The sequence below is a fragment of the Streptomyces sp. NPDC051677 genome (genome assembly GCF_044453465.1).
Taxonomy (GTDB): domain Bacteria; phylum Actinomycetota; class Actinomycetes; order Streptomycetales; family Streptomycetaceae; genus Streptomyces.
Window position 1 is genome coordinate 177,567 of sequence record NZ_JBITCT010000015.1, and the last position, 43,937, is coordinate 221,503.

The following is a 43,937-nucleotide window of genomic DNA, read 5'->3' on the forward strand; positions in this document are numbered from 1 at the left end:
CGACCGCACCGGCTGCCTCCTCCAGAACCACGGCACCCTCACCTACGGCGTCACCCTCGACCAGGCCTACGACCGCACCGCCCAGCTGGAGTGGATGTGCCGGCTGTGGCTGACGGCCTCGTCGCTGCCCGGCCGGAATCCCACCCTCCTGACGGAGGAACAGGTCGCGGAGGCGGGGGAGCGGCTGCGGGCGTACGGGCAGCGGCCTCCGTCCCGTCGCGGGTGAGCTCCACTGGCTCGTCGCCAGGATGGCCGGGACACTGGACGGGTGCGCACTGTCAAAGCGACGGCCGCCGCCGTCACCGCAGCCCTGGCCGCCGGCGCCGCCAGTGTCGCCGCCGGCCGGTTCGCCAGCGACGCCGCGCTGAAGGCGCCGCCCGGCCGGCCCCTGCCCACCGAACCCCGGCTCACGGTGCACGGCACGGCAGCCGGCCAGATCACCCTCACCCGCGATCTGGCCGCCCTGCGCCCCGGCGCCCACGGCCTCTCCGGCAACGGCTCCCACGCGGTCGTCGGCGCCGTCCTGCCCGCCGCCCCGCACTCCGCCGACACCGTCGTACGCCGCCTGGAACGCATCACCCACGGCACGCTGAACCCCGGCGACGCGGTCTGGCTCACCCCGAATCTGTACGTCGGCGATCCCGGCAGCGCTCTCGGCCTCGACCACGCCGACATCGACGTGCCCGGCGAACTGGGCAACCTGCCCGCGTGGTTCGTCCCCGGCGCCCGGCGCACCTGGGTGATCGCCGTGCACGGCCTGGGCGCCACCCGGGAACTCGCCCTGAACGTCATGGGCTTCCTGCACCGCCGCCGCTTCCCCGTGCTCGCCCTCGCCTACCGCGGCGACGTCGGCGCGCCCCGTTCCCCGGACGGGCTGAACCACCTCGGCGCGACCGAGTGGCGCGACGTGGACGCGGCGATGCGGTACGCCGTGCGCTACGGCGCCGAACGCGTCGTCCTGCTCGGCTGGTCCACCGGCGCCACCATGGCCCTGCGCGCCGCCGCCGACTCGGGGCTGCGCGACCTCGTCTCGGGGCTCGTGCTGGACTCCCCGGTCCTGGACTGGCGGACGACCCTGCGCGCCCTCGCCGCCGCCCGGCACACCCCCGGCCCGCTGCTGCCGCTCGCCGTCCGCGCCGCCGAGGGCCGCACCGGTCTGCACGGCGGTCGCGGCGACGACGGCGACACGGCCGCCGACCCGGCCCGGCTGACCGTCCCGACCCTGATCCTGCACGGTCCCGACGACACCGTCGCCCCCTGGGGCGCCTCCCGCCGCCTCGCGGCCCGCCGCCCCGACCTGGTGGCCCTGCACACCGTCCCGCTCGCCCCGCACAGCGCCATGTGGAACGCCGACCCCGCGGCCTACGAGGAGGCCCTGCGCCGCTTCCTCACCCCCCTCATGTGAGCCCGTGACAGGGCCGCCCGGACCGGTCGCGACCGTTCCGTTTAAGCCCGTACCACTGGCCTGAACACGTCTCCTCGCCCTTCGCGGAACCCCGTGCGTTGGCCAGTCCCGTAGCCCGCCGTGACATTCCGTTTGGGTTTTCGGACCGTCAACCGGAAGACTGCACCCGTGACGTCCCGTATCCCGCGCGACTCCAGGCTTCGACTCGTCCGCCCGCGACCCCTGGCCGCCGCCCCCTCAGCTGTGAACGAGCGGCGCCCGCGCCGCCCCGCACCCCGCCCGCCGGAGGGCACCCCGGCCCCCGCGGAGCTGGCCAGAATGGCGCGCTCCGGACTGGCCGCCGCGGCCCGCGTCGCCCGCTGGGCCGACAACGCCCTCGGACCCGGCCGAGACGCCGCGACCACCGACGGCAAGGCCACCCTCTCCGACGCGACCGCCGAACGGGCGGCCAGTGATCTGGGCCTGACCACGGACCGGATCCGCGCCGACTGGGACACCGCCCGCCTGGCCGGCCTCGTCGAGGTGCACGGCGACAGCGCCCGCCCCGGCTGGCGGCTGCGCGCCTGGGACCGCGACGACAGCGCCGTCCTGCGCGGCTGGGTCGCCCTGTTCGACGCCTGGTCGCTCGCCTCCCCGGAACCCGGGGAGCAGGAGGCCGCCGCCGTCGCCGAGGTCGTCTCGGCCATGCCGCAGGTGCTCTCCTTCCTCCAGCTGTCCGCCGGGCCCGTCCCCGTCGAGCAGCTCCTGGACCTGCTGCGCCAGCGCGTCACCGAACTGCGCACCGAGCGCTGCGAGGTCCCCTACGGGGCCGGCTCCGAACCCGCGACGCCCCTCGCGCCGGTCCCTGCCGTCGAGGCCGACCCGGCGGAGCCCGCCCAGGACGCCGAACTCGCCCCCCTCCTCGACTGGGCCCTGCACGCCCTCGCCTCGGTGGGCGCCCTCACCTACGGCGCCGGACAGGCCACGCTGACCCCGCTGGGCAGCTGGGCGGTCTGGGTCAAGCTGGAGCAGATCTGCGTCGCCGCGCAGAGCCCCGCCGGGAACATCGAGCAGTCGGCCGAGGGCATGCTCCGCGGCTGCGCCCAGCTCCGCCCGAACGCGGCCCGCGCCGAGTACCGCGCCTGGCTCGCCGCCCGGACCGTCGGCAGCGCCGTCACCGAGCTGCTGCTCGCCGCCCGCGGGGACGACGCCCTGCTGCGCGGCCTCGCCTTCGAGGCGCTGCGCGTCGTCGGCGCCCCCGCCGAGCCCGACGTCCGCGCGGTCGTCGAGGAGCCGGCGCTGCGGCCGTACGCGCTGCTGTGGCTCGCCGAGCACGACGGCATCGACCCGGAGGACGCCCACGAGGTGCTCACCCGGGAGGAGGCCACCTGGCTGTGGGTCGACACCGCCGCGGCCGTCGCCGACCACGGCGAGGCGCCGATGCTCGTACGCCACCTGGAGTCCGCGCTGCAGCCGACCGTGCCCGCCCTGCTGACCGAGGTGCGGGCCGTGGGACACCCGCGCACCGTGCAGGTGCTGGTGGCGCTCGCCGCCGCGCACCCCGACCCGGCGCTGGCCAAGGCCGTCCGCCGGGCCGCCTTCCAGGTGCACACCGGGGGCAGCTGAGCCCCCGGTGCCCCGGCCTCGGCGGGCGTCAGCCCTGTATCTCGGGCGCGTACGTGCCGAAGCTCCAGAGGTTGCCCTCGATGTCCCGGGCCATGTAGTCCCGGGAGCCGTAGTCCTGGTCCGTCGGGGGCATCAGGATCTCCGCACCGTGTTCCACGGCCCGCCGGTGGTGTGCGTCCACGTCGTCCACCACGACGTACACCCCGGCCGGGCCCGCGCCCTTCATCGCCGTGTCGAAGACCCCGCCGCGGCCCTTCGAGCCGAGCATCACCGCGCCGTTGCCCTGCACCAGCTCGGCGTGCATCACCGCGCCGTCCTCCCCCTCGTACACGGACAGTTCGGTGAAGCCCAGGGCCTCCGTGAGCTGACGGATCGCCGCCTTCGCGTCGGCGTACAACACCGTCGGATAGATGCTCGGTCGTCCGCTGTTCGTGCCTGCCATACCGATCACTCCCTTGTGATCACTGCCGGAGATGCCGTACGCGGTCAAGTCTTGCAGCGACCACTGACAACGGCCCTCGGCCGGGACGCCCGGGGTGCGCGGAGGCGACGAATCGCACACCCGCGCGCGGAGATCGAACACCCGAACACAGAAAAAGTGCTTGCACGGTCCCGTTAGACTGGCCTCATGGCCATTCTCCTCGCGCATTAGACGGCGGGAACGTCCTCAGCCGCCCATCCCGCCAACGACCCCGCACAGGAGTCTGTCCGTGATCTCCGCCTCCGGCATCGAGCTGCGCGCCGGTGCCCGCATCCTCATCGAGAACGCCTCCTTCCGCGTAGCCAAGGGCGACCGCATCGGTCTGGTCGGGCGCAACGGCGCCGGCAAGACCACGCTGACCAAGGTCCTGGCCGGTGAGGGCATCCCGGCCGGCGGCCAGGTCACCCGCTCCGGCGAGGTCGGCTACCTCCCGCAGGACCCCCGCACCGGCGACCTCGACGTCCTCGCCCGCGACCGCATCCTCTCCGCGCGCGGCCTGGACGTCCTGATCCGCAAGATGCGCGAGAACGAACAGCGGATCGCCAACGGCTCGGGCGCCACCCGCGACAAGGCGATGCGTCAGTACGAGCGCCAGGAGACGGAGTTCCTCACCAAGGGCGGGTACGCCGCCGAGGCCGAGGCCGCGACCATCGCCGCCGCGCTCAACCTGCCCGACCGGGTGCTCGGCCAGCCCCTGCACACGCTCTCCGGCGGTCAGCGTCGCCGTGTGGAACTGGCCCGCATCCTGTTCTCCGACGCGGACACCCTGCTCCTCGACGAGCCGACGAACCACCTCGACGCCGACTCGATCGTCTGGCTGCGCGACTACCTCAAGACCTACCGCGGCGGCTTCATCGTCATCAGCCACGACGTCGACCTGGTCGAGACGGTCGTCAACAAGGTGTTCTACCTGGACGCCAACCGCTCCCAGATCGACGTCTACAACATGGGCTGGAAGCTGTACCAGCAGCAGCGCGAGGCCGACGAGAAGCGCCGCAAGCGCGAGCGGCAGAACGCCGAGAAGAAGGCCCAGGCGCTGCACTCGCAGGCCGACAAGATGCGCGCCAAGGCCACCAAGACGGTCGCGGCGCAGAACATGGCCAAGCGCGCCGACCGGCTGCTCGCCGGCCTGGAGGCGGTCCGCGTCTCCGACAAGGTCGCCAAGCTCCGCTTCCCGGAGCCCGCGCCCTGCGGCAAGACGCCGCTGATGGCCGAGGGCCTGTCGAAGTCGTACGGCTCGCTGGAGATCTTCACCGATGTCGACCTGGCCATCGACAAGGGCTCCCGGGTCGTCATCCTCGGCCTCAACGGCGCCGGCAAGACGACCCTGCTGCGGCTGCTGGGCGGGGTGGAGACGCCCGACACCGGCGAGGTCGTCCCCGGGCACGGCCTCAAGCTCGGCTACTACGCCCAGGAGCACGAGACCCTCGACCCCGAGCGCTCGGTCCTGGAGAACATGCGCTCCGCCAATCCCGACCTGGACCTGGTCGAGGTCCGCAAGACGCTCGGCTCGTTCCTGTTCTCCGGCGACGACGTCGACAAGCCGGCCGGTGTCCTGTCCGGCGGCGAGAAGACCCGGCTGGCCCTCGCCACCCTCGTGGTCTCCTCGGCCAACGTGCTGCTGCTCGACGAGCCCACCAACAACCTCGACCCGGCCAGCCGTGAGGAGATCCTCGGCGCGCTGCGTACCTACAAGGGCGCGGTCGTCCTCGTCACCCACGACGAGGGCGCCGTGGAGGCGCTGCAGCCCGAGCGGATCATCCTGCTGCCCGACGGCGTCGAGGATCTGTGGGGCTCCGACTACGCGGATCTGGTCGCTCTGGCCTGATCGAGAGCGTGATCCATGGTTCCGGATCATTCCTCTGGATCATTCGGCCCACCGGTGATCCATCATCTGTGTGAGATCTCCTCGTATCGAGGTGTGTCCTACACGGATTTCGCGGCCGATCCCTTTGTCGACAAGGGGTCGGCCGTCGTGCGTCCCTGACCTGCTGCTTCGCACAACAACCCGTTCGGCCCCACGAACACCACCAGGTGGAATCGCGGATTCCACTTGTGGGGACGCACTCCTGTCGTCAAAACCCTCATCCACGGACCTTGCCGAATGGGTGGCCATCGCGCCCCGGAGGGGTGATCATGAGGAGACCAGAGCGCACTTCCCATGAGGAGGCACGGGTGGCCGAGACTCTGAAGAAGGGCAGCCGGGTGACCGGCGCCGCGCGCGACAAGCTCGCGGCAGACCTGAAGAAGAAGTACGACTCCGGTGCGAGCATCCGGGCACTGGCCGAGGAGACCGGCCGCTCGTATGGCTTCGTGCACCGGATGCTCAGCGAGTCGGGCGTCACGCTCCGTGGGCGTGGCGGGGCGACACGAGGCAAGAAGGCCGCCTCGTCCTGACCCCGGGCGGCCCACCGGCTTCGATGGTGGCCACCCGGTCGGTCCTTCGATCGGCCGGGTGGTTACTGTGCAGTCATTTAGCTGACCGCTAGCTGACCGCACTCATCGGAGGCACCCCATGGCCACGCCCGACCAGGAACTCGTTCCCCTGCTCGACAAGGACGGCGTACGGCTCACCGTCGACGACGCGCTCGCCACGGTGACGCTGGTCAATCCGGCCAAGCGCAATGCGCAGAGCCCCGCGATGTGGCGGGCACTCGCCGAGGCCGGGCGACTGGTGCCGGGCTCCGTCCGCGTGGTCGTGCTGCGCGGCGAGGGCAAGTCCTTCTCCGCGGGGCTCGACCGGCAGATGTTCACGCCCGAGGGGATCGAGGGCGAGCCGTCCTTCATCGATCTCGCGCGCAGTGGCGACGCCGAACTCGACGCCGCCATCGCCGGGTTCCAGGAGGGCTTCACCTGGTGGCGACGCAACGACCTCGTGTCCATCGCCGCCGTCCAGGGCCACGCCATCGGCGCGGGCTTCCAGCTGGCCCTCGCCTGTGACCTGCGCGTCGTCGCCGACGACGTGCAGTTCGCCATGCGGGAGACCAGCCTGGGCCTCGTACCGGACCTGACGGGCACGCATCCCCTCGTCTCGCTGGTCGGCTACGGCCGCGCGGCCGAGATCTGCCTGACGGGCCGGTTCGTGCACGCCGACGAAGCGGTGAGCTCCGGGCTCGCCAACATCGCCGTGCCCGCCGAGGAACTCGACACGACGACCCGAGAGCTGGCCGCGGCGATCCTGGCCGCGCCCCGCGAGGCCGTCATCGAGACCAAGGCCCTGCTGCGCGGCGTCGGCGAGCGCACCTACGACGAACAGCGCGCCGCCGAGCGCGCCGCCCAGGGCCGCCGTCTGCGGGACATGGCCGGCGTGGGCGAATGAGCCGCGTCCCGGCGGCAGTCCGTCACTCCACCGCCGTGACCACGACGGTCACCGTCGGGTGATCCCGTAGGGCCTCCGACACCGCCCTGCGCACCTCCCTGGCCACGTCCAGGGCCTGGTGGCCGGCGCTCACCGCGATCTCCACGCGCGCGTGGCGGTGCGGCAGGGCGGTCGGGTGCGGCCGTTCCTCGACGCGCACCGCCCGGCCGAGGACGTCGGTCATACGGGTCACCCCTGCCACGGACAGGGCGGCGACGGTCGCCCGTGCCTCGTCGCCGTGCTGGGTCCGCCCGACGGGCGACGGCTCGGGAGGGGGCTGTGCCGCCTCCGGAACCGGGTCCTCGTCCAGCAGGGCCGTCACCCGCAGGTCCACCTCCGACACCGCCAGGCCGAGACGGCCCGTCGCGGCCGCCGCCAGGGCCGTGCGCAGGCGGGCCGCCGTCGTCGGCAGCGGCTCGGTCGAGGAGGCGGCGAACTCCGCCGTCACCCGCAGCGGTCCGGGCGGCAGCGCGCTCGGCGGCGGCGGTACGGCGGGCTCGTACCTCCCCGCAGGGTCCACCGCCGCGATCCGCAGCGCGCCCAGCCGCACACCGGCCACATCGTCCACCGCCCGGCGCAGCACCGTCCCGGCCGCGCCCTCCGCGATCCACGCGCCGTCGCGCGGCCCACCCAGGGGGAGCAGTCTTCCGAGGCCCAGCTGACGCCGCACCGCACTCGTCCACCCGTCCGTCATTCCTCCAGCCTGCCGCATTCCTGGCGCGCTGGCGGGCAACCGCGCTTACGGTGGTCGAGGGGACGACAAAACCGGACGTAAGGACGTACGGCGATGACCGAGACAACGGAGCAGAACCGGACGCAGACCCCTGACAGCGGCGCCGACCCGCTGCAGACCCGCAAGGTCTCCGCCAAGCGCGGCGGCGGGGACCCGGCGACCCGCGGGCGGACCACCATCGCCGACGGAGTCGTGGAGAAGATCGCAGGCCTGGCGACCCGGGACGTCGTCGGCGTGCACGCGATGGGCAGCGGCCTGAGCCGCACCTTCGGCGCCGTACGGGACCGGGTGCCCGGCGGGACGAAGTCCGTGACGCGCGGCGTCAAGGCCGAGGTCGGCGAGGTGCAGACCGCGCTCGACCTGGAGATCGTCGTCGACTACGGCGTGTCGATCACCGAGGTCTCGCGGGACGTCCGCGAGAACGTGATCGCGGCCGTGGAGCGGATGACCGGACTGGAGGTCGTCGAGGTCAACATCGCGGTGAGCGACGTCAAACTGCCCGAAGAAGAGGAAGAGGAGCCGGAGCCCCGGATCCAGTGAGGTGGCAGTGAGGACTGCCGAGGGGAGCGCACCTTGAACATGGCTGTGGTCGGCATGATCGCCGGCATGGCGCTGGGCTTCGCCGGATACTTCGGCGGGTTCGGGGCCTTCGTGCTGGTGGCGGCACTGGGCGCCATCGGCTTCGTCGTCGGCCGGTTCCTGGAGGGGGACCTGGAACTCGGCGACTTCTTCCGCACCCGTGACGACCGGCGCCGGTGACGACGGCGATGACGACGGCGATGGCGAACGAGGGGAGCGACGCCCCGGACAGACGCTCGGCAGCCGTTCCCCCGGGCGGGCGCGGCGCGACCCGGATCGCCGACCGGGTCGTGGCGAAGATCGCCGCCCAGGCCGCCCGCGAGGCGGTGGGCCCCCTGCCCGCGGACGCCGGACGCCCGCATGCCACCGTCCTGGTCCACCATGACGCCGCGCACGTCAGAGTCCACCTGGAGCTCGACTACCCGACCGACATCGGGGCCCGCTGTCATGAGGTGCGTCGTCATGTCACGGAGCGGGTAGGCGCGTTGGTGGGAATGGAGGTTCCGGAGGTCGCCGTCCAGGTGGAACGGCTGCACCTGACATCGGCCCCCGGCGTGGCACACGGGAGGACGCGATGAGCGAGCCCGGAGGCTTGCAGGGCACACTGCCCGTTCTGGAGAAGCCCCCGCAGGACACCGACCAGGGGCAGGGCGGTGACACGAGCCCCGCCAACCACCGGTTCTGGTCGGCGCGCCGCGTCCCGGCCGCCGTCGTCGCGGTGCTGCTGCTGGTCGTCGCGGCCGCCTTCCTCTACGACGTCGCCGCCGTCCGCGCCCACCGGCCCGTCATGGCCTGGCGGCGCGAACTCGCCCGGCAGCTCGCCGAACGTCCCCTCGACGACGGCTGGGTACTGCTCGGCGCCGGGGTCGCGGCCGCCCTCGGCCTGTGGCTGGTCGTCCTGGCCGTCACCCCGGGCCTGAGGGACGTCCTGCCGATGACCCGCCCCCGCCCCGACGTCCGCGCCGGCCTGCACCGGGGCGCGGCCGCCCTGGTGCTGCGCGACCGGGCCATGGAGATCGCCGGCGTGCAGTCGGCACGGGTGCGCGTCGGCCGCCGCAGGGCCGACGTCCGGGTGGTCTCCCACTTCCGCGACCTCGACGACGTGCACGCCGACCTGGAAGCCGTCCTCACCGACGCCGTCCGCGGCCTGGGCCTGACCCGGCCGCCCGCGCTCTCGGTCCATGTGCGGCGACCCGGGAAGAAGGGGTGAGGACGATGCTCGGCACCGTCAACCGTGTGCTCCTCGGCGTCGTCGGGCTGGTCCTGCTCGCCGTCGGCGGCGCGGTCCTGGCCGTCGGCCTGGGCGCCTCCCCGCCGTCCTGGTGGCTGCACGACGGCCCCCACGACAGCCTCCTCACCACCGCCGAACGCACCCGCTGGCGCGACGAGACCTGGTGGTGGCCGACGGTCATCGCGGTCCTCGCCCTCCTGGTGCTGCTCGCCCTGTGGTGGCTGACCGCGGTCCTGCGCCGCCGCCGGCTCGGCGAGCTCCTCGTCGACACGGGCGACGGCGCGGGCGCCCTGCTGCGGGGCCGCGCCCTGGAGGGCGTACTCGCGGGCGAGGCGGGCCGGATGGACGGCGTCGCCCACGCCCACGTCCGCCTGACCGGCCGGAGGGAGGCTCCCGAGGCACACGTGGACCTGCTCCTGGAGCCGCATGTGGACCCGGCGACGACTCTGGACCACCTGACGACCCAGGCCCTGACCCACGCCAAGGATTCGGCGGCCCTGAAGGCGCTGCCGGCCGGGGTGCGGATGAAGGCGGCCAAACACAAGGCGGAAAGGGTGAGCTGAGAGCCTTCGGGGGCGCGCTCAGAACCCGTGCCGCATCCCGCCGTCGACCGGCAGCATGATCCCCGTCAGATAGGAGGCCGCCGGCGAGAGCAGGAACGCGGCCGCCCGGCCGAACTCGTCCGGGGTCCCGTACCGCCGCAACGGGATGCGGGACTCGTTGGCGGCCCGTGTGGCCTCGGGGTCGGCCGACAGTCCGTCCAGCTCGCGCACGCGATCCGTGTCGATCCGGGCCGGCAGCAGCCCGACCACGCGGATCCCCCGCGGCCCCAGCTCGTCGGCGAGCGACTTCGCGAACCCGGCCAGCCCCGGCCGCAGCCCGTTGGAGATCGTCAGCCCGGGAATCGGCTCGTGCACCGACCCCGACAGCACGAACCCGATGACGCCGCCCGCCTCCAGTTCGGCGGCAGCCGTCCGCGCGAGCCGGACCGCCCCCAGGAACACCGACTCGAACGCCGCCCCCCACTGCTCGTCGGTGTTGTCCGCGACGAACCCGGGCGGCGGACCGCCCACGCTCACCAGCACCCCGTCGAACCCGCCGAAGGCCTCCCGCGCCGCCGCGATCAGCCGGGCCGCCGCCCCGGCGTCGGCGTTGTCCACGGCGACGCCGACGGCGTTCGCCCCCAACTCGGCCGCGGCGTCGGCGACACGCTTCTCGTCCCGCCCGGTGAGCACGACCTTCGCGCCGTCCGCGACGAGCTCGCGCGCGGCGGCGTTGCCCAGGCCCCGCGTGGCCCCGGTGACGACGTACACCCGGTCCTTCAGTCCAAGATCCATGGCCCCTATCCTGCCCCCTCGCCGTCGTACAGGGCGAGGGCGGTGTTCACCAGGCCGATGTGACTGAACGCCTGCGGGAAGTTGCCCAGGTGCCGGCCGGCCACCGGGTCGTACTCCTCCGCCAGCAGCCCCACGTCGTTGGCCAGGCCGACGAGCCGTTCGAACAGCTCCCGCGCCTCCCGCGTACGGCCCGTCATGTGCAGGGCGTCCGCGAGCCAGAACGAGCAGGCCAGGAAGGTGCCCTCGTCGCCCGGCAGACCGTCGACGGGCGCGCCGTCGGTGCTGTAGCGACGCACCAGGCCGCCGTGCCCGAGTTCGTCGCGGATCGCGTCGACGGTGCCGACCACCCGCGGGTCGTCCGGCGGCAGGAAGCCGACGCGCGGGATGAGCAGCAGCGAGGCGTCCAGGTCGGCCGAGCCGTAGAACTGGGTGAAGGTGTTGCGCCGCGGGTCGTAGCCCTTCTCGCACACCTCGCGGTGCACCTCGTCGCGCAGGGCCCGCCAGCCCTCCAGGTCGCCGCGCAGCTTCGGGTACTCCTCCAGCGTGCGGACGGCCCGGTCGGCGGCCACCCACACCATCACCTTGGAGTGCACGAACTGACGCCGGCCGCCGCGCACCTCCCACAGGCCCTCGTCCGGCTGCCGCCAGTTCTCGGCCAGCCACTTCATCAGCGCGCTCTGCAACGACCACATGTGCGGCCTGGGCGACATGCCCGAGGTACGGGCCAGCGACAGCGAGTCCATCACCTCGCCGTAGACGTCCAGTTGCAGCTGGTCGACGGCTCCGTTGCCGATGCGCACGGGCGTGGAGCCGCCGTAGCCGGACAGCCACGGCAGTTCGCACTCGGGCAGCCGGCGCTCGCCCGCCAGCCCGTACATGATCTGCAGGTCCGCCGGATCGCCCGCGACGGCGCGCAGCAGCCAGTTGCGCCAGTTCTCGGCCTCCTCCTGGTAGCCGGCCGCCAGCAGGGCGCCGAGGGTGAGGGTGGAGTCGCGCAGCCAGCAGTAGCGGTAGTCCCAGTTGCGCACCCCGCCCAGCTCCTCCGGCAGGGAGGTGGTGAGCGCGGCGACGATGCCGCCGGTGGGAGCGTAGGTGAGGGCCTTGAGGGTGATCAGGGAGCGGACGACGGCGTCCCGGTGGGGCCCGTCGTAGCGGCAGCGGGCGGCCCACTCCTGCCAGTCCTCGACGCTGGTGCGCAGCGCCTCCCACGGGTCGACGAGCGGCGGCCGGGACTCGTTCGAGGGGTGCCAGGTCAGCACGAACGCGACCGACTCGCCCTCGGCGACGGTGAATTCCGAGTAGGTGCGGAAGTCCTCGCCCCAGGTGCGCACGGCCGGCTCGCTGCGGAACCAGACCGCGTCGGGACCGGCGATCGCCACCCGGTGTCCGTCGACCCGGCGCATCCAGGGCACGACCCAGCCGTAGTCGAAACGCAGCCGCAGCGTGCTGCGGACGGTGACCCGGCCGCGCACTCCCTCGACGATGCGGACGACGTCGGGGGCCTGGTCGCGTTGGGGCATCAGGTCAGTGACCCGGACAGCGCCCTCGGCGGTCTCCCACTCGGTGTCCAGGACGAGGGTGTCGGGCCGGTAGGCGCGCCGGGTGCAGGCGCCCTTCACGCCCTTGGGGGCGATGCGCCAGTGACCGTTCTCGTCGCCTCCGAGGAGGCGGGCGAAGCAGGCGCCGGAGTCGAACCGGGGCAGGCAGAGCCAGTCGACGGAACCGTCGACGCCGACCAGGGCCGCGGTCTGTTCGTCGCCGATGAGCGCGTAGTCCTCGATACGGGGGTCCACGGGGTGCGGGTTCCCAGCGGACCCGGGGGGCAATCAGGGGTGCGGCCGGGAGGGTGACGACAGGCTCACCGCGTCACCGGCGCCCGAGAAGACGACGCCCGGGTGCGACGGGGCCTGGTTCAGCACCCACAGGCCGATCAGCGTGGCCAGCGCGAAGACGACGGCGATCAGCACGGCGAGCACCAGCCGCCGCCGTCGTTCGCGCCGCAGCCACTCGCCGCGCGCCGTGCGGTAGGCGTCCGGGGCCGGCCGCACCCCGTCGGCCAGCGCCTCCAGGGCCTCGCGCAGCTCCCGCTCGGTGCGGTCCGTGTGGTCCGTGTCGGTCATCGCCGGGCCTCCATCGCCTGGGTGAGCGCGGCCAGGCCGCGGGAGGTGTGGGTTTTGACGGAGCCGCAGGAGATGCCCATAGCGGCGGCGATCTCGCTCTCCTTCAGCCCGAGCCAGTGCCGCAGCACGAGCGCCTCGCGCTGCCGGGACGGCAACTGCTGGAGGGCGTCGATCAGCACCCGCTGGTCGTCGCGCAGCAGCGCCGTGCTCTCCGCGGAGGCCACGGTCTCGTCCGGGAGTTCCGGCGGGCTCTCCACATGCCGGCGGGCGACCTGGAGGTGCCGTATCCGCATCCGGGTCAGATTGCAGACGGTGGAGCGCAGGTAGGCCTCCGCCGCCTCCACGTCCCGCAGCCGACGCCACTTGCGGTAGATCTGGTAGTACGCCTCGGCGACCACGTTCTCCGGGTCGTCCGCGCCCAGCAGCACGGCGAGCCGCAGCATCGAGGAGTAGTGCAGCTCGAAGAGCCGCGCCAGCGAGGCCTCGCGTTCCAGGTCGGCCGGGTCGCCCGCCACGGGGGTGAGCGGCACGACGGGAGGCTCCTGCACGGGGATCGGGGGTCTGCGTCTCACGGGTGGTTCGCTCCCGTCTCGGGGCGCCGCCTGGGGGCCAGGCGGGAGGGCAGGTCGGTGGTGTCGGCGCCGCGCGGGACGCCGAGACGTTCGAGGACGGCGGTGCCGGCCACCGCGACGGTCAGGTTGAGCAGCAGCGCGACCAGCCCGGCGTAGACCTCCAGCGGTCCGAAGCCCAGGCCGACGATGGACGAGAACCCCTCGCGCACGACCAGGAAGGTCCCGGCCGCCATGCCGGCCGCCCACCCGGCGAGCAGCGCGCGCGGATGCAGCCGCCCGGTGAACAGCCCCACGGCCACGGCCGGGAACACCTGCAGGATCCACACGCCGCCCAACAGCTGGAGGTTGACGGCGTCCTGGTCGCGCAGCCCGAACACGAACGCCACCGCTCCTGCCTTCGCGGTCAGCGACACCGCTTTGGCGATGCGCACCTGCCGCTTGGGCGTGGCCGTCGGATGGACGTACTCGACGTAGACGTTGCGTACGAAGCCGGTGGCGGCGGCGATCGACATGACGGCGGCCGGGACCAGCGCGCCCACGGTGATCGCGGCGAACACCAGCCCGGCGAGCGGAGCGGGCATCAGCCGGTCGACGAGCATCGGGACGGCCGCCTCGGCGCCCCCGTCCGGAGCGCGCACGCCCGCCGCGAGGGCGGCGACGCCGAGGAAGCCGAAGAGGGCGAGCAGTCCCGTCCACACGGGCAGCAACGCCGAGACCTTGCGCAGGGTGCGCTCCCCGTCGGCGGCGAACCCGGCCGTCAGCACATGCGGGTACATCAGCAGCGCCAGCGCGGAACCCAGCGCGAGCGTCGCGTACGCGGGCTGCTGGGCGGGGGAGAGGACCAGCGCGGAGTGCGCCACGTCCGTCCCGCCGAGCCGGTGCGCCGCACCGTCGAACACCGCTCCGGGCCCGCCGAGCCGCCGCAGCACCAGCCAGCACACGGCGGTCAGCGAGACGAACACCGCCACCGCCTTCAGCGCCGAGATCACCGCGGGCGCCCGCAGCCCGTGCCGGTACGTGGCCACCGCCAGCCCCGCGAACAGCGCCACCATCACCAGGTCGCCGGCCGCGCCCCGCGGATACACGCCCCCGGCGGTCAACACCGCCCGTATCCCGAGCAGTTGCAGCGCCAGGTACGGCATCGTCGCGAGGATCCCGGTCAGCGCCACCACCAGGGCCAGCGGCGGCGACCCGTACCGACCGCGCACGAAGTCGCCGGCGGTGACGTAACCGTTCCTGCGGGCCACGCTCCACAGCCGGCTCAGCAGCACGAAGGCGAGCGGGCAGACGATCACCGTGTACGGCACCGCGAAGAACGCGGGCGCGCCGTTGCCGTACGCCAGGCCCGGGACCGCGGTGAAGGTGTACGCGGTGAAGATCGTGCCGCCGAGCAGCAGCCAGGTCCAGACGGGGCCGAGGGAACGGTCGGCCAGCGCCCAGCCCTCCAGGGAGGGCAGCCGGTCGCTGGGGCGCAGCCGCCGCGCGGTCACGGCGAGCAGCGACGCCCCGCCGATCACGGCGAGGAACGTCGTGGTCATGGCGCCGTCGGCCATGGGTCACCGTCCTTGGTGTGCCTGTCCCTACCGGTCTAGTTGCGCGGACGGCCGTTTCGGTTGACGAGGAACCGGCGGGAAATCCGCCGGAAATTCCCTGTCAACCACTCCCGGCGGGCGGGCAACTCTTGCACATACCACCGGCGAACGGGAGAGCCGCCCGACGCCGATCTCCCGGCGTGCCTCGGGTCACGAGGTGCGCCGCACCGCCCAGGCCAGGAGCCGCCATGCCTTCGTCCACCCTGCCCGAAACCGGCCTGACGGGGCCGGAAAAGTCGCGTATATCACCAAGGTCCGTCGTGCTGTGGACCGTCGTCGCCCTGCTCGGCGCCGTCGCCTGGGGCGTCCTCGCCCTCGCCCGGGGCGAGCGGATCTCGGCGGTCTGGCTGGTGGTCGCGGCCCTCGGTTCGTACGCGATCGCCTACCGCTTCTACTCCCGCTTCATCGCCCGCCGCGTGCTGCGGCCGGACGACAGCCGGGCCACGCCCGCCGAACGCCTCGAGGACGGCGTCGACTTCCAGCCGACCGACCGCCGTGTGCTGCTCGGCCACCACTTCGCCGCGATCGCCGGCGCCGGACCGCTGGTCGGCCCCGTGCTCGCGGCCCAGATGGGCTACCTGCCCGGCACCCTGTGGATCGTCGCCGGGGTCATCTTCGCCGGCGCCGTGCAGGACATGGTGGTGCTGTTCCTGTCGATGCGCCGGGACGGCAGGTCCCTCGGGCAGCTGGCCCGCGACGAGATCGGCCGGGCGGGCGGCGCCGCCGCCCTCGTCGCCGTCCTCGCCATCATGATCATCCTGCTGGGCGTGCTGGCCCTGGTCGTCGTCAACGCCCTCGCCCACTCCCCGTGGGGGACGTTCTCGGTCGCGATGACCGTGCCCATCGCCCTGTTCATGGGCTTCTGGCTGCACCGCATCCGCCCGGGCCGGGTCGTCGAGACGAGCTTCATCGGCGTGGCCCTGCTGCTGCTCGCGATCGTCGGCGGCAGCTGGGTGCAGAACTCCTCCCTGGCCGACGCCTTCACCCTGAGCCCCACGACCCTCGTCTTCTGCCTGATCGGCTACGGCTTCGTGGCCTCCGTCCTGCCCGTGTGGATGCTCCTCGCCCCGCGCGACTACCTCTCCACCTTCATGAAGATCGGCACGATCGCGCTGCTGGCGGTCGGCGTGGTCGTCGCCGCGCCCGTGCTCAGGGCGGACGCGGTCAGCGACTTCGCGACCTCGGGAGCCGGCCCGGTCTTCGCCGGCTCCCTCTTCCCCTTCCTCTTCATCACCATCGCGTGCGGCGCGCTCTCCGGCTTCCACGCGCTCGTCTCCTCCGGGACGACCCCCAAGCTGATCGAGAAGGAGTCCCAGGTCCGGCTCATCGGCTACGGCGCGATGCTGATGGAGTCCTTCGTCGCGATCATGGCGCTGATCGCCGCGGCCACCCTGGAACCGGGCCTGTACTACGCCATGAACGCACCGGCCGGACTGCTGGGCACGACGGCCGAGTCGGCGTCCCACGCGGTCGCGGGCCTCGGCTTCACCATCACCCCCGACCAGCTGACGCACGCGGCGAAGGCGGTCGAGGAGCAGACCCTGATCGCCCGCTCCGGCGGCGCGCCCACCCTCGCCGTCGGCATGTCGGAGATCTTCTCCGGCATCTTCGGCGGCACCGCGATGAAGGCCTTCTGGTACCACTTCGCCATCATGTTCGAGGCGCTGTTCATCCTGACCACGGTGGACGCGGGCACCCGGGTCGGCCGCTTCATGCTCCAGGACATGCTCGGCAACGTGTGGAAGCCCGTCGGCCGGGTCAACTGGAAGCCCGGCATCTGGCTGTGCAGCGGCCTGGTCGTCGCCGCCTGGGGCTACTTCCTGTACAGCGGCGCCACCGACCCGCTCGGCGGAATCAACCAGCTCTTCCCGCTCTTCGGCATCGCCAACCAACTGCTGGCCGCCATCGCCCTGACCGTCTGCACGACCGTGCTGATCAAGTCCGGCCGACTGCGCTGGGCCTGGGTGACCGGCCTCCCGCTGGTCTGGGTGGTCGCGATCACCTTCACCGCCGGCTGGCAGAAGATCTTCTCCGACGACCCCAGGATCGGCTTCTTCGCCCAGCGCGCGAAGTACGCCGACGCCCTCGACGCCGGCCAGGTGCTCGCGCCCGCGAAGTCCCCGGCCGACATGCACACGGTCGTCGCCAACTCCACCGTGGACGGCGTGCTGATCGCCGTGTTCCTGCTGCTGGTCGCCGTGGTCATCGCGAACGCGGCGGTGGTGTGCGTCCGCGCCGTACGGTCCCCGGCTCCGCTCCCGACGACCGAGGCGCCGTACGTCGCCTCCCGCATCGGCGTGCCGGCGCGGGACGCGGAGCCCCTGGTGGAGTCCCGGTCGTGAGGGCCGCCGCGCGCTGGGTCCGGGCCGTGCGCTGGTACCTGCGGGAGCTGACCGGGGAGGCGGAGTACGACCGCTACTGCGAGCGGCATCGACGCCACCACCCCCTGGCGCCCGTGCCGAACCGGCGGGAGTACCAGGTGCTGCGCAGCCTGCACCGCGAGCAGCACCCGCAGAACCGCTGCTGCTGACGCTGACGCCGGGCCACCCGGCCGGTGCGGTCAGGCCCTGCCGGGGCGGCCAGGGGGAGCTGGGGGAGGCGGACCGCCGGTGCGAGCAGAAAGCCTCGTCCGCGCGCGGCAGCGGGGCGGGTCGGCCGGTCGGCGGTGCGGGCTGGCCCTGCCGGGGCGGCCCGGGGGTGTTGGGGGAGGCGGACCGCCGGTGCGAGCAAGTCGCCTCGTCCGCTCGCGGCAGCGGTGCGGGTCGGCCGGTCGGCGTGCGGGCGGGCCCTGCCGGGGCGGCCCGGTGGAGCTGGGGGAGGCGGACCGCCGGTGCGAGCAAGTCGCCTCGTCCGCTCGCGGCAGCGGGGCCGGTCGGCGGTGCGGGGAGTGGGGGGCCGCTACACCGCCGCCGGCTCGGCCTGTTCTGCCGTTTCCTTCGCTGCCGCCTGGGCCCGGTCGCGGGCCTCGCGGCGGGCCTGGACCACCCAGCCGAAGGGGACGCCCGCGGCGAACAGCCACCACTGGATGGCGTACGCGTAGTTCAGGGCCGCGTCCTCCTTGCCGGGCGCCCCGACCAGCTCGGGGCTGTCGCCCTTCGGCTCGGGCGCGGTCTGCGCGATGTAGCCGCCGAGCACCTGGGCGCCGAGCCGCTGGGCCTGCTGCTCGCTGTTGATCAGCATGACCTGCCGGTCCGGCAGCCCCTTGAGGTTCTTGATGCCGCTCGCCGCGGTCGTCTCGTCGGGCATCAGCCGCCCGATGACGGTGGTCCGGCCGCTCGGCGGCGCGGGGACCTTGGGGAACACGGTCTGACTCGGACCGTCCGCGGGGATCCAGCCCCGGTTGACCATCAGCACCTTGCCGTCCGTCAGGACGAGCGGCGTGAGGACGTGGAAGCCGACCGTCTCGTCGGCGTTCACCCGGCGCCTGACGACGACCTCGTGCGCGGTGTCGAAGGTGCCCGTGGCGGTCACGCTCCGGTACCGCTCGCTGCGGGTGACGGTGTGCCCCGGGGCGGTCAGCTGTTCCACGGGCACCGGGTCGGCCCCGAGCGCGTCGGAGACCAACTGGTTGCGCGCGGTGCGCTCGTCGTAGCGGTGCATCTGCCAGAAGCCCAGCCTGATCATCGTGGGGATGAGGAGGAGAGCGACCAGCGTGAGGATCACCCACTGCCGGGACAACAGGAAGCGGTACACCCCACGACCGTACAACTCGGTCGTGGGGCGCATTCGGGCGGGTACCGGAAGGGAGACCTCCGGGGGCGGCTCACACCTTGTCGACGATCCCCACCTTGCCCTCCGCGCGAGCGCAGTGCGCGCCGCAGAACCAGTGCCCCTCGACCTCGACGCCCTGGCCGATGATCTGGACCCGGCAGTGCTCGCAGATGGGGGCCATACGGTGGATCGCGCAGGAGAAGCAGTCGAAGACGTGCACCGCGCCCTGGGCGTGGACCTCGAAGGTCATTCCGTAGTCATTGCCGCAAACTTCGCATCTCGCCATGGGCCACAGGGTGGGCCGTCGCCCCCGGGCGGGCGAGCGGACGACGGGCGAGTCGCGCGCCAATCACCCGTACGTACGGTCACTCCTCGGCCGACTCCACGTCCCGCAGGAGTTGCCCGAAGGCGGCCTCGTCCACGACGGGCGTCCCGAACTGCCGGGCCTTGACCACCTTCGACGTGCCCGATTCGGGGTCGTTGGTGACCAGCAGGCTGGTCACCCGGGACAGACTCGTGGCGACGTGCAGCCCCGCCTCCGTGGCGCGGTCCTCCAGCAGCTCGCGCTCGACCGACGTGTCCCCCGAGAAGGCGACCCGCATGCCCTGCTTGAGTCTTTTGCCGTCCTCGTACCGCCCGGGGTTGGGATACGGACAGGCGGGCCTCTTGCGGGAGGGCCGCCAACTGCCGGGCCGATAGCCGCCGTACCCGCCGCCGTACCCGCCGCCCGGGCCGCTCGCCTGCTGCCCGATCCGGGGCGCGGGCCGGTCCGACCACTCCGTCAGCGGCCGGCACTCCAGCAGCGGCAGCCGGACCCCGCCCGCCGCCGCGGCCCGCAGACTCGGCCGGAACGCCTCCGCGAGCACGCGCGCGTCGTCGAGCGCATGGTGCGCCCGCTGCTGGACGACGCCGAAGTGGGCCGCCAGCGACTCCAGCTTGTGGTTGGGCAGCGGCAGCCCCAGCTCCTTGGAGAGCGCGATGGTGCACAGCCGCTGCCGCACCGGCGCCTCGCGCTGCGCGCGCGCGTACTCCCGCGCGATCATCTGCCAGTCGAAGACCGCGTTGTGGGCGACGAGCACCCGCCCGTCGAGCCGTGCCGCGAACTCCTCGGCGACGTCCTGGAAAAGAGGCGCGCCCTCAAGCACCTCGCTCGTCAGACCGTGTATCCACACCGGCCCCGGATCGCGCTCCGGGTTGACCAGCGTGTACCAGTGGTCCTCGACCTCACCGCGCGCGTCCAGCCGGTAGACGGCGGCGGAGATGATCCGGTCGTCCCGGGCCAGGCCCGTGGTCTCCACGTCAACGACCGCGTACCCCTGGGGGTACGCGGTCGGCCACTCCGTGGGGGACGGCGCTGTCGTCGTGTGGTCTTCGAGCATGGTCACTGAGGATACGGGCCACCACTGACACCTCGCCGCACCTGCCCCGGGACCAGGGGCGCCAGAAGCCCTTCGGCCCGTACGGAAGTTCGCCCCACGCGCGCGCATGCGCACGATTCGTCGGCCGGTGGTCGCGCAACTGCGGGGCGACGGCGTCCGGTTAGGCGGTAGAGGCGCACGAGCGTCGGTACGAGGCCCATGACGCCCGAGGTGCCATCCTCCCTCCTGTGACGCAACCCACCCACACAGAGGCCCACGACGGCTCCCTCGGATCCCGGCTGAACTGGCTGCGCGCCGCCGTCCTCGGCGCGAACGACGGCATCGTCTCCACCGCGGGCCTCGTCGTCGGCGTGGCCGGCGCGACGGACGACCGCTCGGCGCTGTTGACGGCCGGCCTCGCCGGTCTGCTCGCCGGGTCGATGTCCATGGCGGCGGGGGAGTACGTCTCGATGTCGACGCAACGGGACTCCGAGAAGGCCGCCCTCGCGCTGGAGCGGCGGGAGCTGCGCGAGCAGCCGGCGGCCGAACTGGAGGAGCTGACCGAGCTGCTGGAGGAACGGGGCCTGTCCCGGGAGGTGGCCCGGGAGGCCGCCGTCCAGCTCACGGAACGGGACGCCCTGAAGGCCCACGCGCGCGTGGAGCTCGGCATCGACCCCGACGACCTCACCAACCCCTGGCACGCGGCCTGGGCGAGCTTCCTCGCCTTCACCGCCGGCGCCCTGCTCCCCCTGCTTGCCATCGTCCTGCCCCCGTCGGCCTGGCGTCTCCCGGTGACGGTCGTGTCGGTCCTGGTGGCCCTCACCGTCACGGGCTGGAGCAGCGCCCGCCTGGGCTCGGCGGCGCCGGGGCGCGCGGTGCTGCGCAACGTGGGGGGCGGAGCGCTGGCGATGGGGGTGACGTACGCGGTGGGGGCGCTGTTGGGGGCGGCGGGGGTGTGAAAGTCAGGTCCTGGGGTTGAGGCGTTCGGGCGGGAAGTGTTCGGCGCCGACGACGAGGGTGCCCTTGTTGGTGCGCACCACGAGGTTCTCCAGGTCGGCGAGCGGAGTCAGGTCGATGGGACCCCCGCAGTCCCACAGGGACAGGTGGGTCAGGTCCGGGAGTTCGCGGAGCGGGGCGAGCCCCGAGCTCGGTGGACTCTGGCGCAGGAGAAGGGACGTAAGCCGCTGGTGCCCTTGGAGAGCGGTCAGGTCGATGGGAGCGAATTCGAGGTGAAGTTCGCCCAGATTCGGACACTGCGCGCGGTCCACCTGTCCCCCCTGCAGAGAGCCCGAGAGGGCCAGTAGACGCAGTGCGGGCCAGCGTTCCAGGCCCTGTACGTCGATCTCGCGGCTGGCCATGGTGAAGCCGAGGCCGGTCAGTCCGGGCCGGGCCGGAATCTCCTCGGCGTGACGGATCCCGGCCGGAAAGCCGAGCGTGAGGTGCTCCAGCTCCGGCAGGTCGGCAAGGGGGTCGAGTGACACACGTTCCGAAAGGTCGTGAAGGTACACCTCCCTCAAGGGAAGCTCCCGGAATGGTTCGAGATCTCTCACCTCCGGACAGTTCATGACGGCGAACCTCCTGAGGCCCGGCAGCAGCCGAAGCGGCGACAGGTCGCGCAGCGTGGGGTCGCCGTTGAGCAAGAGGTACGTGAGCCCCTCGCGCTCCAGGATCGCGGGCGGAATTCCGAGCGCACCGTTCAGGGCGATGCACTCCAGGTGCGGCAGAGCGGGCAGCTGGGCCAACTGCTCGGGCGTGCTCACCGTGACATAGGCGTGGGGCCTGAGCGCCGACAACACCAGGTTCGCGTACTCACCGGCGTCGAAGTAGGGCCAGGATTGGGCCAGTTCGTCCGTGACCGCCATCCCGCTGTCCGAGCGGAACCGTGCGATCAGCCCCAGCGCGGCGTCCCCGCCGACTCGCGCCGCCGTCCGCACCACCGCGGCCGCGGTCCTGTCGTCCAGCCCCTCCGGACCCGGCAGCAGTTCCAGCACCAGCTCGCCGACCTTCGCAAGCTCCTCCGCCTCCTCCGGCGAGCGCGGCGGCATCAACTCCTCGGCCCGCGACTCGACTTCCCGCCGCACCACCGGCTCCAGCTCCGGCGCGTGCTCCAGACTCGCCGCCGCCAGCAGCACCAGCCGGTGCCGGTGCCGCTGCTCCTTGTCCGCCCTGCGCAGCAACTGCCTCAGCAACCGGGTGCGTTCCTCCACGCGCGCGTGTCCCACCGCCATGCGGACGACGTCGTCCCACTGGTCGTCGTGCGCGCTGCGCACCAGCGCCCCGAAGTCCCGGGCATCGACGGCCGCCTTCGCCCCCAGGTAGTCCTGGAAGGTGCGGTGGACGAAGTCCACGTAACCCGGCACCGGTTCGCGCAGCAGCCCGCTGCGGATCAACAGGTGCGCGAAGACCTGCTCGGCGTCGCCCTGTTGCCGCACCTGCGGCATCGCCGCCAGCCACTCGTCCAGCATCGAGACGACCTCCTCCCGGGCCGCCTCCACCTGGTCGTTGCGGATCATCCAGTACGCCAGCCGCTGGAGCAGCGCCGTCTGTTCGTCACGGGAGAGGACGACGCCCTCGACCGGGGAGATGTCCCGCTCCGTGTCCCGTCGCACCAGCAGCATGTCCAGGGCCGCGTCGTACAGTTCCTTGCGCGCGCGGGGCAGGTACGTGCGCCGGTCCCGGTTCAGGGCGCACAGCAGCGCGCACATCAGCGGGTTCGTCGCGAGCCGGCCCAGGTCGCGGCGGGTGGTCACCGCCTCGGTCAGGCCGGCCTCGTACTGGTCGAGCAGCTGCCGTTCCTCGTCCGAGGCGCACTCCTGGCGGGCCGCGTCGTGCCAGTGCCGGACGAACGCCCGGATGTCGTCGCGCTCCATCGGCAGCAGGGTCTGCGCCGTGAAACCCTCGGGCGCCAGCCAGTCTTCCGGGACCGCCGACGGCCGGGTGGTGATCACGTAGCGGGCCTGCGGGAAGGCCGTCAGCAGCGACTTCAGCCATCTCTCCGTACGATCGCGCAGCCGCTGCGGCACCTCGTCGACGCCGTCGACCAGGACCAACGCCCGTCCGCTGCCCAGCAGTTGCTCGACCCAGCCCTGCGGCGCCCGCAGCGGTACGCCGGAGGCGGTCAGGAAGTCCTCGGGCAGCGGCAGTCCGTCGAGCGTGGTGAACGAGCGGAGTCGCAGGACGAACGGCACGCAGCGGTTCCAGTCCGCGAGCTGCGTGCCGAAGCTGCGCCGGGCTGCGTTGAGCGCCAGCCACTGCATCAGCGTCGACTTGCCCGAACCGGCCGGGCCCCGCAGCAGCAGCCGCCGGCGGTCCGCGAGCGCCTGTTCCACCTTCACCGGCGTCCACGCCCCGTCCGGCAGTCCCTCGCCCGGCGGCCCGTGGCGCCGCTCCCCGCTCACGGCCAGGCTCAGGTACGCCGTGTCCAGCGGCCACTCGGCACTGCGCCGGCCACCGAGGGTGACGCCGAACAGTTCCAGCCGGGCGTGGGCCGCGGCGACGAAGTCCGCGTACCGCTGCTCGAAGGCCAGGTGGGCCGGCGGCTCCGGGTCCGCCCGGTCCCGCAGCAGAGCCCCGGTCCGCCGGGTCTGCTCCACCGCCGCGCGCGCCGCGAACGACGGCTGTGCGGTGAGCTGTTCGACGACGTGCGCGCAGCACAGCCGCAGCAACTCCGCGTAGAGGTTCCGAGCCGGTTCCGCCAGGTCGTCCACGGGGCGGCGCAGGTCGTCCGCGAGCCGCCAGGGGTCGAGGTCCGCCGCGAACAAGCGGTCGGAGGTGAGCTCGCCCGCCGCCGCGAACGTGTCCTGGACCGCGGTGAGGGCCGCCAGCCGCTCGTGCTCCGGCAGCGCCGCGTACCCGTCCGCGATCCGCCCGCCCAGCACCCGCGCGAGTCTCTCCGGCCCGGCCGGCCTGGGCAGCGGCCGTATCGGATCCGGTACCAGTCCCGCGCCCGAACCCGGCTTGAGCATCGACTTCGCGACCGTCGAGACCACCGTCGACGCCAGCCGCACCACCACGACTTCGAGTCCCTGCATCCCCCGGCCTCCCCGTCCGCCGTCCACGGCATCGTAGGCAGGGCCCGCCGGGCCGTTGGCGGAGATCGCCAAGAAGCAAGCGCGTACCGTGGGGAATACTTGTGGGTAACAACGTCTAGCCGCGGCCCACCAGCGGTTCTACGGTGCCTGCATGCCGAACCTGCCCGATGTCGTGCTGTGGTCGATACCCGCCTTCGTGCTGCTCACCGTGGTCGAGATGATCAGCGTCCGCATCCATCCCGACGAGGCCGCGGCCGGGTACGAGGCGAAGGACGCCGTGACGAGCGTCGGCATGGGGCTCGGGAGTCTCCTCTTCGACTTCCTCTGGAAGATCCCGATCGTCGCGATCTACACCGCGATCCACGAACTCACGCCCCTGCGCGTCCCCGTCCTGTGGTGGACGCTCCCGCTGATGCTGCTCGCGCAGGACTTCTTCTACTACTGGTCCCACCGCGGTCACCACGTCATCCGCGTCCTGTGGGCCTGTCACGTCGTCCACCACTCCAGCGAGAAGTTCAACCTCACCACCGCGCTGCGCCAGCCCTGGACCACGCTGACCGTCTGGCCGTTCTACGTCCCCCTGATCGCCCTCGGCGTCCACCCGGCCGCGCTCGCGTTCTGCTCCTCGGCCAACCTCGTCTACCAGTTCTGGATCCACACCGAGCGGATCGACAAGCTGCCCCGGTGGTTCGAGTTCGTGTTCAACACGCCCTCCCACCACCGCGTCCACCACGCCTCCCAGGGCGGCTACCTGGACCGCAACTTCGGCGGCATCCTCATTGTCTGGGACCGGCTCTTCCACTCCTTCGTGCCCGAGGTGGACCGGCCCGTCTACGGGTTGACCAAGAACATCGGCACGTTCAACCCGATCAAGGTGGCCACGCACGAGTACGTCGCAATCGCCAAGGACCTGAAGGCGGCGAGCGGTTGGCGCGAACGGACGGGGCGGGTGTTCCGCGGGCCCGGCTGGCAGCCGGCGTCGACCGCCGCAGCCGCCCCCGCCCCGTCGTCGGTCGAGGAGAACGCGGCCGCGTGAACCCCCGCCTCCCGCTCGCCGCCTTCGGCCTCGCCACGGCCGTGGACCTGATCTCCCTCGCGGCGGGCTTCGACACGGGGCATGTCCTCGCCAAGCCGCTGCTCATGCCCCTCCTCGCCGCCTGGGCCGCCCTGCGCGGCGCGCCCCGGCCGCTGGTCGCCGCCCTCCTGTGCGGCTGGGGCGGCGACGTCCTGCTGCTCCGTGACGCCGACCCCGCCTTCCTCGCCGGCATGGCCTCCTTCGCCGCCGGACACGTCTGCTACCTGGCGCTGTTCGCGCGCAGCGGCCGCCCACGCGCGCGCGGCGCTCTCCTCGCCCCCTACGCCGTCGCCCTGATCGCCACCGTCGCCCTGCTGTGGCCCGGCCTCCCCACGGACCTGCGCCTCCCCGTCGCCGTCTACAGCACCCTGCTCACGGCCATGGCCTTCTCCGCCGTCACCCGGCTCGGCCCGGTCGCCGGCGCGGGCGGCGCGCTGTTCCTGCTCTCCGACACCCTCATCGCGACCGGCGTCGCCGACTGGCCGCAGCCCCCGCGCCCCGACCTGTGGATCATGCTCACCTACATCGCCGCACAGTTCCTGCTGGTCCACGGCGCCCTCGGCGCCCTCGGCGGGCGACGCGCGTCGGCGACGTCGTACGGCGCAGCACGCTCGACGACCCCTTGAGCGCACGTACACCAGAGACGAGAAGGACCCTGGGAAGCGCATCATGGGTGCGGCGCGCCTGCATCTGCGGCGGCGACCCGCGGGCGCACCGCGGCGAGGCGGCCCGGCAGCCCGGCAGCCCGACAGCCCGGCAGTCCGGCAGCCCGGGCCGGGGGTCCCCCAGCCGGCTCCGACGTGACGACGCTGACCGTCATCCGTTGGTCGGCAGCGGCAATGCCGTCAGCAACCCCGACACCGCGACCACCACACCCAGCGTGACGATCTCCACGCGCGCGGGGGAGCAGGCGGTCAGCGGGTCGGGCGCCTGGCGCAGCCGGGTCCGCGCCCACAGGGCGAGCAGGGCGACCGCGCCGACGAGGAGCACCTTGGCGAGCAGCACGCGCCCGTACGCCGTTGTCGTGAGCTGGTCGAGCACGCTCGCCGACGGCAGCCGGCGCAGCGAACTGCACAGCCCGGTCGCGGTCACCCCGGCGAACAGGACGGCCGCCACGCGCGCGTAGAGCCCGAGCACCGCGGCCCCCGCCTCGCCGCCGCCCCACCGCCGCAGCGTACGGAGCACGTTCAGCAGTCCGCCCGCCCACAGGGCCGAGCAGGTCAGGTGTACGACCGTCAGTCCGGAGCCGATCAGCGGGGTGTGCTCGGTCGGCGGGTGCGCGCGCAGCGCCTCCGCCAGGACGACGGCGGCGAGCGGCCACATCTGATGGTCCGGCCGGCGCGAGAGCGCGCACAGCCCGGCCATCGCGAACGCGATCGCCTCCAGCAGCGCGAGGACCCCGCCCCGTGAGCCGTGACCGTGCGGCGCCAGCTCTCCGGCCGTCGCGGCGGCGGCGAACCCCACGACGGCCGCGTACGGCGCCCAGTCGCCCGGTCGGTCGGCCGGGGCGTCGGGCAGCCGCCGGACGAGTCCGCTCACGAACACCTCGCCCACCTGCACGGACAGCGCTGCGAACAGCGCCGCCCGCAACAGCGCGACCACGCCGGAATCCGGGGCCGTGCCCTCCCCCGTGCCGTGCGCGGCGACGGACGGCCCGAGCAGGGGGACCAGTGCCCCGAGCGCCACCAGGACGAGCAGCGCAACGGCCCGGCCGGGGCCGAGGCCGGTACGGCGTGCGGTGTCGATTGCTTCGGTCGGTCGTATGAGGGCCATGGCAGGATCTTCACCATGTACGACAAAAGGGGGCAAGCCGACCTGAAGCGGTCGGGGGACGTGGCGCCCACCCGGGAGTGAATCGTCGGCGGCTCAGAGCCAGCGCGCCGGATCGGCCCCCCAGACCCCGGGCGGCCGCGTCCAGTCGCCCGGCCCGCCGTCGAACGACACCGCCGGAAGGGCGTACCGCAGCCGCCCGATACGGCTGTCGGTCTCCGCGAGCCAGGGCTCCGGGCCCCCGTACGCGCCGCCGCTCACCTCGCCGCCCGCTTCCCGCCGCTCCTCCTTGGGCATCCCTTTGCCCTCCCCTTCGCCCATCCGGACCCCCTTCCCTGCGTCCGTTCCGCTGCCGCCGTCCCGGCCGGCGCCCTCGGTCAGCCATGCCGCCGTCCGCGCCAGCGCCAGCCGCACGAACCGACTGCCGCCGTCATGGGACTGCTCGGTCAGCGCCCGCAGCACGGCCGCCGCCAGCAGATAGCCGGTGCCGTGGTCGAGGGCCTGCGCGGGCAGCGCGCCGGGCCGCTCGGCCGAGCCCTCGACGGTCGCGATGCCGGTGGCCGTCTGCACCAGGCTGTCGAAGCCGCGCCGCCCGCTCCACGGCCCGTACGCGCCCCACGCCGACACCTGTGCCACGACCAGCCCGGGCCGGCGTTCGGCCAGCGCCTCGGGGGAGAGCCCGAACCGGTCCAGGGCGCCCGGCCGGTACCCCGTGACCACGACGTCCGCCGCCGCGAGCAACTCCTCGAAGGCGCGCCGGTCCGCCGTCAGGTCCAGCAGCGCCGAGCGCTTGCCGAAGTCCGTGTCGGCGTGCTGGTCGGCAAGCTCGGGCAGGTGGGGCGCGTCGAGACGCAGGACGTCCGCGCCCAGCAGGGCGAGGGTGCGGGTGGCGACCGGTCCGGCGAGCACCCGGGTCAGGTCCAGGACGCGCAGCCCGGCGGCGGGCAGCAGCGGGGGGCCGTCCAGCGGCGTGAACGCACGCGCGCGTGCCTCGTCCAGTCGGCCCCGCTCGACCAGGGGGCGAGCGGCTACCGCGGCCGCCTGCTCGTGCGCGGCCCACTCTCCGGGCGTGCGCAACGCGACGGCCAGGCCCCCGGCCGCGTACACCGCGTTCTCCACGTCCAGGGCGCGGCGTTCGGCGAGCGCCGCTTCCACGGCGGCCGGGGCGGTGTCCTCGGGGTGCGCGGTGAGGTCGAGCGCCTTCAGCAACCGCGCGCGGTGGTGGGGGTAGTTGGCGTGGGTGCGCACCCATCCGTCGGCCGTGCGCCAGAACCGCGACAGCGGGGCGAAGAGGACCGGCGCCCGCCCGTCGACCAGCACCTGGCGCTCACTGGTGAACGCGGTGGCCACCGCCCCGTCGTCCACCCGGACCGCGGGCGTCTTCGCGAGCCCGGCCCGCCGCGCCCCCAGCTCGGCGGCGGCCAGCGCGCACGCGCCCGTACAGGCCCGCGCCAGCTCCCGGACGGGAAGGCGCCCCTGAAGAGCGCCTTCCCGCACCACGGTCGACACCCGCGGAAGAAGAGCGGGGTCGCCGCCCACCGCGGACCAGGCAATCTCGATACCAGTCATGGCTGCATGATGCAGCAGTGACGGCATCACCGTCAGGAACCTGCGTGGGTCCTACACGGAGTCCTGCGCGACCTACTTCTTCACGGCCTTGAGCGCGTTGACGACGCCGAAGCCGAAGAAGCCGTTGACGCGCTTGCCGCCGACGCACGTCGCGTCCACGACGCCGTCACCGTCGCCGTCGTACGGCCCGGCCGGGCATGCCGTGCTGTCGGCCTGCATCTTGAGCAGCGCCTGCAGCTGGGCCGGCGTCGCCCACGGGTGCGTCGACTTCAGCAGCGCGGCCACACCGGACACGTGCGGCGACGCCATCGAGGTGCCCTGCAGGAAGCCGTAGGCGTTGTTCGGCATGGTCGACAGGACGCGCCCGTTGGCCGACGGGGTGTCCGGGATCTGGTACTTGTCGCCGCCCGGAGCCGCGACGTCGACGACGCCCAGACCGTAGCTGGAGTAGTACGACTTGGCGCCCTTGACGCCCGTCGCGCTCACCGTGACGACGCCCGGCAGCTGGGTCGGGACGTCGAAGCACTCGTGCGGGTCGACCGTCCGCGTCACCGGCGTGGAGTCGTCGGGGCTGGAGGAGTCGACGAGAGCGTCGGAGTCCAGGTCGTGGTTGGAGTTGCCCGCCGAGGCGACGTTGAGCGTGCCCTTCTTCTGGGCGTACAGCTGGGCCCGGTTGACCGCGTCGACGATGGCCTTCTGGTCGGGGTCGTCCATGCAGTTGTACAGCCACGGGTCGACGTAGTAGCTGTTGTTCGTGACCTCGACGCCGTGGTCGGCGGCGAACACGAAGGCGCAGACGACGTTCTCCGGGTAGAAGAGGCCGTCCTTGGGGTCGCTCACCTTGATGCCGGCGACCTTCACCCCGGGCGCGACGCCCGCCACGCCGATGCCGTTGCGGGCCGCCGCGATCTCACCGGCGACATGCGTGCCGTGGTAGTCCTCGGCCGGGTTGTACGGCCGCCACGCGCCGGGGGTGGTGTCCGCGACGCCGCCGACGCAGTTCGCCGACTGGGACGCGGAGAAGTTCGGCGCGAGATCCGGGTGGGTGTCGTCGACGCCGGTGTCGATCACGGCGACCGTCACCTTCTTGCTGCCCGGGTTGATCTCGGCGGCCTTGTCGGCGCCGATCGCCCGCAGGTCCCACTGGTCGGCCTCGAGCGGCTCGCTCTGGCCGGCCGCGTCGGACGCCTTCTCGATCTTCGCGGCCTCCGCCTTCGACAGGACCTGCGCCGCACCCTCGTCGGTGGTCCCGGCGGCGCTCAGCGGCGCGGTACGGGTCGCACCGGCCGACTGCACCCCGCGCACCGCGCGTATCCGCGAGCCGAAGTCGGGGTTCGCCGAGTGCACGACGAGCACGCCGATCTTGTCGTACGCCGCGACGACGCTGCCGCCGGCCGCGGCGATCGCCTTCTTCACCGACGCGATCGTGCGGTGGTCCACCTTCGTGTTGACGACGTACGCCAGGGTGCCAGCGTCGGCGGTCTGGGTGGCGGAGGTCGTGACCGGGGCCGCCGAGGCCGCCGTCGGCAGGAAGCCGAGGGAGGCGGTCAGCGACAGCACGACGGGCACCGCGAGAGCGAGGCGGCGTCTGGAAGGCAGATGAGCCATGGGGTCTCCACATCATCCGGAAACGGGACCTGTCCAAGCACAGGTGCTGCTTGGACAGGTACATGACGGGTGGTGCTCGCCCGAAGCTATCTCCCTGACTCACCGGCCAGCAATGATTTCCAGGCTGCGAGTTTGCCGACCCATGACCTGACGCGGCCCACGCTCGTTGGTCATGTCCTGCCGAAGGCCACTTCGAACAAGCCGCCCGATGCGTTGAACCCGTCCCCGTGCGGCCCCGTGACCTTGGGCAGGGAGCGAGAGGGAACTCTTCTCCTCTCGCCGTCCGACCCGCATCCGCAACGAGGAGACTCCGTGGCCACCGAGACACCGCCCCCCTCGAAAACCCCAGCCCAACTCCCCTCCGCCGAGGAGTTCGTCGCGGTGCAGGAGAGCGCGGAGTTCGGTGAACTGCGCAGCTCCTACCGCGGCTTCGCCTTTCCGCTGACCGTCGCCTTCATCGCCTGGTACCTGCTGTACGTCCTGCTGTCCAACTACGCGGGCGACTTCATGGGCACCAAGCTCTTCGGCAACATCAACGTCGCCCTCGCCCTGGGCCTCGCCCAGTTCCTCACCACGTTCCTCATCGCCTGGTGGTACGCGCGCACGGCCGCCGCCAGGTTCGACCCCAAGGCCGAGGCCATCAAGTCCCGTATGGAGGGCGACGCATGAGCCCCGCTCAGCACACCACCCTGCTCGCGGCCGGTGAGGCGAGCGAGCACCGCACCCTGATCATCACCCTGTTCGCGGTCTTCGTCGTCGCGACCCTCGTCATCACCGTCTGGGCCGGCCGCCAGACCAAGGACGCCGCCGACTTCTACGCCGGCGGCCGCCAGTTCACCGGCTTCCAGAACGGCCTCGCCGTCTCCGGCGACTACATGTCCGCCGCGTCCTTCCTCGGCATCGCCGGCGCCATCGCCCTCTTCGGCTACGACGGCTTCCTGTACTCCATCGGCTTCCTCGTCGCCTGGCTGGTCGCCCTGCTCCTGGTCGCCGAGCCGCTGCGCAACTCCGGCCGCTACACGATGGGCGACGTCCTGGCGTACCGCATGCGCCAGCGCCCCGTCCGCACGGCCGCGGGCACCTCCACCATCGTCGTCTCGATCTTCTACCTGCTGGCCCAGATGGCGGGCGCGGGCGTCCTGGTCTCGCTGCTCCTCGGCATCACCAGCGACGGCGGCAAGATCGGCATCGTGGCCCTGGTCGGCGTCCTGATGATCGTCTACGTGACGATCGGCGGCATGAAGGGCACCACCTGGGTCCAGATGGTCAAGGCGGTCCTGCTGATCGCGGGCGCTCTTCTGCTCACCTTCCTGGTGCTGCTGAAGTTCGACTTCAACGTCTCCGACCTGCTCGGCTCGGCCGCCGACAACAGCGGCAAGGGCACGGCCTTCCTGGAGCCCGGCCTGAAGTACGGCGCCACCGGCACCACCAAGCTGGACTTCATCTCCCTCGGCATCGCCCTGGTCCTGGGCACCGCCGGCCTGCCGCACATCCTGATCCGCTTCTACACCGTGCCCACCGCCAAGGCCGCCCGTAAGTCGGTCATCTGGGCCATCGGCCTGATCGGCGCCTTCTACCTGATGACCCTCGCCCTCGGCTTCGGCGCCGCCGCGCTGATCAAGCCGGACGAGATCATCGCGTCCAACAAGGCCGGCAACACGGCAGCGCCGCTGCTGGCACTGCATCTGGGCGGAGTCGACTCCAACTGGGGCGCGATCCTGCTGGCCACCATCTCGGCGGTCGCCTTCGCCACGATCCTCGCGGTCGTCGCCGGCCTCACCCTCGCCTCGTCCTCGTCGTTCGCGCACGACATCTACGCGAACGTCATCAAGCGAGGCCAGGCCACCGAGAAGCAGGAGATGAGCGCGGCCCGCTACGCCACGGTCGGCATCGGCGCCGTCTCCATCCTCCTGGGCGCCCTCGCCCGCGATCTGAACGTGGCCGGCCTGGTCGCCCTGGCCTTCGCGGTCGCCGCCTCCGCCAACCTTCCGACGATCCTCTACAGCCTCTTCTGGAAGCGGTTCACCACCGCCGGAGCCCTGTGGTCGATCTACGGCGGCCTGGTCACCGCCGTCGGCCTGGTGCTGTTCTCGCCGGTCGTCTCCGGCAAGCCCAGCTCGATGTTCCCGGACGTCGACTTCCACTGGTTCCCGCTGGAGAACCCCGGCCTCATCTCGATCCCGGTCGGCTTCCTGCTGGGCATCGTCGGCACCCTCCTGTCGAAGGAAGAGCCCGACGACAAGAAGTACGCCGAACTGGAGGTCCGCTCCCTGACCGGCACCGGAGCCCACTGAGCACCCACTGACCACACCCCCCTCCGAGGCCGCGTCGTAGCTCTCTACGACGCGGCCGCGTCCCGCCTCGTGGGATCGGGCTCTGTTGTTGTCAGTGCCGTCACGTAGGCTCGCAGGTGACGGGAGAGAACAGCGATCCGCTATGAGGGAGGGGGCCACGTGCTCATCGACACCTATGGCCGAACGGCCACCGACCTGAGAGTCTCGCTGACCGACCGGTGCAATCTGCGCTGCACCTACTGCATGCCCGAGGAGGGCCTGCAGTGGCTGGCCAAGCCCGACCTCCTCACGGACGACGAGATCGTCCGCCTGATCGACATAGCCGTCTCCACGCTCGGCATCGAGGAAGTCCGCTTCACCGGCGGCGAGCCCCTGCTGCGCCCCGGCCTGGTCGGCATCGTCGAACGGGTCGCGGCCCTGACCCCCCGCCCCCAGATGTCCCTGACGACCAACGGCATCGGCCTGCGCCGCACCGCCACGGCCCTGAAGGCGGCGGGCCTGGACCGGGTCAACGTCTCCCTCGACACCCTGCGCCCCGACGTCTTCAAAACCCTCACCCGCCGGGACCGCCACAAGGACGTCCTCGAAGGCCTCGAAGCCGCCCGCGCGGCAGGCCTGACCCCGGTGAAGGTCAACGCGGTCCTGATGCCGGGCCTGAACGAGGACGAAGCCCCTGACCTGCTGGCCTGGGCCGTCGAGAACGCCTACGAGCTGCGCTTCATCGAGCAGATGCCGCTGGACGCCCAACACGGCTGGAAGCGCGAGGGCATGGTCACGGCAGGCGACATCCTCGCCTCCCTGCGCACCCGCTTCGACCTCACCCCCGAGGGCCAGGGCGAACGCGGCTCGGCCCCGGCCGAACGCTGGCTGGTGGACGGCGGCCCGCACCGCGTCGGCGTCATCGCCTCCGTCACCCGCCCCTTCTGCGCCGCCTGCGACCGCACCCGCCTCACCGCCGACGGCCAGGTCCGCACCTGCCTCTTCGCCCGCGAGGAGACCGATCTGCGAGGGGCCCTGCGCTCCGGCGCCCCCGACGAGGAGATAGCCCGCATCTGGCGCCTGGCGATGTGGGGCAAGAAGGCGGGAGCGGGCCTGGACGACCCGTCGTTCGTCCAGCCGGACCGGCCCATGTCGGCGATCGGAGGCTGAAGGACCTCAGTCCTCCGGCTCCTCCCACTCCTTCAGCGACACGACGTCCTTCAAGAACCCCCGAACCCCGAGGAACTGCGACAGGTGCTCCCGGTGCTCCTCGCACGCGAGCCACGTCTTGCGCCGCTCCGGCGTATGGATCTTCGGGTTGTTCCACGCCAACACCCACACCGCGTCGACACGGCAGCCTTTGGCGGAACAGATCGGCGTCTCGTCACTCACAGCTTCGTCCCACAGAGAACCCGCACACAAAGGCGACGCCGAGCAGCCACGGGGGGAGCTGCCCGGCGTCGGTCCGTCGCTCCGACGGGGGATGCGGAGCGCGTACGAAGTATGTCACGGCCGACCGCTCCCACGGCACTGGAACAACATGATTGATCTGAGCTTTTCCTGAGCTTGGCGCACAGTCCGCTCATGGCCGACCCATGGCCCACTCACGGCCGCCGCTCAGCGGGACCGGGCGCCGGCTCCTCCCTGAGGGATTCCGCGAAGCCTTCCCTTTCCGGCCCCTCCGGAGCGGATTCCGCCGAGTCTTCCGGGCTCGGAGGCGTCACCATCGGCCGCACCGGCACGGTCAGGAAAGTGGAGGGCAGCGAAGGCACGTTCTCCCGTCCGGCGTTGGCGATCACCACCGCGACATAGGGGAGCACCACCCCCAGGACCAACGCCACGATCGCCACATGCCGTTCCACGTTCCACAACGTCGCCGCGAGGATCACCGACACCGTACGGACCGACATCGAGATGACGTACCGCCGCTGACGGCCCCGCACGTCGTCCTGGAGACCCTGCCGGGCGCCGGTGATCCGGAACACCTGGACGTTCCCGCCGCCACCCTGCTTCCGCATCACATTCCACCGTCCACCCGCATCGGCCTCTCCCCGACTGTCCACGTTACGCCGCGACTGCGCCGCCTTCGAGACCGGGTCGTCTCCCGCCCGGGGAGACGTTCTGCGCCGTCCCGCGTACGGCCGTACCCGACATGCGCCGTACGGCGAGCGGATCGAGACTGAGGGGCAATGCTCACGTAGAGCCGTACGAGGAGGCAGCCATGGGCTGGTTGTGGGCGATCATCGTGGGATTCGTGCTGGGCCTGATCGCGAAGGCGATCATCCCGGGCAAGCAGCACAGCCCGCTCTGGCTGACCACCATTTTCGGCATGCTGGGCGCGGTCGCGGGCAACGCGATCGCCCGCGGCTTCGGCGTTGAAGCCACCTCGGGCATCGACTGGTGGCGCCACATCTTCCAGCTCATCGCCGCGATCATCATCGTCGCCCTCGGCGACAATCTCTACATGGCGACGCTGGGCAAGCGAAAGCAGCGGGCCTGAACGCTCGGCACACGACGACGGGGCGGCTTCCCCCGGGAAGCCGCCCCGTCGTCCGTCCTACCGCCCCACCGGTCAGCCGGTGACCTCGACCGCGGCCAGGTTCTTCTTCCCCCGCCGCAGCACCAGCCACCGCCCGTGCAGGAGGTCCTCCTTCACGGGTACCGCGTCCTCGGCCGTGACCTTGACGTTGTTCACGTAGGCCCCGCCCTCCTTCACGGTCCGCCGCGCGGCGGACTTGCTGGCCACCAGGCCGACCTCGGCGAACAGGTCCACGACCGGCCCGAGCTCGACGACCCGGGCGTGCGGCACCTCGGAGAGGGCCGCGGCCAGCGTCCGCTCGTCGAGGTCGCCCAGCTCGCCCTGACCGAAGAGGGCCTTGGACGCGGCGATCACCGCGGCCGTCTGGCCGGCGCCGTGCACCAGCGTCGTCAGCTCCTCGGCCAGCGCCCGCTGCGCGGCCCGGGCCTGCGGACGCTCCTGCGTCTGCTGCTCCAGCTCCTCCAGCTCCTCGCGGGACTTGAAGGACAGGATCCGCATGTACGTCGAGATGTCCCGGTCGTCCACGTTCAGCCAGAACTGGTAGAACGCGTACGGCGTCGTCATCTCCGGGTCGAGCCAGACCGCGCCGCCCTCGGTCTTGCCGAACTTGGTGCCGTCCGCCTTGACCATCAGCGGCGTCGCCAGACAGTGCGCCTCGGCCTCGGGCTCCAGCTTGTGGATCAGGTCCAGGCCCGCCGTGAGGTTGCCCCACTGGTCGCTGCCGCCCTGCTGGAGCGTGCAGCCGTACCGCCGGTACAGCTCCAGGAAGTCCATGCCCTGCAGCAGCTGGTAGCTGAACTCCGTGTAGCTGATGCCCTCCTGGGACTCCAGCCGCCGGGCGACCGAGTCCTTGGTCAGCATCTTGTTGACGCGGAAGTGCTTGCCGATGTCGCGCAGGAACTCGATGGCCGACAGGCCGGCCGTCCAGTCCAGGTTGTTCACCATCACCGCGGCGTTCTCGCCCTCGAAGGACAGGAACGGCTCGATCTGCCCGCGCAGCCGGGTCACCCAGTTCGCGACCGTCTCCGGGTCGTTCAGCGTGCGCTCCGCCGTGGGGCGCGGGTCGCCGATCTGACCGGTCGCCCCGCCCACCAGGGCCAGCGGACGCAGCCCCGCCTGCTGGAGCCGGCGCATCGTGAGGACCTGCACCAGATGGCCCACGTGCAGCGAGGCCGCGGTGGGGTCGAAACCGCAATAGAACGTGACGGGACCGTCCGCGAGCGCCTTGCGCAAAGCGTCCTCGTCAGTGGACAGGGCCCACAGGCCACGCCACTTCAGCTCGTCGACGATGTCCGTCACGGTTCTCGTATCTCCTTGATGATCTTCTTGACGTTCTTGGTCTTCTCGATGCTCTGCGGGCAGTCGAGCCGGTCGGCCGAGTGACTCCCGGCTACGAGGTTATACGCCCTGACTGACAGAGCTCATATTGAAGTCCGGCACCCGCAGCGCGGGCATCGCGGCCCTGGTGAACCAGTCGCTCCACTCCCGGGGCAGTGTCTTCTCCGTGCGCCCCGCCTCCGTCGCCCGCCCCAGCAGGCCGACCGGCGACTCGTTGAACCGGAAGTTGTTCACCTCGCCGACGACCTCGCCGTCCTCCACGAGGTAGACGCCGTCCCGGGTCAGACCCGTGAGCAGCAGCGTCGCCGGGTCCACCTCGCGGATGTACCACAGGCAGGTCAGCAGCAGCCCGCGCGCGGTGTTCGCGACCATCTCCTCCAGGGAGCGGTCCGCGCCGCCGTCCAGGATCAGGTTGTCCGCGCCCGGAGCCACCGGCAGGCCGGTCAGGCCCGCGCTGTGCCGGGTGGTCGTCAGATGCTTCAGCTCGCCCCCGCCGACCCACTCGGTGGGCCGTACGGGCAGCCCGTTGTCGAAGACCGACTGGTCGCCGCCCGAGGAGTGCGCGATGACGAACGGCGCCGACTCCAGGCCCGGCTCGTGCGGGTCGCTGCGCAGCGTCAGCGGCAGGTCGGTCAGCTTCTCGCCGAGCCGGGTGCCGCCGCCGGGCTGTGAGAACACCGTCCGGCCCTCGGTCGCGTCCCGGCCGGACGCCGACCACAGCTGGTAGATCATCAGGTCGGCCACCGCGGTCGGCGGCAGCAGCGTCTCGTACCGCCCGGCGGGCAGCTCTATGCGCCGCTCGGCCCAGCCCAGCCGCATGGCCAGCTCGGCGTCGAGCGCCCCCGGGTCGACGTCCTTGAAGTCCCGGGTCGAGCGCCCCGCCCACGCCGAGCGCGTACGGTCCGGGGACTTGGCGTTCAGCTCCAGCGTCCCGTTCGGCTGGTCGTGCCGCAGCCGCAGCCCCGTCGACGTGCCCAGGTACGTGGAGACCAGCTCGTGGTTGGCGAACCCGTACAGCTCGCGGCCGCCCGCACGCGCGCGTGCGAACGCCTCGCCCAGCGCGGGCGCGAAGTCCGCGAACACCGCCGACGAGGTCTCCGCGGGCGCCTCCGTGAACTCCGGGGCGGGCGCCGCGCCCGTGACCAGCGGCTGCGCGTCCTCGGCGGGTCCCGCACCGCGCGCGGCGGCCTCGGCGGCCCGGACCAGGGGCTCCAGCTCATCCGCGGTGACGGCGGCCCGCGAGACGACACCGGAGGCGGTGCCCTCCTTGCCGTCGACCGTGGCGATCACGGTGAGCGTGCGCCCGCGCGTGACGCCGTTGGTCGTGAGCGCGTTGCCGGCCCAGCGCAGGTTCGCCGTCGACTGCTCGTCGGCGATGACGACACAGCCGTCGGCCCGCGACAGCTCGAGGGCGCGCTCGACGACCTCGTGCGGCTTGTTGCTACGGGCGCTCATCGACCGGCCTCCTGCGTGGTGTTGAGGATGTTGACGCCCTTGAACAGGGCCGACGGGCAGCCGTGCGACACCGCCGCGACCTGGCCCGGCTGGGCCTTGCCGCAGTTGAAGGCGCCGCCGAGGACGTACGTCTGCGGACCGCCCACCGCCGCCATCGAACCCCAGAAGTCGGTCGTCGTCGCCTGATAGGCCACGTCCCGCAGCTGCCCGGTGATCCGCCCGTTCTCGATCCTGAAGAACCGCTGGCCGGTGAACTGGAAGTTGTAGCGCTGCATGTCGATGGACCACGAGCGGTCGCCGACGACGTAGATGCCCCGGTCGACGCTGCCGATGAGATCCTCCGTCGACATCCCGGCCGGATCCGGCCGCAGCGACACGTTGGCCATGCGCTGCACGGGCACGTGGCCCGGTGAGTCGGCGTAGGCGCACCCGTTGGAGCGCTCGAACCCGGTGAGCTTCGCGATCCGCCGGTCCAGCTGGTAGCCGACCAGCGTGCCGTCCTTCACCAGGTCCCAGGACTGGCCCGCGACGCCCTCGTCGTCGTAGCCGATGGTCGCGAGGCCGTGCTCGGCGGTGCGGTCACCGGTGACGTTCATCAGCTCGGAGCCGTACCTCAACTTGCCGAGCTGGTCGAAGGTGGCGAAGGAGGTGCCGGCGTAGGCGGCCTCGTAGCCGAGCGCGCGGTCCAGCTCGGTGGCGTGCCCGATGGACTCGTGGATGGTCAGCCACAGGTTGGACGGGTCGACGACCAGGTCGTACAGCCCCGGGTCCACACTCGGCGCGCGCATCTTCTCGGCGAGCAGCTCCGGGATCCGGGCGAGCTCGTCGTCCCAGTCCCAGCCGGTGCCCGTGAGGTACTCCCAGCCGCGCCCGACGGGCGGCGCGATCGTGCGCATCGAGTCGAACTCGCCGCTGGACTCGTCGACCGACACCGCGGTCAGCGACGGGTGCAGCCGCACCCGCTGCTGCGTGGTCACGGTGCCCGCCGTGTCGGCGTAGAACTTGTTCTCGTGGACGGTGAGCAGCGAGGCGTCGACGTGGTTGACCCCGTTGGCCGCCAGCAGCCGCGCGCTCCAGTCCGCGAGCAGCGCCGCCTTCTCCTCGTCGGGCACGGTGAACGGGTCGATCTCGTACGACGACACCCACGTCTGCTCGGCGTGCACCGGCTCGTCGGCCAGCTCCACACGTTCGTCCGAACCGGCGGCCTGGATCACCTGCGCGGAGAGCTTGGCCATCGCCACGGCCTGCGAGGCGACCTTGGCCGCGGCGTCCATCGTCAGATCCACGCCGGAGGCGAACCCCCACGTCCCGCCGTGCACCACCCGCACCGCGTACCCGAGGTCGGTCGTGTCGGACGACCCGGCCGGCTTGGCGTCCCGAAGCCGCCAGGACGCGCCTCGCACCCGCTCGAACCGGAAGTCCGCGTGCTCCGCCCCGAGCGCACGCGCGCGTGCGAGAGCGGCGTCGGCGAGGGCGCGTAGGGGTAGTGCCGTGAAACTTTCATCGATGGTATGGGGCACCTACGTCTCTCCCTGGTGTCGTCGCCTGTGAAGGCCTCGATCATGTCGCGCCCGGCGGCCCCGGGACCACACCTTTCCGCGCTGCGTCCGCAAACTTTCTGTAGGGACCCCACAGACTGACCCGTGCGCCACTGTCGGTGCCCGAATGTCCCCGGCCGGACGCGGACCGATAGGTTTCGAGGGAAGCCGCCTGTCATCCCGTGTTCGGGCAGGTGCGTCAGACCCCTATCGAAAGGGTGATCCGTTGAGCCGCTCGGTTCTCGTCACCGGAGGAAACCGGGGCATCGGCCTCGCCATCGCCCGCGCGTTCGCCGACGCCGGCGACAAGGTCGCCATCACGTACCGCTCGGGGGAGCCGCCGGCCGGCTTCCTCGCGGTCAAGTGCGACATCACCGACTCCGAGCAGGTGGAGCAGGCCTACAAGGAGATCGAGGCCGAGCACGGCCCCGTCGAGGTCCTGATCGCCAACGCGGGCGTCACCAAGGACCAGCTCCTGATGCGCATGTCCGAGGAGGACTTCACCTCGGTCATCGACACCAACCTCACCGGCACGTTCCGCGTGGTCAAGCGCGCCAACCGCGGCATGCTGCGCGCCAAGAAGGGCCGTGTCGTCCTGATCTCGTCGGTCGTGGGGCTCTACGGCTCGCCCGGGCAGGCGAACTACTCCGCCTCCAAGGCCGCCCTGGTCGGCTTCGCGCGCTCCCTCGCCCGTGAGCTGGGATCGCGCAACATCACCTTCAACGTCGTCGCGCCCGGCTTCGTCGACACCGACATGACCAAGGTGCTCACCGACGAGCAGCGCGCGGGCATCGTCTCGCAGGTCCCGCTCGGCCGGTACGCGCAGCCGGAGGAGATCGCCGCGACGGTGCGGTTCCTCGCCTCGGACGACGCCTCGTACATCACTGGAGCCGTCATCCCCGTTGACGGCGGACTGGGAATGGGTCACTGATCACCATGAGCGGAATCCTCGACGGCAAGCGCGTCCTGATCACCGGCGTGCTGATGGAGTCCTCCATCGCCTTCCACGCGGCCAAGCTGGCCCAGGAGCAGGGCGCCGAGATCATCCTGACCGCGTTTCCGCGGCCCACGCTGACCGAGCGCATCGCCAAGAAGCTGCCCAAGCCCACCAAGGTCATCGAGCTCGACGTGACGAACGACGAGCACCTCGGGCGCCTGGCCGACATCGTCGGCGAGGAGCTCGGCGGCCTCGACGGCGTCGTGCACTCCATCGGCTTCGCCCCGCAGGACGCGCTCGGCGGCAACTTCCTCAACACGCCGTTCGAGTCCGTCGCCACCGCCATGCACGTCTCGGCGTACTCCCTGAAGTCGCTGACCATGGCCTGCCTGCCGCTGATGCAGAACGGCGGCTCGGTCGTCGGCCTCACCTTCGACGCGCAGTACGCGTGGCCGCAGTACGACTGGATGGGCCCGGCCAAGGCCGCCCTGGAGGCCACCAGCCGCTACATGGCCCGTGACCTGGGCAAGCAGAACATCCGCTGCAACCTGATCTCGGCGGGCCCCATCGGCTCCATGGCCGCCAAGTCCATCCCGGGCTTCAGCGACCTCGCCTCCGTCTGGGACCACCGCTCCCCGCTGGAGTGGGACCTCAAGGACCCGGAGCCGGCCGGCAAGGGCGTCGTCGCGCTGCTGAGCGACTGGTTCCCCAAGACCACCGGCGAGATCATCCACGTGGACGGCGGTCTGCACGCCATCGGCGCCTGACGCCACCGCTCACGAGCACCCGGCGCACCCATCACCCGTCCGGCCTATCTGGCCGGGCGGGCGAGGTCCCCGACCAGGCACGATGAGGTGCGCGTTCACCCACGCGCTGCCCTCCCGAGCTCTGCCGAGGAGGTTCCCTTGTGCGCCTGTTCCGTTTCCTCGCCCCAGTGACCGCCGTCGTCGCGATCGCGCTCTGCGCGCCTCATGAGGCGTCGTCCCACGCGCGCGTGCAGGCGAAGCCCGAACCGTTCGGCGCGGAGTGCCGCACCGCCGTCGACGGCTCGCACGTCGTCGCCTACTGCCACAACCCCTACGCCGACACCGACCGCGTCATCCTCCACATCGAGTGCGACCGCTGGTGGGACCTGGACACCGACGGCGCCCCCGTCGACGCCGGACCGGCCATGACGGTACGGCTGACCGGCCGCTGCTGGAAGGAAGTCCGCTCGGCCTGGATCAGTCACCAGAAGGTCTGAGCCGCCCGGGCCGGCAGAGCAGCGGATAGCTCGCCGCCTCGACCGCGGCCGTCTCCGCGTCGCCCGCGCGGATCGCGTCCATGAGCCGGGTGTGGTCCATGTACGTCTCCGGCGTCAGCTCCTCGCCGACGTCCTCGCGCAGCCAGTCCCGCAGCACCTCGCCGAGGTCCGCGTGCATCGCCGTCATGACGTCGTTGTGGGACGCCGCCACCACCGCCAGGTGGAAGGTCGCGTCGGCCGCCACGAACGCCTCCGCGTCACCCGACTCCCACGCCTCCTCGCGCCGTAGCACCAGCGCGTCGAGTTGCTTGAGGTCCTTCTCCGTGCGGCGCTCCGCCGCGAGCCTCGCCGCGCCCGACTCCAGGTTGGAGCGCAGCTCGGCGATGTGCCGGGGGTCGGCGTCGGCGAAGCGGCGGTGCATCACGCCCGCCAGCTCGCTGGTCGCCACGACGTACGTGCCCGAGCCCTGCCGGATGTCCAGCAGCCCGTTGTGCGCGAGCGCACGGACGGCCTCGCGGACGGTGTTGCGGGCGACGCCCAACTGCTCGACCAGCTCGGGCTCCGTGGGGATGCGCGCGCCGACCGGCCACTCACCCGACGTGATCTGGGTGCGCAGCGCGGCGATGACCTGCTCGGAGAGCGCAGAGCGACGGGGATGGCTCAGAGGCATGGCACACCTTCGCACGGGTGGGGCGGGCGCGGACAACCCGGGATGGACAAGCAATCATCCTATGATTCTATGATGGGCGGCATGGCGAACGAGCGGACACGGACGAGGACGACCACGCCCCTGCGTACCCCGGCGGCGGGTGAGCCCCCACGAGCGGCCACACGCGCGTGGACGACGCGGCTGCTCATGGTCGGCATCGTGCTGGCCGCCCTCAACCTCCGCCCCGCCATCACCAGCCTCGGCGCCCTCCTCGAAGAGGTCCGCGACGGACTGGGCATGAGCGGCGGCGTGGCCGGGCTCCTCACCTCCGTGCCGCCGCTCTGCTTCGCCGTCTTCGGCGTGACGGCGCCCCGCCTCGCCCGCCGCTTCGGGCCTGGCGCGGTGGTGTGCGCGGGCATGGCCGCCATCACGGCGGGGCTGCTCGTGCGCCCCTACGCGGGCGGCACGGCCGGCTTCCTCGCCGCCAGCGCCCTCGCCCTCATGGGCATCGCTGTCAGCAACGTCCTGATGCCGGTCATCGTCAAGCGCCACTTCCCCGACCGCGTCGGCTCCATGACCGGCCTGTACTCGATGGCTCTGGCCCTCGGCACGTCGACCGCCGCCGCGGTCACCGTGCCCATGACCGAGGCGCTGGGCGGCAGTTGGCGGACCGGGCTCGCGGTGTGGGCGGGCCTGGCGGCGGCGGCCGTCCTGCCGTGGCTGCTGCTCGTCCGGGACCGGGGGACGGCGCCCGGCGAGGGGGGCCCGGCAGGGGAGCGGCAGGAGCCCGCACGGCAGGAGCCGACGGGGCGGCGGGAGCCGGGGGAGCGGTGCGAGCGGGCAGCGCGACCCGACCCGCAGGCCCACGCGCGCGTGGGGCAGCCGTCGGCGCCGCTGCGCATCACCCGCAGCCGCACCGCCTGGGCGCTCGCCGTCTTCTTCGGCCTCCAGGCCACCGCCGCCTACGTCACCATGGGCTGGCTGCCGCAGATCTTCCGGGACGCGGGCGTGCCCGCGAGCACCGCCGGACTGCTCCTCGCCGTGACGATGGCGATGGGCGTCCCCCTGGCCTTCGTGATCCCGCGTGTGGCCACCCGGCTGCCGCAGCAGGGCCCGATCGTGGTCGCCCTCGGCGTCTGCGGACTCGTCGGATACGCGGGCCTGTACCTCGCGCCCACGGCGGGCGCCTGGGCCTGGGCCCTGCTGCTCGGCGTCGCCAACTGCGCCTTCCCGCTGGCCCTGACGATGGTCGGGATGCGCGCCAGGACCGGGGCGGGCGTGGCCCAGCTGTCGGCCTTCGCGCAGAGCACCGGCTATCTGATCTCCATCCCCGGCCCGCTCCTGGTGGGGGTGCTCTATCAGCACAGCGGCGGCTGGGGCCTGCCCCTCGCCCTCATGGCGGCCCTGATGGTCCCGCAGACGGTCGTCGGCGTCCTGGCGGGCCGTGACCGCACCGTGGAGGCGGAAGCCGCGCGCTGACCCCGGACGGAGCCTCGTGGGCGCGGGGTGCGAGACTTGCCGTATGCCCTTGCTCGACCCGAATCCGCAGAACGGCCAGAAGAAGATGCTGATCGTCTTCGGCTCGTTCCTCGCCATCTTCGTGATCATCGCCGTCATCGCGACCATCGCCTCACCCTGACGGTCCGACCCGACGCGACCCGACGCGACCCGATCCGACGCGACCCGATCCGACGCGACCCGTCTCCGCCGCGGTGCGGCGGGGGAGCGGGGCGGGGGGGGGTGCCTCTATGTCTTCCGTCAAGGCGCCCCTGACGGGTTTGGTGTGGTTCGGGGTTGCTGGGGTTATGCGGCGAGCTCGACGTCCGTCGG

45 protein-coding genes (1 of these 45 only partly in view) are annotated in these 43,937 nt (G+C 72.3%); 25 read left to right on the forward strand and 20 right to left on the reverse strand.

The window, feature by feature from the left end; translation table 11 throughout:
• The 3 genes from ACIBAF_RS20030 to ACIBAF_RS20040 form a co-directional block, all read left to right on the forward strand.
• Nucleotides 1-226: the 3' end of a class II aldolase/adducin family protein gene (locus ACIBAF_RS20030; protein WP_399464542.1), read on the forward strand. Its footprint begins 491 nt before the window's first position; only the last 226 of its 717 coding nucleotides appear in the window; the start codon falls outside the window, past its left edge; it ends in the stop codon at nt 224-226.
• 42 nt (nt 227-268) lie between these two features.
• Nucleotides 269-1,405, forward strand: coding sequence for an alpha/beta hydrolase (locus ACIBAF_RS20035; protein ID WP_399464543.1), 1,137 nt, complete (start codon nt 269-271; stop codon nt 1,403-1,405).
• A 168-nt stretch (nt 1,406-1,573) separates the two neighbouring features.
• Nucleotides 1,574-3,010 (forward strand): hypothetical protein, encoded by a 1,437-nt coding sequence (locus ACIBAF_RS20040; protein ID WP_399464544.1) that lies wholly within the window; start codon nt 1,574-1,576, stop codon nt 3,008-3,010.
• 28 nt (nt 3,011-3,038) lie between these two features.
• Here the strand turns inward: ACIBAF_RS20040 and ACIBAF_RS20045 are convergent, their stop codons facing one another.
• A complete protein-coding gene (locus ACIBAF_RS20045) occupies nt 3,039-3,452 on the reverse strand; it encodes a VOC family protein (RefSeq protein ID WP_399464545.1) in 414 nt (137 codons plus the stop codon).
• A gap of 268 nt (nt 3,453-3,720) precedes the next feature.
• Here ACIBAF_RS20045 and ACIBAF_RS20050 point away from each other — a divergent pair, with 268 nt between their 5' ends.
• From ACIBAF_RS20050 to ACIBAF_RS20060, 3 genes are all read left to right on the forward strand, one after another.
• Complete coding sequence (locus ACIBAF_RS20050) at nt 3,721-5,319, forward strand: ABC-F family ATP-binding cassette domain-containing protein (protein ID WP_399464546.1); 1,599 nt, start codon at nt 3,721-3,723, stop codon at nt 5,317-5,319.
• A gap of 347 nt (nt 5,320-5,666) precedes the next feature.
• The gene (locus ACIBAF_RS20055; protein WP_004002281.1) at nt 5,667-5,888 is read left to right on the forward strand and encodes a helix-turn-helix domain-containing protein; all 222 of its coding nucleotides are present in this window, start codon (nt 5,667-5,669) and stop codon (nt 5,886-5,888) included.
• 118 nt (nt 5,889-6,006) lie between these two features.
• Nucleotides 6,007-6,810 (forward strand): enoyl-CoA hydratase/isomerase family protein, encoded by an 804-nt coding sequence (locus ACIBAF_RS20060; RefSeq protein WP_399464547.1) that lies wholly within the window; start codon nt 6,007-6,009, stop codon nt 6,808-6,810.
• A gap of 22 nt (nt 6,811-6,832) precedes the next feature.
• On the opposite strand, the gene ACIBAF_RS20065 is transcribed toward ACIBAF_RS20060, so the two are convergent.
• Complete coding sequence (locus ACIBAF_RS20065; protein WP_399464548.1) at nt 6,833-7,543, reverse strand: nucleopolyhedrovirus P10 family protein; 711 nt, start codon at nt 7,541-7,543, stop codon at nt 6,833-6,835.
• A 93-nt stretch (nt 7,544-7,636) separates the two neighbouring features.
• Between ACIBAF_RS20065 and ACIBAF_RS20070 the strand changes: the two genes are divergently transcribed.
• From ACIBAF_RS20070 to amaP, 5 genes are read left to right on the forward strand one after another with little or no spacing between them, the layout of a single operon-like run.
• On the forward strand, nt 7,637-8,122 hold the full coding sequence (locus ACIBAF_RS20070; protein ID WP_399464549.1) for an Asp23/Gls24 family envelope stress response protein: 486 nt from the start codon (nt 7,637-7,639) through the stop codon (nt 8,120-8,122).
• Nucleotides 8,123-8,155: 33 nt separating this feature from the next.
• Nucleotides 8,156-8,341 (forward strand): hypothetical protein, encoded by a 186-nt coding sequence (locus ACIBAF_RS20075; RefSeq protein ID WP_399464550.1) that lies wholly within the window; start codon nt 8,156-8,158, stop codon nt 8,339-8,341.
• A gap of 8 nt (nt 8,342-8,349) precedes the next feature.
• Nucleotides 8,350-8,739 (forward strand): Asp23/Gls24 family envelope stress response protein, encoded by a 390-nt coding sequence (locus ACIBAF_RS20080; protein ID WP_399464593.1) that lies wholly within the window; start codon nt 8,350-8,352, stop codon nt 8,737-8,739.
• Nucleotides 8,736-9,371, forward strand: a complete 636-nt coding sequence (locus ACIBAF_RS20085; protein ID WP_399464551.1) for a DUF6286 domain-containing protein — start codon at nt 8,736-8,738, stop codon at nt 9,369-9,371. The genes ACIBAF_RS20080 and ACIBAF_RS20085 overlap by 4 nt, the downstream gene beginning before the upstream one ends.
• Nucleotides 9,372-9,376: 5 nt before the next feature.
• Nucleotides 9,377-9,955, forward strand: coding sequence for an alkaline shock response membrane anchor protein AmaP (gene amaP / locus ACIBAF_RS20090; protein WP_399464552.1), 579 nt, complete (start codon nt 9,377-9,379; stop codon nt 9,953-9,955).
• An 18-nt stretch (nt 9,956-9,973) separates the two neighbouring features.
• On the opposite strand, the gene ACIBAF_RS20095 is transcribed toward amaP, so the two are convergent.
• From ACIBAF_RS20095 to ACIBAF_RS20115, 5 genes are read right to left on the reverse strand one after another with little or no spacing between them, the layout of a single operon-like run.
• Nucleotides 9,974-10,729 carry an SDR family oxidoreductase gene (locus tag ACIBAF_RS20095; RefSeq protein WP_399464553.1) on the reverse strand — a complete coding sequence of 252 codons (756 nt, stop codon included), beginning with the start codon at nt 10,727-10,729 and terminating at the stop codon, nt 9,974-9,976.
• Between the two features lie 5 nt (nt 10,730-10,734).
• The gene (locus ACIBAF_RS20100) at nt 10,735-12,522 is read right to left on the reverse strand and encodes a glycoside hydrolase family 15 protein (protein WP_399464554.1); all 1,788 of its coding nucleotides are present in this window, start codon (nt 12,520-12,522) and stop codon (nt 10,735-10,737) included.
• 33 nt (nt 12,523-12,555) lie between these two features.
• Complete coding sequence (locus ACIBAF_RS20105; protein WP_399464555.1) at nt 12,556-12,849, reverse strand: hypothetical protein; 294 nt, start codon at nt 12,847-12,849, stop codon at nt 12,556-12,558.
• On the reverse strand, nt 12,846-13,421 hold the full coding sequence (locus ACIBAF_RS20110; RefSeq protein WP_399464556.1) for an RNA polymerase sigma factor: 576 nt from the start codon (nt 13,419-13,421) through the stop codon (nt 12,846-12,848). Before ACIBAF_RS20110 ends, ACIBAF_RS20105 begins: the two co-directional genes overlap by 4 nt.
• Nucleotides 13,418-14,974 carry a sodium:solute symporter gene (locus tag ACIBAF_RS20115; protein WP_399464557.1) on the reverse strand — a complete coding sequence of 519 codons (1,557 nt, stop codon included), beginning with the start codon at nt 14,972-14,974 and terminating at the stop codon, nt 13,418-13,420. The genes ACIBAF_RS20110 and ACIBAF_RS20115 overlap by 4 nt, the downstream gene beginning before the upstream one ends.
• A 227-nt stretch (nt 14,975-15,201) precedes the next feature.
• Between ACIBAF_RS20115 and ACIBAF_RS20120 the strand changes: the two genes are divergently transcribed.
• Nucleotides 15,202-17,355, forward strand: coding sequence for a carbon starvation CstA family protein (locus tag ACIBAF_RS20120; protein WP_399464558.1), 2,154 nt, complete (start codon nt 15,202-15,204; stop codon nt 17,353-17,355).
• A complete protein-coding gene (locus ACIBAF_RS20125) occupies nt 17,352-17,543 on the forward strand; it encodes a YbdD/YjiX family protein (protein ID WP_399464559.1) in 192 nt (63 codons plus the stop codon). Before ACIBAF_RS20120 ends, ACIBAF_RS20125 begins: the two co-directional genes overlap by 4 nt.
• 368 nt (nt 17,544-17,911) lie before the next feature.
• Here ACIBAF_RS20125 and ACIBAF_RS20130 read toward each other — a convergent pair whose 3' ends face one another.
• The 3 genes from ACIBAF_RS20130 to ACIBAF_RS20140 form a co-directional block, all read right to left on the reverse strand.
• On the reverse strand, nt 17,912-18,706 hold the full coding sequence (locus ACIBAF_RS20130) for an SURF1 family protein (protein ID WP_399464560.1): 795 nt from the start codon (nt 18,704-18,706) through the stop codon (nt 17,912-17,914).
• A gap of 70 nt (nt 18,707-18,776) precedes the next feature.
• Nucleotides 18,777-19,010 (reverse strand): hypothetical protein, encoded by a 234-nt coding sequence (locus ACIBAF_RS20135; RefSeq protein WP_327314146.1) that lies wholly within the window; start codon nt 19,008-19,010, stop codon nt 18,777-18,779.
• A 79-nt stretch (nt 19,011-19,089) separates the two neighbouring features.
• The gene (locus tag ACIBAF_RS20140; protein ID WP_399464561.1) at nt 19,090-20,103 is read right to left on the reverse strand and encodes a DEDDh family exonuclease; all 1,014 of its coding nucleotides are present in this window, start codon (nt 20,101-20,103) and stop codon (nt 19,090-19,092) included.
• A 227-nt stretch (nt 20,104-20,330) separates the two neighbouring features.
• Here ACIBAF_RS20140 and ACIBAF_RS20145 point away from each other — a divergent pair, with 227 nt between their 5' ends.
• Nucleotides 20,331-21,041, forward strand: a complete 711-nt coding sequence (locus tag ACIBAF_RS20145; protein WP_399464562.1) for a VIT family protein — start codon at nt 20,331-20,333, stop codon at nt 21,039-21,041.
• A gap of 3 nt (nt 21,042-21,044) precedes the next feature.
• On the opposite strand, the gene ACIBAF_RS20150 is transcribed toward ACIBAF_RS20145, so the two are convergent.
• Complete coding sequence (locus ACIBAF_RS20150) at nt 21,045-24,113, reverse strand: NACHT domain-containing protein (RefSeq protein WP_399464563.1); 3,069 nt, start codon at nt 24,111-24,113, stop codon at nt 21,045-21,047.
• Nucleotides 24,114-24,264: 151 nt separating this feature from the next.
• Between ACIBAF_RS20150 and ACIBAF_RS20155 the strand changes: the two genes are divergently transcribed.
• Nucleotides 24,265-25,149 (forward strand): sterol desaturase family protein, encoded by an 885-nt coding sequence (locus tag ACIBAF_RS20155; RefSeq protein ID WP_399464564.1) that lies wholly within the window; start codon nt 24,265-24,267, stop codon nt 25,147-25,149.
• Nucleotides 25,146-25,814: a lysoplasmalogenase gene (locus ACIBAF_RS20160; RefSeq protein ID WP_399464565.1), complete on the forward strand. Its 669-nt coding sequence runs from the start codon at nt 25,146-25,148 to the stop codon at nt 25,812-25,814. The genes ACIBAF_RS20155 and ACIBAF_RS20160 overlap by 4 nt, the downstream gene beginning before the upstream one ends.
• 190 nt (nt 25,815-26,004) lie before the next feature.
• Here ACIBAF_RS20160 and ACIBAF_RS20165 read toward each other — a convergent pair whose 3' ends face one another.
• From ACIBAF_RS20165 to ACIBAF_RS20175, 3 genes are all read right to left on the reverse strand, one after another.
• On the reverse strand, nt 26,005-26,961 hold the full coding sequence (locus ACIBAF_RS20165; protein ID WP_399464566.1) for a copper resistance D family protein: 957 nt from the start codon (nt 26,959-26,961) through the stop codon (nt 26,005-26,007).
• A 93-nt stretch (nt 26,962-27,054) separates the two neighbouring features.
• On the reverse strand, nt 27,055-28,527 hold the full coding sequence (locus tag ACIBAF_RS20170; RefSeq protein ID WP_399464567.1) for a CoA transferase: 1,473 nt from the start codon (nt 28,525-28,527) through the stop codon (nt 27,055-27,057).
• A gap of 72 nt (nt 28,528-28,599) precedes the next feature.
• The gene (locus tag ACIBAF_RS20175) at nt 28,600-30,135 is read right to left on the reverse strand and encodes a S8 family serine peptidase (RefSeq protein ID WP_399464568.1); all 1,536 of its coding nucleotides are present in this window, start codon (nt 30,133-30,135) and stop codon (nt 28,600-28,602) included.
• A gap of 312 nt (nt 30,136-30,447) precedes the next feature.
• Here ACIBAF_RS20175 and ACIBAF_RS20180 point away from each other — a divergent pair, with 312 nt between their 5' ends.
• The 3 genes from ACIBAF_RS20180 (at nt 30,448) to moaA (ending at nt 33,578) form a co-directional block, all read left to right on the forward strand.
• Nucleotides 30,448-30,804 carry a DUF485 domain-containing protein gene (locus tag ACIBAF_RS20180; RefSeq protein ID WP_399464569.1) on the forward strand — a complete coding sequence of 119 codons (357 nt, stop codon included), beginning with the start codon at nt 30,448-30,450 and terminating at the stop codon, nt 30,802-30,804.
• Nucleotides 30,801-32,429 carry a cation acetate symporter gene (locus tag ACIBAF_RS20185; RefSeq protein WP_399464570.1) on the forward strand — a complete coding sequence of 543 codons (1,629 nt, stop codon included), beginning with the start codon at nt 30,801-30,803 and terminating at the stop codon, nt 32,427-32,429. The genes ACIBAF_RS20180 and ACIBAF_RS20185 overlap by 4 nt, the downstream gene beginning before the upstream one ends.
• Before the next feature lie 159 nt (nt 32,430-32,588).
• Nucleotides 32,589-33,578 carry a GTP 3',8-cyclase MoaA gene (moaA, locus tag ACIBAF_RS20190; RefSeq protein WP_399464571.1) on the forward strand — a complete coding sequence of 330 codons (990 nt, stop codon included), beginning with the start codon at nt 32,589-32,591 and terminating at the stop codon, nt 33,576-33,578.
• 6 nt (nt 33,579-33,584) lie between these two features.
• Here the strand turns inward: moaA and ACIBAF_RS20195 are convergent, their stop codons facing one another.
• Entirely contained in the window at nt 33,585-33,800 is a 216-nt protein-coding gene (locus tag ACIBAF_RS20195; RefSeq protein WP_399464572.1) for a hypothetical protein, read from the reverse strand.
• Nucleotides 33,801-34,012: 212 nt separating this feature from the next.
• Nucleotides 34,013-34,426 carry a DUF3099 domain-containing protein gene (locus ACIBAF_RS20200; protein WP_399464573.1) on the reverse strand — a complete coding sequence of 138 codons (414 nt, stop codon included), beginning with the start codon at nt 34,424-34,426 and terminating at the stop codon, nt 34,013-34,015.
• A gap of 203 nt (nt 34,427-34,629) precedes the next feature.
• On the opposite strand from ACIBAF_RS20200, the gene ACIBAF_RS20205 reads away from it, so the two are divergent.
• Nucleotides 34,630-34,908 (forward strand): GlsB/YeaQ/YmgE family stress response membrane protein, encoded by a 279-nt coding sequence (locus ACIBAF_RS20205; protein ID WP_399464574.1) that lies wholly within the window; start codon nt 34,630-34,632, stop codon nt 34,906-34,908.
• A 72-nt stretch (nt 34,909-34,980) separates the two neighbouring features.
• On the opposite strand, the gene tyrS is transcribed toward ACIBAF_RS20205, so the two are convergent.
• The 3 genes from tyrS to ACIBAF_RS20220 all read right to left on the reverse strand — a co-directional run bounded on the left by tyrS (nt 34,981) and on the right by ACIBAF_RS20220 (nt 39,260).
• Nucleotides 34,981-36,246: a tyrosine--tRNA ligase gene (gene tyrS, locus ACIBAF_RS20210; RefSeq protein ID WP_399464575.1), complete on the reverse strand. Its 1,266-nt coding sequence runs from the start codon at nt 36,244-36,246 to the stop codon at nt 34,981-34,983.
• Nucleotides 36,247-36,345: 99 nt separating this feature from the next.
• A complete protein-coding gene (locus ACIBAF_RS20215; protein ID WP_399464576.1) occupies nt 36,346-37,740 on the reverse strand; it encodes a metallopeptidase TldD-related protein in 1,395 nt (464 codons plus the stop codon).
• A complete protein-coding gene (locus ACIBAF_RS20220; RefSeq protein WP_399464577.1) occupies nt 37,737-39,260 on the reverse strand; it encodes a TldD/PmbA family protein in 1,524 nt (507 codons plus the stop codon). The genes ACIBAF_RS20215 and ACIBAF_RS20220 overlap by 4 nt, the downstream gene beginning before the upstream one ends.
• 244 nt (nt 39,261-39,504) lie before the next feature.
• Here ACIBAF_RS20220 and fabG point away from each other — a divergent pair, with 244 nt between their 5' ends.
• The 3 genes from fabG (at nt 39,505) to ACIBAF_RS20235 (ending at nt 41,458) form a co-directional block, all read left to right on the forward strand.
• Nucleotides 39,505-40,209: a 3-oxoacyl-[acyl-carrier-protein] reductase gene (gene fabG, locus ACIBAF_RS20225; RefSeq protein WP_399464578.1), complete on the forward strand. Its 705-nt coding sequence runs from the start codon at nt 39,505-39,507 to the stop codon at nt 40,207-40,209.
• 5 nt (nt 40,210-40,214) lie between these two features.
• On the forward strand, nt 40,215-40,982 hold the full coding sequence (gene fabI, locus ACIBAF_RS20230; protein ID WP_399464579.1) for an enoyl-ACP reductase FabI: 768 nt from the start codon (nt 40,215-40,217) through the stop codon (nt 40,980-40,982).
• Between the two features lie 140 nt (nt 40,983-41,122).
• Nucleotides 41,123-41,458, forward strand: coding sequence for a hypothetical protein (locus ACIBAF_RS20235; protein ID WP_399464580.1), 336 nt, complete (start codon nt 41,123-41,125; stop codon nt 41,456-41,458).
• Here the strand turns inward: ACIBAF_RS20235 and ACIBAF_RS20240 are convergent.
• Nucleotides 41,439-42,128 carry a FadR/GntR family transcriptional regulator gene (locus ACIBAF_RS20240; protein WP_399464581.1) on the reverse strand — a complete coding sequence of 230 codons (690 nt, stop codon included), beginning with the start codon at nt 42,126-42,128 and terminating at the stop codon, nt 41,439-41,441. The genes ACIBAF_RS20235 and ACIBAF_RS20240 overlap by 20 nt on opposite strands.
• Before the next feature lie 69 nt (nt 42,129-42,197).
• Between ACIBAF_RS20240 and ACIBAF_RS20245 the strand changes: the two genes are divergently transcribed.
• Nucleotides 42,198-43,586: a CynX/NimT family MFS transporter gene (locus tag ACIBAF_RS20245; protein WP_399464582.1), complete on the forward strand. Its 1,389-nt coding sequence runs from the start codon at nt 42,198-42,200 to the stop codon at nt 43,584-43,586.
• Nucleotides 43,587-43,629: 43 nt separating this feature from the next.
• On the forward strand, nt 43,630-43,746 hold the full coding sequence (locus ACIBAF_RS20250; protein WP_399464583.1) for an SGM_5486 family transporter-associated protein: 117 nt from the start codon (nt 43,630-43,632) through the stop codon (nt 43,744-43,746).
• Nucleotides 43,747-43,937: the final 191 nt, after the last annotated feature.

Excerpts from the sequence above, each read along its gene's own strand:
- ACIBAF_RS20045 (WP_399464545.1), bottom strand. The coding sequence starts at position 3,452 with ATGGCAGGCACGAACAGCGGACGACCGAGCATCTATCCGACGGTGTTG.
- ACIBAF_RS20060 (WP_399464547.1), top strand. The coding sequence starts at position 6,007 with ATGGCCACGCCCGACCAGGAACTCGTTCCCCTGCTCGACAAGGACGGC.
- ACIBAF_RS20065 (WP_399464548.1), bottom strand. The coding sequence starts at position 7,543 with ATGACGGACGGGTGGACGAGTGCGGTGCGGCGTCAGCTGGGCCTCGGA.
- ACIBAF_RS20070 (WP_399464549.1), top strand. The coding sequence starts at position 7,637 with ATGACCGAGACAACGGAGCAGAACCGGACGCAGACCCCTGACAGCGGC.
- ACIBAF_RS20080 (WP_399464593.1), top strand. The coding sequence starts at position 8,350 with ATGACGACGGCGATGGCGAACGAGGGGAGCGACGCCCCGGACAGACGC.
- ACIBAF_RS20085 (WP_399464551.1), top strand. The coding sequence starts at position 8,736 with ATGAGCGAGCCCGGAGGCTTGCAGGGCACACTGCCCGTTCTGGAGAAG.
- amaP (WP_399464552.1), top strand. The coding sequence starts at position 9,377 with ATGCTCGGCACCGTCAACCGTGTGCTCCTCGGCGTCGTCGGGCTGGTC.
- ACIBAF_RS20095 (WP_399464553.1), bottom strand. The coding sequence starts at position 10,729 with ATGGATCTTGGACTGAAGGACCGGGTGTACGTCGTCACCGGGGCCACG.
- ACIBAF_RS20105 (WP_399464555.1), bottom strand. The coding sequence starts at position 12,849 with ATGACCGACACGGACCACACGGACCGCACCGAGCGGGAGCTGCGCGAG.
- ACIBAF_RS20115 (WP_399464557.1), bottom strand. The coding sequence starts at position 14,974 with ATGGCCGACGGCGCCATGACCACGACGTTCCTCGCCGTGATCGGCGGG.
- ACIBAF_RS20120 (WP_399464558.1), top strand. The coding sequence starts at position 15,202 with ATGCCTTCGTCCACCCTGCCCGAAACCGGCCTGACGGGGCCGGAAAAG.
- ACIBAF_RS20135 (WP_327314146.1), bottom strand. The coding sequence starts at position 19,010 with ATGGCGAGATGCGAAGTTTGCGGCAATGACTACGGAATGACCTTCGAG.
- ACIBAF_RS20140 (WP_399464561.1), bottom strand. The coding sequence starts at position 20,103 with ATGCTCGAAGACCACACGACGACAGCGCCGTCCCCCACGGAGTGGCCG.
- ACIBAF_RS20150 (WP_399464563.1), bottom strand. The coding sequence starts at position 24,113 with ATGCAGGGACTCGAAGTCGTGGTGGTGCGGCTGGCGTCGACGGTGGTC.
- ACIBAF_RS20155 (WP_399464564.1), top strand. The coding sequence starts at position 24,265 with ATGCCGAACCTGCCCGATGTCGTGCTGTGGTCGATACCCGCCTTCGTG.
- ACIBAF_RS20165 (WP_399464566.1), bottom strand. The coding sequence starts at position 26,961 with ATGGCCCTCATACGACCGACCGAAGCAATCGACACCGCACGCCGTACC.
- ACIBAF_RS20170 (WP_399464567.1), bottom strand. The coding sequence starts at position 28,527 with ATGACTGGTATCGAGATTGCCTGGTCCGCGGTGGGCGGCGACCCCGCT.
- ACIBAF_RS20175 (WP_399464568.1), bottom strand. The coding sequence starts at position 30,135 with ATGGCTCATCTGCCTTCCAGACGCCGCCTCGCTCTCGCGGTGCCCGTC.
- ACIBAF_RS20185 (WP_399464570.1), top strand. The coding sequence starts at position 30,801 with ATGAGCCCCGCTCAGCACACCACCCTGCTCGCGGCCGGTGAGGCGAGC.
- ACIBAF_RS20200 (WP_399464573.1), bottom strand. The coding sequence starts at position 34,426 with ATGCGGAAGCAGGGTGGCGGCGGGAACGTCCAGGTGTTCCGGATCACC.
- ACIBAF_RS20205 (WP_399464574.1), top strand. The coding sequence starts at position 34,630 with ATGGGCTGGTTGTGGGCGATCATCGTGGGATTCGTGCTGGGCCTGATC.
- ACIBAF_RS20215 (WP_399464576.1), bottom strand. The coding sequence starts at position 37,740 with ATGAGCGCCCGTAGCAACAAGCCGCACGAGGTCGTCGAGCGCGCCCTC.
- fabI (WP_399464579.1), top strand. The coding sequence starts at position 40,215 with ATGAGCGGAATCCTCGACGGCAAGCGCGTCCTGATCACCGGCGTGCTG.
- ACIBAF_RS20240 (WP_399464581.1), bottom strand. The coding sequence starts at position 42,128 with ATGCCTCTGAGCCATCCCCGTCGCTCTGCGCTCTCCGAGCAGGTCATC.
- ACIBAF_RS20245 (WP_399464582.1), top strand. The coding sequence starts at position 42,198 with ATGATGGGCGGCATGGCGAACGAGCGGACACGGACGAGGACGACCACG.
- ACIBAF_RS20250 (WP_399464583.1), top strand. The coding sequence starts at position 43,630 with ATGCCCTTGCTCGACCCGAATCCGCAGAACGGCCAGAAGAAGATGCTG.